Source organism: Blautia sp. AM29-29 (assembly GCF_003480555.1).
GTDB classification, from domain to species: Bacteria; Bacillota; Clostridia; order Lachnospirales; family Lachnospiraceae; genus Fusicatenibacter; species Fusicatenibacter saccharivorans.
This window is the reverse complement of sequence record NZ_QUJD01000003.1, coordinates 57,672-115,342: the sequence shown is the minus strand read 5'-3', so window position 1 is coordinate 115,342 and position 57,671 is coordinate 57,672. Positions and strand designations below refer to the sequence as shown.

Genomic DNA, 57,671 nt, shown 5'->3' with positions numbered 1-57,671 from the left:
CGAGACTGTAGATGTCACCGTACAGCGCGCGGATAACGGTGAGTACAAAGAAGTAACACTGACGCTGACCCTTGGCTCTGCAGCAGATATGCCGCAGACGAGCGGAAGCAGCAACGGAACCACAAACGATGGAACCGGAAGCTCCGATCAGAATGACCAGGGTATTCAGAATCCGTTTGGCAACAGATAAAAACTCGAAATAACTATTTCCTAAGAGAAAAAAGACGGACAGCACAGGAATATGAACGCCTGGCTGTCCGCCTTTTTCTGCATTTTTTGATATAATTTTTTGAATTCGTAAAATTCTTAAAAAAGTTGGTAATTTTTAAGAAAGTTTTTACTTGTGACCCTATGGCTTTTGGGCTATAATCAAGCTAGACCAAGCGATCTATTACAGAAAGGAATTTGAAAAATCATGTCAGAAGAGAAAGACAGAGTGGACGGTACCGCGGACGAAACGAAGGCGGAAACAAAAAGCTCTGACCATCATACAGAAGATACTTATGAAAAAGTCTGCTTCATGTGCCGCAGACCGGAGAGCAAAGCCGGAAAGATGATTACCCTTCCGGGAAACATCAATATCTGCCCGGACTGCATGCAGAAGAGCTTTGATACCATGAACCAGAACCCGGGGCAGATCAATGAGATGATGAATAATATGAACAACATGCCGAATATCGGCATGTTCGATCTCTCCGGGCTTTCCAACCAGATCCCGAACCGGCAGCGGGTAAAGAAAAAAGAAGAAAAGAAGAAAACAAAAGAATTTTCCATCAAGGACATTCCGCCGCCGCACCGGATCAAGGCGATGCTTGACGAATACGTCATCGGCCAGGAACGTGCAAAGAAAGTCATGTCGGTTGCCGTTTACAACCATTACAAACGTGTCTTTGCACCGCAGGACGGAAATATCGAGATCGAAAAATCCAACATGCTGATGATCGGACCGACCGGTTCCGGAAAAACGTATCTGGTGCAGACACTGGCACGCCTCTTAGATGTGCCGCTTGCCATCACGGACGCCACATCCCTTACCGAAGCGGGTTATATCGGCGATGATATTGAAAGCGTGGTATCTAAGCTTTTAGCGGCCGCAGACAACGATGTGGAGCGCGCGGAGCACGGTATTATCTTCATCGACGAGATCGACAAGATTGCGAAAAAGAAAAATACAAACCAGAGAGACGTCAGCGGAGAAGCCGTACAGCAGGGAATGCTGAAGCTCCTCGAGGGCAGCGACATCGAAGTTCCGGTGGGAGCCAACAGCAAAAATGCGATGGTTCCGCTCGAGACCGTCAATACCAGAAACATTCTCTTTATCTGCGGCGGTGCCTTCCCGGATCTGACGGACATCATCAAGGAGCGTCTGAACAAGACAGCTTCCATTGGCTTCCAGGCGGATCTGAAGGACAAGTATGATGGGGATAAGAACCTGCTGTCACAGGTGACCTTAGAAGACCTTCGGACTTTCGGTATGGTGCCGGAGTTCCTTGGCCGTCTGCCGATCGTATTTACGCTGGAGAGTCTCAATGAGGATATGCTGGTCGAGATCTTAAAAGAACCGAAAAATGCGATCCTGAAGCAGTATAAGAGACTGCTCGAACTCGACGAGGTGAAACTGGAATTTGATGATGATGCACTTCGCTCTATTGCAAGAAAAGCGCTGGAAAAAGATACCGGTGCGAGAGCACTCCGTTCGATCATCGAGGATTTCATGCTGGATATCATGTATGAGATTCCAAAGGACAGCAGCATCGGAGAGGTTATCATCACAAAAGACTATATTGAAAAGACCGGCGGGCCGACGATTCTCCTGCGCGGCCAGGAAGTTCCAAAGTTAGAGCAGAAATAAGGTAACTGGAAAACACAGCGGAGCAGACGTGAAACTGGCGTTTTCTTGAAATAAGAGATAAGAAAGAGAGGGTTTTAACTATGGCAGAGGATTTTTTTGGAAATTTAAGTAAAACACTGAAAAAAACAGTGGATACTGTGGGAAAGAAAACAGATGAATTCGTAGAAATTCAGAAGATCCGCACCCGTCAGCATGCGCTCGAGGATCAGATTGAGAAGAATTACCAGGATATCGGACAGATCATCTACAACCGCTATTTGAACGGCGAAGCATTCGACGAGAATCTTGCCGGCTTCTGCAAAGATATCACCGATCTGGAAAAAGAGATTGCAGACTGCAAGGAAGATGTGGCAAACAAGAGAGGCCGCATCGTATGCCCGGCCTGCGGCGCAAGTGTTCCGAAAGATGCAGCTTTCTGCATGCGCTGCGGTGCTGCTATGCCGGAGAAGGAAGATGAGCCGGAGGATGCCGAGTTTGTACACGTAGAACCGGAAGAAAAAGCAGAAGAAACCGAAGCAGCAGCGCCGGAAGAAGAGCCTGAAAAAGAAGCAGAGGTACCGGAAGAGGAATGATCTGGACCCTGCTGCCGGGAGCGGTTTTCCTTGCAGACGGATGCCTGAAAAAGAAGGCAGAAGAGGAGTTAAAGGAAAATGAGCAGATCCCGGTCTGCAAAGGACATATTGTCCTGCGGAAATGTCATAACCGCGGCGTAGCGGGCGGCGGCTTCGCGGACAGCACGAAGAAGGTGGAAATTCTCACCTTCTTTTTGCTGTCCGGACTGTGGGCGCGTCTCGGAGCGCTGGCGGGCAGACGTAAGTGTAAGGCGAAGAAGCTTGGGCTCGCGCTTACGATTGGCGGCGGCATGTCGAACTGGTATGACCGGCATAAGAGAGGTTACGTGACCGACTATGTCAGCTTCCGGTTTGGACCGGAGAAGTTCCGCAGACTTGTGTTCAATGTTTCTGATTTCTGTATTTTCTTCGGACTTGCGCTGCTGACGGCAATTTCCTGCCGGGAGTCCAGGTGATGCAGGATCTCACGAAAAGCCCTGCGGATGGCGGGCTTTTCGGGGCAAAAAAGAAAATTTGAAATTTTTTGAAAAAATTTGAAAAAAGCTGTTGACAGATTCGGAATCATCTGGTAATATATGTTTTGTTGAGCGGCACATGAGAGCTGCAAGACAAGAAATGCAGGAGTGGCGGAATTGGCAGACGCGCAGGCTTCAGGTGCCTGTGGTCGCAAGATCGTGTGGGTTCAAGTCCCATCTCCTGCATTATTTTTCGCTTTGCGTATCAAGAATTGGTCCGGTGGACCAATTCGGATTACCCTGCCTGGAATGATGCAGAAACTTCCCGGCAGGGTCTTTTTATTTCTGTGCGGAGAAGATGTGCAGACGGGGAAAGAAAAACAGACGAATCTCAGACAGTGTAAAATTGTTTAAAATTATCGTTATTATCCATATTTTTCATAAAATTAAAAAAATTAAAATTTTTTCAAAAAAAGTGTTGACTTTTCTTTAGAAAGCTGTTATTATCTATCTTGTCAAGCGGACAACCGCTAAGACAACTAAGAAATGCAGGAGTGGCGGAATTGGCAGACGCGCAGGCTTCAGGTGCCTGTGGTCGCAAGATCGTGTGGGTTCAAGTCCCATCTCCTGCATTATTTTTTCGCTTTGCGTATCAAGAATTGGTCCGGTGGACCAATTCGGATTGCCCTGATGGGAAGTGTGAAAACTTTCCGTCAGGGTATTTTTATTTTTCCAGAAAAGAAATTTCCGTAATTCGACAAAAATAGTTGAAATGTTTCCCTGGTTGTGATAGAATCTGAAAGATTAAAGTATGAGATGCATATTTCATACAAACTCAAAACCGAACGAAAAAGAAAGGAAAACGGTGGAATGATGAAAGCTTTTCTAATCTTAGAAGACGGGCATGTCTTTACCGGAACCAGCATTGGTTCACAAAAAGAAGTGATCAGTGAAATCGTATTTAATACATCCATGACTGGATATCTCGAAGTGCTGACCGACCCATCCTATGCGGGACAGGCAGTATGTATGACGTATCCTCTTATTGGAAACTATGGAATTTGTTATGATGATCAGGAGTCCTTAAGACCCTGGCCGGATGGCTATATTGTAAGAGAATTATCCCGTCTCCCCAGCAACTTCCGTTGCCAGGACACCATTCAGAATTTCCTGAAAAAGTTCGATATTCCCGGAATCGCCGGAATCGATACTCGTGCTCTTACCAAAATTCTTCGTGAAAAAGGTACCATGAACGGTATGATCACGACCAACGAAAATTATCACCTCGATGAAATTATTCCAAAATTAAAAGCGTATAATACCGGAAAAGTTGTAGAAAAGGTAACCTGCTCTGAAAAATCAGTTTTAAAAGGAGAAGGCTTTAAAGTTGCACTTCTGGATCTTGGCGCAAAGAACAACATCGCACGTTCCTTAAATGAGCGCGGATGCGAAGTGACCATTTATCCGGCGCTTACTACAGCAGAAGAGATCCTCGCCGCAAATCCGGACGGAATCATGCTGTCCAACGGCCCTGGAGATCCGAAAGAGTGCGTATCCATTATCAAAGAGATTAAAAAACTGTACGATTCCAATGTACCGATCTTTGCAATCTGTCTTGGACATCAGCTGATGGCACTGGCTACCGGCGCAGATACCCACAAGATGAAATACGGCCACCGCGGCGGAAACCACCCGGTCAAGGACCTTGCAACCGGAAGAGTTTACATTTCTTCCCAGAACCACGGCTATGTCGTAGATACCGATACCCTGGATCCGAATGTGGCAGTTCCGGCCTTTGTGAACGTCAACGACGGCACCAACGAGGGACTCAAATACGTCGGCAAAAACATCTTTACCGTACAGTTCCATCCGGAGGCATGCCCTGGCCCGCAGGATTCCGGATACCTGTTTGATCGATTCCTTGAGATGATGGGAGGTAACAAATAATGCCAAAGAATCCGAATATTAAAAAAGTTCTGGTTATCGGTTCCGGTCCGATCGTCATCGGACAGGCAGCAGAGTTCGACTACGCAGGAACACAGGCGTGCCGTTCCCTGAAAGAAGAGGGAATGGAAGTTGTTCTTCTGAACTCCAACCCGGCAACCATCATGACCGATAAAGACATCGCAGACCGCGTTTACATCGAGCCGCTGACCGTAGAAGTGGTAGAGCAGCTCATCCAGAAGGAAAAACCGGACAGCGTTCTTCCGACTCTGGGAGGCCAGGCAGGACTGAACCTTGCGATGGAACTCGAAGAAAAAGGCTTCTTAAAAGAAAACAACGTACGCCTGATCGGTACCACAGCACAGACCATCAAAAAAGCAGAGGACCGTCAGGAATTCAAAGATACCATGGAAAAAATCGGCGAGCCGGTAGCGGCATCCCTGGTTGTCCATGATGTACAGGCTGGTATCGATTTCACCAACAAGATCGGTTATCCGGTTGTACTGCGTCCGGCTTACACCCTCGGCGGAAGCGGCGGCGGTATCGCTTACAACGAAGAAGAGCTGATCGAGATCCTCTCGAACGGACTCCGTCTTTCCCGTGTCGGCGAAGTACTCGTTGAAAGATGTATCGCCGGATGGAAAGAGATCGAGTACGAGGTAATGCGGGACAGCGTAGGAAACTGCATCACCGTCTGCAACATGGAGAACATCGACCCGGTCGGCGTTCACACCGGAGACAGTATTGTCGTAGCACCGTCCCAGACCCTGGGAGATAAAGAGTATCAGATGCTGCGTACTTCCGCACTCAACATCATCACCGAGCTCGGCATCACCGGCGGATGCAACGTACAGTATGCGTTGAATCCGGACAGCTTCGAGTACTGTGTTATCGAGGTAAATCCGCGTGTCAGCCGTTCTTCCGCACTGGCTTCCAAAGCGACCGGTTATCCGATTGCAAAGGTTGCTGCAAAGATCGCACTTGGCTACACTCTGGATGAGATCCCGAACGCCATTACCGGAAAAACCTACGCAAGCTTCGAGCCGATGCTGGATTACTGTGTTGTAAAAATCCCGCGTCTGCCGTTCGATAAGTTTATCAGTGCAAAACGTACCCTGACCACACAGATGAAGGCAACCGGTGAGGTTATGAGTATCTGCAACAACTTCGAGGGCGCGCTGATGAAAGCCATCCGTTCCCTGGAACAGCACGTAGATTCCCTGATGTCCTATGACTTCAGCCACTTGTCCAAAGACGAGCTGATCGAAGAGCTTCACATCGTAGATGATATGAGAATCTGGAGAATCGCAGAGGCGATCCGTCAGGGCATCTCCTACGACGAGATCCACGAGATCACCAAAATCGATGTATGGTTCATCGATAAGCTGGCTATCCTCGTTGAGATGGAGCAGGCATTACAGGCCAAAGAGCTGGATGAGGATCTGCTGCGCGAAGCAAAACGCCTTGAGTTCCCGGATTACCTGGTGGCAAAACTGGCAGGAAAGACCGAAGAAGAAGTAAAAGCGTTAAGAAAACAGTATGATATCACCGCAGCTTACAAGATGGTAGATACCTGTGCCGCTGAGTTCGCAGCAACCACACCGTATTACTATTCCGTATACGGCGGCGAAAACGAAGCTGTCGAGACAAACGACAGAAAGAAAGTCCTCGTCCTTGGTTCCGGCCCGATCCGTATCGGACAGGGTATCGAGTTTGACTTCTGCTCCGTACATTGTACCTGGGCATTCAAGAAAGAGGGCTATGAGACCATCATCATCAACAACAACCCGGAGACCGTCAGCACCGACTTCGATATCGCAGATAAACTGTATTTCGAGCCGCTGACACCGGAAGATGTAGAAAATATCGTCAACATCGAGCATCCGGACGGAGCCGTTGTACAGTTCGGCGGCCAGACCGCGATCAAGCTGACCGAAGCACTCCTGAAAATGGGTGTGCCGATCCTTGGAACATCTGCAGAGAACGTAGATGCCGCAGAGGACCGTGAGCTGTTCGATGAGATCCTGGAGCAGTGTGAAATCCCGCGTCCGAAGGGACACACCGTATTCACCGCAGAAGAGGCGAAAAAAGCAGCCAACGAGCTCGGCTATCCGGTACTCGTCCGCCCGTCCTACGTCCTTGGAGGACAGGGTATGCAGATCGCCATCAGCGATGAGGACGTCGATGAATTTATCGGCATCATCAACCGGATCGCACAGGAGCATCCGATCCTGGTTGATAAATATCTGCAGGGCAAGGAGATCGAGGTTGATGCAGTCTGCGACGGCACCGATATCCTGATTCCTGGTATCATGGAGCACATCGAGCGCGCCGGCGTTCACTCCGGAGACAGTATCTCCGTTTATCCGGCACAGAGCATCAGCCAGCATGCAAAAGACACCATCGTAGAGTATACGAAACGTCTGGCAAGATCCCTGCATGTCATCGGTATGATCAACATCCAGTTCATCGTATGCGGTGAGGATGTTTACGTCATCGAGGTCAACCCGCGTTCTTCTCGTACCGTGCCGTACATCAGCAAGGTAACCGGAATCCCGATCGTGCCGCTGGCAACGAAAGTCATCCTCGGCCACACGATCCGCGAGCTTGGCTACGAGCCGGGTCTGCAGAGAGATGCAGATTACATTGCCATCAAGATGCCGGTATTCTCCTTCGAGAAGATCCGCGGCGCAGATATCGCCCTTGGACCGGAGATGAAATCCACCGGTGAGTGCCTTGGTATTGCAAAGACCTTCAACGAGGCTCTTTACAAAGCATTCCTCGGCGCCGGAATCAACCTGCCGAAATACAAAAACATGATCATCACCGTAAAGGATGAGGATAAAGAAGATATCGTTCCGATCGCACAGAGATTCCAGGCTCTCGGCTACAAGATCTATGCGACGAGAAATACCGCGAAAGCCCTGAACGAGAACGGCGTCAATGCGATCCGCACCAACAAGATCGAGCAGCCGTCCCCAAACCTGATGGACCTGATCCTCGGCCACAAGATCGACCTCGTCATCGATACTCCGTCCCAGGGCGTTGAGCACTCCAAAGACGGATTCGTCATCCGCCGGAACGCGATCGAGACAGGTGTCAACGTACTGACCTCTCTGGATACCGCAACCGCACTCGTAACCAGTCTGGAAAATACAGATGTGAAGAAGCTGACCCTGATCGATATCGCAACGATCGACAAGAGATAAGCATGATAGAAGCATAAAGCAAAGAAAAGCTCTCTGCTGCAGAAACAAAGCGGCAGAGAGCTTTTTTGGCCGAATGTGGGTTTGAATGGATTTTACAAAAAAGAAAACGTGACGCGCTTGTGTTTTTAGCATAAGTATGATAGATTTTTAATAGAATGCCAGAAAAGGGCATCCAATTCAAAAAGAGAAAGGTACATATCGTATGAACATCATTGAGTGGTTAAAGGTTATCCTGCTGGGTATCGTAGAGGGCATTACCGAGTGGCTTCCAATCAGCAGCACCGGCCACATGATTCTGGTAGATGAGTTTATTAAGCTGAATGTGACAGCTGATTTCAAGAATGTTTTTGAAGTTGTCATCCAGCTCGGTGCAATCCTTGCGGTTGTCGTCATCTATTTCTGGGATCTCTGGCCGTTTCATGGTAAAAGTAAAGCCAGAAGCCGGAGCTATTTTGCCAATCCAAGCGACAACAAGGTATTTGGCGCTGTTCAGAACTTTGTAGACAATTACTGTTATCTGGACAAAATCATCATGTGGTTTAAGATTGTTGTATCATGCCTGCCGGCAGCTGTCATTGGTCTGGCATTCAACGACTGGATCGAGGCACATCTGATGAATTACGTGGTTGTAGCTCTGATGCTGATTATCTATGGTGTGTTATTCATCGTTATTGAAAATTACAACAAGACGAGAACTCCGTCTGCAACGAAAATCAAAGAAATTACCTGGAAAAATGCACTGTATATCGGTGTTTTCCAGCTCCTTTCCATCGTACCGGGAACTTCCCGTTCGGGGGCAACCATCATCGGCGGTATCCTGCTGGGATGCTCGAGAGAGCTCGCATCGGAGTACACGTTTTTCCTTGCCGTTCCGGTTATGTTCGGCGCGAGCCTTTTAAAACTGGTAAAACACGGCTTTGCCTTTACCGGTGTTGAGGTGGCGATCATGATCGTCGGCATGCTGGTGGCATTTGCGGTATCGATTTTTGCCATCAAATTCCTGATGCAGTACATCAAGAAGCACGATTTCAAAGCCTTCGGCTGGTACCGTATCGTACTCGGTGTGATTGTGCTGCTGTATTTCGTAATCAAAACCGTAATTTTGAAAGCATAAAATCGAACAATTCCGAAAATTTACCGGGAAAAATAGAAGAAGAAGTATCGTAAAATGAAAAAAATTGTGCGATACTTCTTTTTTTACGCGAAAATTACAAAAAACCCTGTAAAAAGTAACCAAAAGCTGATATAATAAAACATAACAGGGGCACAGACGATACAGTTCACCCGCGCCATTCGCAAAACTGCGCTTTCAGCGCTTTCCGCTGCTGCGCAGCTCCTTTTGCTCATTTCTCGGCGCTCCCTTCGTGTGTTCTTGCAAACAAATTTTCATGCAAGCATGAAATTTGCCCGCCAGAACACACGAGTGAACTGTAAATTAAAAAAAATACCGAAAATTTGCCATATTTTTATTGACTAAAGATATTCTTATGGTAAAATAAATGTGTGCGCCCGAGAATATCTTTCTTTTCGGTGCAATCAGTATAGGGTGAACGTATCATCCAGGGCAATCTGGAAATACTTTACTATAACCTATCAAAATTACAAGTAGGAGGAAAAGTAACAATGGCAAAATGGGTTTACATGTTCACTGAAGGTAATGCAGACATGCGTAACCTTCTCGGTGGAAAAGGCGCAAACCTGGCTGAGATGACAAACCTGGGACTTCCTGTACCACAGGGATTCACGGTAACAACCGAGGCTTGTACACAGTACTATGAGGATGGCAGACAGATCAACGACGAGATCATGGGTCAGATCATGGAAGCAATCGATAAAATGGAAGGAATCACAGGAAAGAAATTCGGAGACGCTAAGAATCCGCTGCTCGTTTCTGTACGTTCCGGAGCAAGAGCTTCCATGCCAGGTATGATGGATACCATCCTGAACCTTGGTCTGAACGAAGAGGTTGTTGAAACTCTGTCACAGGCTTCCGGCAACCCACGTTGGGCTTGGGACTGCTACAGAAGATTCATTCAGATGTTCTCTGACGTAGTTATGGAAGTTGGTAAAAAATACTTCGAAGAGCTGATCGACAAGATGAAAGAGGAGAAAGGCGTAAAACAGGACGTAGATCTTGACGCAGATGACCTCAAAAAACTGGCTGAGCAGTTCAAAGCTGAGTACAAAGCTAAAATCGGTGAGGATTTCCCGACCGATCCTAAGGTACAGCTGATGGAGGCTGTAAAAGCCGTATTCCGTTCCTGGGACAACCCGAGAGCAAACGTTTATCGTCGTGACAACGACATCCCGTATTCCTGGGGTACCGCTGTTAACGTACAGATGATGGCATTCGGAAACATGGGAGATGACTGTGGTACAGGTGTTGCCTTCACCCGTGATCCTGCTACAGGAGAGAACGGACTGTTCGGTGAGTTCCTTACCAACGCACAGGGCGAGGACGTAGTTGCCGGTGTTCGTACACCTATGCACATTTCTGAGATGGAAGAGAAATTCCCGGAAGCTTTCAAACAGTTCAAAGAAGTTTGCAAAACTCTGGAAACACACTACAGAGATATGCAGGACATGGAGTTCACTGTAGAGCACGGTAAACTGTACATGCTGCAGACACGTAATGGTAAGAGAACAGCAAAAGCTGCTCTGAAAATCGCTTGCGACCTTGTAGATGAGGGAATGAGAACAGAGGAAGAGGCAGTTGCAATGATCGATCCTCGTAATCTTGACTCTCTGCTTCATCCGCAGTTCGATGCAAAAGCACTGAAAGAGGCTACTCCAATGGCAAAAGCACTGGGAGCATCTCCGGGAGCTGCTTGCGGTAAAATCGTCTTCACAGCAGATGATGCTGTTGAGTGGGCTGAAAGAGGAGAAAAAGTTGTTCTGGTTCGTCTTGAGACATCCCCAGAAGATATCACAGGTATGAAATCTGCACAGGGTATCCTGACTGTTCGTGGTGGTATGACCTCTCACGCAGCTGTAGTTGCCCGTGGTATGGGAACCTGCTGCGTATCCGGCTGCGGTGATATCGTAATGGACGAGGCAAACAAGAAATTTACACTGGCTGGAAAAGAGTACCACGAGGGAGACTGCATCTCTCTGGATGGTTCTACAGGATGCATCTATGACGGACTGATCCCGACCGTAGACGCTACCATCGCTGGTGAGTTCGGAAGAATCATGGGCTGGGCAGACAAATACAGAACCATGAAAGTTCGTACAAACGCTGATACTCCGGCTGACGCTAAAAAAGCTCGTGAGCTTGGAGCAGAAGGTATTGGTCTTTGCCGTACAGAGCATATGTTCTTCGAAGGCAACAGAATCGATGCATTCCGTGAGATGATCTGCGCTGAGACCGTAGAAGAGAGAGAAGCAGCACTTGCTAAGATCCTTCCGGAGCAGCAGGGAGACTTCGAGAAGCTGTATGAAGCTCTGGAAGGCAACCCGGTTACCATCCGTTTCCTGGATCCGCCGCTTCATGAGTTCGTTCCGACTGAGGAAGAGGACATCAAGAAACTGGCTGACGCTCAGGGCAAAACTGTTGAGCAGATTAAAGCAATCATCGCTAGTCTGCACGAGTTCAACCCGATGATGGGTCATCGTGGATGCCGTCTTGCTGTAACTTATCCGGAAATCGCTAAGATGCAGACAAGCGCAGTTATCCGCGCAGCTATCAACGTGAAGAAAGCTCATCCGGATTGGAATGTAAAACCGGAAATCATGATCCCGCTTGTTGGCGATATCAAAGAGCTGAAATACGTTAAGAAATTCGTAGTAGAGACCGCTGACGCTGAAATCGCAGCAGCAGGCAGCGACCTTGAATACGAAGTTGGTACCATGATCGAGATCCCGAGAGCAGCTCTGACTGCAGATGAGATCGCAAAAGAGGCAGACTTCTTCTGCTTCGGAACCAACGACCTTACTCAGATGACTTACGGATTCTCCCGTGACGATGCTGGTAAATTCCTGAACGCTTACTATGACGCTAAGATCTTCGAGAACGATCCATTCGCAAAACTCGATCAGGACGGCGTTGGCAAGCTGATGAAGATGGCTATCGATCTTGGAAGACCGGTTAACTCTTCTCTGCACGTAGGTATCTGCGGTGAGCACGGTGGAGATCCGAGCTCCGTAGAGTTCTGCAACAAACTGGGTCTGGACTATGTTTCCTGCTCACCGTTCCGTGTGCCGATCGCCCGTCTGGCAGCAGCTCAGGCAGCTATCGCTCAGAAGAACGCTTAATTTAAGCAGAATCTGTCCGAATCAGGATTTTCATGCAGTAGCATGATTTGTGTTCAAACGTAAGGAGACCCCGGCGGTCTGTAGAAATACAGGCGCCGGGGTCTTTTTTATCAATCGTTTAAAATCAAAGTGGGAGGGAAAACGGATGCAGAATGAAACAGCCAAAGAAAACCTGCTGCGGCAGATCCGGGAATACCGTCCGTACAATGAGCAGGAAGAGCGGGATCGGGCGATTCTGCTGAAATGGATGGAGAGCGGATGCGATATTTTGACGCGGGAAAATGAGACCGCACATCTGACTGCCTCCGCCTGGGTCGTAAGCCCGGATCGGAAGCAGGTGCTGATGGCGTATCACAATATTTACCATTCCTGGGCATGGCTCGGCGGCCACGCGGACGGAGATGCGGATCTTTGCAGCGTGGCGGTAAGAGAAGTGAAGGAGGAATCCGGGATTGAAGAGGTGAAGCTCTTATCGGATCAGCCATTCTCGCTCGAAATCCTGTCGGTGGACGGCCATGTGAAGCGCGGAAAGTACGTGACGGCACATCTCCATCTGAATGTGACATATCTCATGGAAGCAGACCCGGTACAGGAAATCCGCTGCAAGCCGGATGAAAACAGCGCAGTCGGCTGGATTCCGGTGGAGCAGATCGCAGAAAAATCGACAGAGCCATGGTTTGTGGAGCGTGTGTATGGCAAGCTGTGTGAGAAAGTGAAAAGAGATTTCTGTGAAGTGTAATATGCAATCCGCGTATGAACTGCCATTTAGAATAAGCATTAGACAAATGAGCTGTTAGATGTCTAAAATAGAGACAGAAAGAAAAATGGCAGGAGGGGTTTTATGTTTACAAATCAGGATTTGAAAAAGCTGATTATTCCGCTTTTCCTAGAGCAGCTTCTGGTGGCTCTGGTCGGAATTGCGGACGTGTTTGTTATCGGATTTGTCGGAGAGGCGGCGGTTTCCGGTGTGTCACTGGTCAATGCGTTTAATATGATCTTTATCAACCTGTTCACAGCGCTGGCATCCGGCGGTGCGGTGGTCATCAGCCAGTATATCGGAAAGAAGGACAAGGAGCAGGCGGGAGCGGCAGCTTCCCAGCTTCTGACGGCATCGGTATTGCTGTCGGTTGTTATTTCTGTAGTGGTACTGGTTGCCAACGAACAGCTGATGCGTTTGATGTTCGGCAAGGTTGAGGATGATGTCATGGCGGCATGCGTGACGTATCTGCGTATCTCGGCATATTCCTATCCGGCAATGGCGATTTACAATGCGGGAGCGGCTTTGTACCGCAGTTTTGGAAAAACCAGCACGACGATGTACCTTTCGATTGCATCGAATGTGATCAACGTAGTCGGAAACTGTATCGGCGTCTTTGCTTTGCATGCAGGTGTGCCTGGCGTTGCGGTTCCGTCGCTGATTGCGCGTATCTTTTCCGCAGCTGTTATCACGGTTCTCTGCTTCTCAAAGCGAAATCCGGTGCAGTATCTGAAAGAGTGGATTTTTAAAGTAGACTTGAGCTTCCAGAAAACGATCCTCAGTATCGCAGTTCCGAACGGTATCGAGAGCGGTATTTTCCAGCTCGTCAAAGTAGCACTTTCCAGTGTGGTAGCACTGTTTGGTACCTACCAGATTGCCGCAAACGGCATTGCCCAGAGTATATGGTCCATGGCGGCACTCACAAGCAGTGCACTTTCCCCAGTATTCATCACCGTCATCGGACAGTGCATGGGCGCGGGAGATACTGATCAGGCGGAGTATTATTTCCGCAAGCTGATAAAAATCACACTGATCATTGGAGTGGCATGGAATGCGCTTGTCTTTGCAGTCACACCGTTTGTCCTTTCCTTCTATGCGGTGTCCGAGGAGACGAAGCGGCTGACACTCTGGCTGGTACTGCTGCATAATATTTTCAACGGTATTGCACTCTGCTACGCCGGACCGCTTGGAAGCGGCCTTCGTGCGACAGGAGATGTAAAATTCACAATGGGAATTTCCCTCTTCACGACCATCGGCGTCCGCCTGATTTTCTCTGTGATTTTTGCAATCTGGATGAACATGGGCGTTATGGGAATCGCTCTTGCGATGTGCCTCGACTGGTCCGTGCGCGGCATCATCTTCTGGTGGAGATTCAAACAGGGCAAGTGGAAAACGTTTCAGGTTATCCGTGAGTGAAAAAACGATCCTCTTTTTCTGATGACAGAAAAGTTGTTGGGAAAAGGGGATTTTTGGGGTAAAAGGGATTATTTCGGCGCGTTGAAAATCATGCCGGGGTATGGTAAAATGGACTCCGAAAAACAGCAAAAGGAGGACGTGACAGAAGATGAATGATATGAAGCGTCTGCTCTCGTATGCAGGTCCCTACAAGCGGGATATGATTTTCGGAGCAGTGCTGGTATTGGTAGAAACGTGTTTTGAACTTTTTATTCCGATTCTGATTTCCAATCTGATTGACATCGGCGTTGCGAACGGCGATATCCCTTACATTTACCGCAAGGGAATCCAGATGGGAATCTGCGCGCTCTGTGCGCTTGTGACCGGAATTTTATACGCGCACTTTGCGGCGCGGGCGACGTACGGCTGGGGAGCTGAGATCCGGAAGGCGGAGTATGAGAAAATGCAGCAGTATGCATTTTCCAACCTCGACCACTTTGCGGTATCATCCCTGATCACCCGTATGACGACGGATGTTACCGTCATCCAGAATATGGTAAGCGCCGGCTTCCGCCCGATCACGCGCGGACCGTCGCTTCTGATTATGGGAATCGGCCTTTCATTCTATATGAATCCGCGGCTGGCATTTGTATTCCTTGTATGTACCCCGCTTCTTGGCTTTATTCTCTCCCTGATTGTGCGGAGAGTTGCCCCGATGTACACAAAACTGCAGTCCATGGTGGACCGCCTGAACAACGTTGTCCAGGAGGGGCTGACCGCGATCCGTGCCGTCAAAGCTTTCGTGCGGGATGAGTACGAGGAAGACAAATTCAACGAGGTCAACACCGACCTGACCGCAGCGAGCGAGCAGACGTTCCACTACGCCGTGCTGAATCTGCCGGCATTTCAGAGCGTCATGTATACCGCGATCGTGCTGATTCTGTGGTTCGGCGGAAATATGATTCTGAAAAAACAGCTTGCCGTCGGAAACCTGACCGGATTTCTAAGCTACGTCATGCAGGTCATGAACTCGATGATGATGATTGCAAACGTCTTCCTGCTTCTGACCCGTTCCATGGCGAGCGCACACCGGATTGTCGAGGTGCTCGATGAGAAAATCGTGCTCACCTCGCCGGAAAATGGTGTAACAGAAGTGACAGAGGGCAGCGTGGAGTTTGACAACGTATCGTTTAAATACAAAGAAGAAGCAAAAGAGTACGCACTCTCCGATGTTACGCTGAAGATCAAAGCTGGTCAGACGGTAGGAATCCTCGGAGGAACAGGTTCTTCGAAAACGACGCTGGTGCAGCTCATTCCGCGTCTGTATGATACCAGCCGCGGCACCGTCCGCGTCGGCGGAAAGGATGTGCGCGCGTACGATCTTGCCGCTCTCCGCGATGCAGTCAATATCATTCTGCAGAAAAACGTGCTGTTCTCCGGAACCGTGCGTGAAAACCTGAAATGGGGCAATGTGGATGCATCCGATGAGGAGATCTGGGAAGCATGCCGCGCGGCGTGTGCGGATGAATTTTTGAACCGCATGCCGGACGGCCTCGACACCGTGCTCGAGCAGGGCGCAAGCAACCTCTCCGGAGGCCAGAAGCAGCGTCTCTGCATCGCGCGTGCGCTGATCGGAAAGGCAAAAATCCTGATCTTCGATGATTCGACAAGTGCGGTCGACACGGCAACGGAGAAAAAGATCCGCGAGGCACTGGCGGCGCGGAAGAATGTCACAAAAATTATCATTGCGCAGAGAGTAACATCCGTCATGAATACGGATCAGATCATCATTCTTGATGACGGAAAAGTACACCGGATCGGCACGCACGCTGAACTGCTGGCGGATGACCCGATTTATCAGGAAATTTACGCCTCACAGATGAAAGGAGGAGACGAAAATGGCAGCGAGAGCTTATAGCGGAAAGAAATCAAAGAACCTGAAACACACGCTGCGCGTCTTCCTGTCTTATCTGGGACGGCACAAAAAAATGCTCGCAGTCGTAGCGGTACTGGTAACAATCAGCGCGGGAGCCAACCTCTTTGGAACGTATATGATCCGCCCGGTTGTCAACGGACTGGCGGACGGAGATGTGCACACACTGTTGCGCGGCGTGCTGATTACGGCACTCATTTTCGGGTGCGGCGCACTCGCAGCATACGGCTACACGCAGACCATGGTAAAAGCAGCACAGCAGGTTGTATTTGATATCCGCCGCGATCTGTTCGAACACGTCCAGACACTGCCGCTGCAGTTCTTCGACAGCAGACGCCACGGCGATATCATGAGTCTTTTCACGAACGATATCGACACGATGGCAGATGCCCTGAACAACAGTTTTGCGATGGTTATCCAGAGCTTCATCCAGATTGTGGGAACACTGACCTTGCTGTATATCCTAAACTGGCGGCTCTCGCTGATTGTAACGGTGTGCTACGGTATCATGTTCTGGTATATCAAGTTCAGCGGAAAGCGCAGCAAGGGTTATTATACGAAGCAGCAGAACAGCCTCGGAGAACTGAACGGCTATATTGAGGAGCTGATCACCGGACAGAAAGTCGTCAAGGTGTTCCACCACGAAGAAGAGAGCTTTACGGAATTCTGCAAAAAGAATGAGGAGCTCCGGAAAGCGGGAACCGGCGCGCAGGGGTATGCGGCGACGATGGTTCCTGTCGTTGTCAGCATTTCGTATGTCAATTATGCGATTGTGGCAGTGCTCGGCGGCCTTCTCGCCCTGCACGGAAAAGCCGATATCGGAAGCCTGGCAAGCTACCTTGTCTTTGTCCGCCAGGCGGCGCTTCCGATCAACCAGTTCACCCAGCAGAGCAACTTCCTTCTCTCAGCGCTCGCCGGTGCGGAGCGTGTCTTCGACGTGATGAGCCTGGAGCCGGAAATCGATGAGGGAAAAGTGGAACTGGTCAACGTAAAAGAAGAGAACGGCGCACTTGCCGTCTGCGAAGAGACAACAGGCCGCTGGGCATGGAAGCGCCCGGACGGAACGATGACGGAATTAAAGGGCGATGTGCGTTTTGAAAACGTGGATTTCGGCTACACGGCAGACCGTCTGATCTTAAAGAACATCAGCCTGTATGCCAAACCAGGCCAGAAAATTGCTTTTGTCGGTTCCACAGGAGCCGGAAAAACGACGATCACGAACCTGATCAACCGTTTCTACGACGTCCAGGGCGGCGCGGTTGTCTACGACGGCATTGACGTAAAAGATATCGAAAAAGACGCTCTGCGCCACTCCCTCGGTATCGTTCTGCAGGATACCCATCTGTTCACGGGAACCGTAGCAGAAAACATCCGTTTTGGAAAACTCGATGCCACGCAGGAAGAAATTGAACATGCGGCCAAAATTGCGAATGCGGATTCCTTCATCCGCCGTCTGCCGAACGGCTACGACACGATGCTGACCTCCGACGGAGCCAACCTCTCCCAGGGCCAGCGCCAGCTTCTCGCGATTGCCCGTGCCGCCGTTGCCGATCCGCCGGTGCTGATTCTTGACGAGGCAACATCTTCCGTTGACACCAGAACCGAGGCGCTGATCGAAAAAGGAATGGACCAGCTCATGGAGGGCAGAACCGTATTTGTCATCGCCCACCGCTTAAGCACCGTGCGAAACGCCAATGCGATCATGGTGCTGGAGCGGGGAAATATCGTAGAGCGCGGCGACCACGATGCACTTCTGGCACAGAAAGGAAAATATTATCAGCTCTATCATGGAATGTTTGAGCTGAGTTAAAAAGAAAGGAGTAAAGAGTATGAGAAAATATAACCGTATTTTTCTGATCGTCCTGGATTCTCTCGGAATCGGGGCGATGGCGGATTCGGAGAAGTTTGGGGATGTCGGTGTCAATACCTTCGGCCACATCTGGGAGAGTCAGGGAGGCCTTGAAATCCCGAACCTGCGCCGCCTCGGCATGGGAAATCTCTGCGGTGTGACAGAGGATGAGGCAAAGGGTTACGCCAGAAGACTGAACGAGGCGAGCAACGGAAAAGACACCATGACCGGCCACTGGGAGATGATGGGAATTTACACGACAAAGCCGTTCGTTACGTTCACCGACCACGGATTTCCGAAAGAACTGATCGACGAGCTGGAAAAACGAACCGGCAGAAAGATCATCGGCAATAAGGCGGCGAGCGGAACGGAGATCCTCGATGAGCTGGCAGAGCGCGAGATCGAAAACGGAGAACTGATTGTCTATACCTCGGCGGATTCCGTACTGCAGATCTGCGGCAACGAGGAGACGATGGGACTGGAGACGCTGTATCATTACTGCGAGATTGCCCGTGAGCTGACCATGAAAGACGAGTGGAAAGTCGGCCGTGTCATTGCAAGACCGTACGTCGGAAAGAAAAAAGGAGAGTTCGTCCGCACCGCAAACCGTCACGACTATGCTGTCAAACCGACGGGAAAAACCGTGCTCAACGCGATGCAGGAGGCAGGATATGATGTCATCAGCATCGGAAAAATCAACGATATTTTCTGCGACGAGGGCATCACGGAGAGTCTGAAATCCAAGAGCAGCGTCCACGGCATGGAGCAGACGATTGAGACGGCAGGAAAAGATTTTACCGGACTGTGCTTTGTCAACCTCGTCGATTTCGATGCACTCTGGGGCCACAGAAGAAACCCGGAAGGCTACGGAAAAGAGATTGAAAAATTCGATGTGAACCTTGGAAAGCTGCTGGAGCAGTTAAAAGACGACGATCTGCTCCTGATCACGGCAGACCACGGCAACGACCCGACTTATACCGGAACGGACCACACCAGAGAACAGGTGCCGCTCCTTGCGTACTCACCGTCTATGAAGGAGAGCGGCCTTCAGGAGACGAAGGACACCTTCGCTGTGATCGGCGCATCCGTTGCAGAGAACTTCGGCGTAAAAATGCCGGAGGGAACGATCGGAACATCGATCCTGGAATCGTGGAAATAAGGAAGCGATGGCGTTTTCAGCTGAGGCGGTAAGAACCTTTCGAAAGTTTCACAAGCTGTCCTTCTTCGAGCAGCTTCTTTAAAACTCGCTGGAGCTGGCGGCGGCTGCAGTGGAGCTGCATGGCCATCTTTTCCACGCCGGAAAACGTCTGATCCGGACAGCGCTCTGAGAGATAAGAGAGGAAGGATTCCTCGAGCGTGGAAAAATTCGACTGGGAGCTGGAATAAAGCATCAGCTTTTCGGTGACAGAGTTTAAAAGATATCGTAAAAAGCGGTTGTCGTTCAGCAGAAGCTCTTTCGTGGAAGCGAGCGGCAGAACAATACAAAGCGCGGTGGTGCGTGCCTCGATCTGGTGCGTATCATCGCGTTTTCCGCAGAATTCCATATCGCCGATGCAGGTAAAGCCGTCGAGATAGCCGATCGGGTAGCTCGTGCCGTCGGCGCGGTTGGCGCTGATCTCGATGGAACCGTCCACGAGGAACGAGAGGTATTCCTCCGGATTCAGCGTGTCGAGCCGTTCGCCCTTTTCAAACTGATACAGAGAAAATGCGAGATCCGGGGTATCGAAAAGAGATGGGATCTCATGTTTCTGAAGATAAAAGTCCAGCAGAGCCGGATCAAAAATTCGTTTCATAGGAAAATCCTTTCACAGAAAAATTTTTTGGAAAACTTTTTCTTTATTGTGACATATGACACAAGAAAAAGCAAGAAAGTCTGCTAGGATAAACCAGAATGAAAAAGGTTACAGTTTGCTGGGTACCAGTGAACTGTAACCGAAAAAGAGGAAAGGGGAGTTTTCAAAATGGAAAACGAATTATTTGAGAAAACAAAAGTGTCCAAAGCATATATGACGCTCGCACTTCCGGTCGTGCTCGGCATGGTCGTGTCGCTGATCTATAATATGGTAGATACTTTTTTCATCGCGCGGACCGGAAACACGGCACTGATTGCCGGCGTATCGCTCGGCACACCGATTTTCACGCTGATGATTGCACTCGGTGACATCTTCGGCGTCGGCGGCAGTTCCGTCATTTCGCGCCTCTTCGGTAAAAAAGAGTACGAGGACGGAAGACGGATCAGCGTATTCTGCTTTTACGCAGCGATTGCTGTCGGCATTGCGGTCAGCATCATCCTGCTTGCCGCCAAACAGCCGATCCTTGGCCTGCTTGGCTGTGATGAGACGACGTGGCAGTATGCGGGGGACTATTACCAGTGGATTGCACTCGGCGCACCGTTTATCATCCTGCAGCTGACGCCGAACAATCTTCTTCGGACCGAGGGCTTCGCAAAAGCCTCGATGATCGGAACAATGCTGGGAGCCGTCGTCAACATCATTCTTGACCCGATCTTTATTTACACGCTCGGCATGGGAGCAGCCGGAGCAGCGATTGCAACGGTGATCGGCAACATCTGCGGTGATATTTTCTATGTTATCTTTATGATAAAGAAATGCCGCTATCTCTCCGTCGATTTCCGAAAACTGAAAATGACCGGAGCAGAGGTGCTCGCCGTTCTTGCCATCGGCATTCCGGCATCCGTCACAAACTTCATGCAGAGCATCGGCGTGACGCTGACGAACCGATTTTTGCAGCCGTATGGAACGGACAAAGTTGCAGCGATGGGAATTGCTTTGAAAATTATTATGATTTCTGTTCTTGTGATGGTCGGCTTCGCTTTTGGCGGACAGCCGCTGGTCGGATACAATTATGGAGCGAAAAATAAAAAACGTCTCAGTGAGACGATCCGCTTTGCCTTCCTCCTGGAAGTGCTGACCGGTGCCGGAATGGCGGTTGTGCTCGGTGCGGCGGCTCCGCTTCTCGTGGGACTGTTCTTAAAAGAGGCGGATGTCATTGCAGCGGCCCAGCAGATCCTCCGCGTCCAGCTCATTGGTATGCCGTTTGTTGGTATCGTACTCGCATCGACCTGTATTTTCCAGGCGATCGGAAACGGGGCAGGAGCAATGATTCTTTCAGCAGGACGTCAGGGCGTGATTTTTGCCATTGTAATTTTCTGCGCTTCAAAACTTGCCGGTTTTTCCGGTGTTATTGCCTCCCAGCCGGTTTCTGATTTTCTGACCGCATCGGTGGCTGTGATGATTCTGCTTCAGTGGAAAAAGAAAGAATTTGCAAAATAAGAAAGAACAGCAAAGCGGCTGCGGCACAGCGTTCCGGAACGGGAACCTGCCGCAGCCGCTTTTGGCGTGCGCAAAAAAACAGAATTCCTGCACAGGCGGCCGCCATGTCAAAAACACGTAAAAGTGATGAAAAAACGTCTCTTAATTCGGCAGTATTACGGGATTGCATTCTGAGAAAACAAGATATAAAATGGCATGAGATTCGACAAAAAGGGGAAGCAAAAACATACGACAATAGGGAGGACATCACATGGCAACAAAGAAAAGTGCAGTAAAAGATCTGACAAACGGCAGCCCGGTAAAACTGATTCTGGGGTTTGCACTGCCGCTGCTGCTCGGCATGCTGTTCCAGCAGTTTTACAGCATGGTCGATACGATTATTGTAGGAAAATTCTTAGGCGCGAAAGCGCTCGCGGCTGTTGGAAGCACAGGTTCGATCAACTTTATGATCGTGGGATTCTGTATGGGAGTCTGCAGCGGATTTGCAATTCCGGTTGCGCAGATGTTCGGGGCAGGAGACCGGAAAGCGCTGTGCCGGTATGTAGGAAATGGAGCCGTCCTGGCCGGTATTCTTTCCGTGGTGATGACCGTTCTTGTCTGCATCTGGTGCCGCGACATTCTGATTCTGATGAAAACCCCGTCCGATATTCTGGACGGTGCATACGCTTACATCTTTGTTATTTTCCTCGGAATTCCGCTTATGGTGCTCTATAACCAGACATCAGCAATCATGCGGAGCCTCGGCGACAGCCGCTCCCCACTGATTTTCCTCGGTATCTCTTCAATACTGAATATCGTGCTAGATCTTGCGCTGGTCCGCCCGATGGGAGTAGCGGGAACCGCGTGGGCGACGATTATCGCGCAGGGAGTCTCTGGATTCCTGTGTCTCTTTTATATGAAGAAAAAATTCACCATCCTTGCTTTTACGAGAGAGGACTGGAAGCTGCACAAGCATTATGTGCTTAATCTGTGCAATATGGGAATCCCGATGGGACTGCAGTATTCAATCACCGCGATCGGAAGTGTTATTTTGCAGACCGCTGTCAACGGCCTTGGTTCCACGGCGGTTGCATCTGTTACGGCTGCCGGTAAAATTTCCATGTTCTGCTGCTGCCCGTTCGACGCGCTCGGCTCCACTATGGCGACGTATGCCGGACAGAACGTCGGTGCGAAGAAGATGGATCGTGTCAACACCGGTATTTTGACAAGTTCCATTATTGGAAGCGTGTATTCCGTGGTCATTTTAGGAGTCATGTTTCTGTGGTCCCGCCAGATTTCGCTTCTCTTTGTAGATGCATCTGAGACGGTCATCCTCGACCAGGCGCGTCAGATGCTGCTGATCAACATGGTATTTTACATTCCGCTGACCCTTGTCAATGTCGTACGCTTTACCGTGCAGGGCATGGGCTTCAGCAAATTTGCAATCCTTGCCGGCGTCTGCGAGATGATCGGCCGTTCGGTGGTAGCCTTTTTCCTGGTTCCGTATTTTGGTTACACCGCAGTCTGCTTCGCAAGCCCGGTGGCATGGATTCTCGCCGATCTGTTTCTCGTTCCGGCGTACCTGTACTGCGCAAAAACGCTTCGTTCTCTTTTTGAGAAAAATGCGCAGATGATGTAAGCCGTGCCGCAAGATGGACAAGCTGTTTCAATTCTGGTATAATGGAGCCTGGATTTTAGGAAAGCTGAAAAAGAATCCCATAGAAGAGAGGAAGATATCCTATGAAACAGTCGGTATTAGAATATAAGAAACTTCTGGAGCAGGAAGACCTTCTGGTGGAATTTGCAGAGCCGGAAGGAAAAGAAGGAGAGGACAGACCCGTTACCCTCGTAACGTATTTTTCGGGCGGAGCGGATCAGGGAACGCTGTTTCTCTGCAAAGGAGCTGCATTCAAAGAGGCATACTTAAAAGACGCCGTAAACCGCGGTGCTGTTGCCTATGTAAGTGAAAAAAAATACGAAGCGGGAAAAGAAATTCCGGCGCTCATCGTCAACGATGCCAGAAAAGCACAGTTTGTGCTGGGTGAGGCGTTTTACGATTATCCGGCAAAGTCGCTGCATGTCACGGCGCTGACCGGAACAAAAGGAAAGACAACGACAGCCTACTACCTGCAGTCGATGCTCAATGCCTGCCTGAAAAAACAGGGCGGAAACGGATGTGCACTGTTAAGTTCGATTGAATATTACGACGGAAAGACGAGAGAAGCATCAACGCTCACCACGCCGGAATCCCTGGAGCTGTGCCGTCATATGCGCAATGCCGTAGATGCAGGCCTTTCCCATATGGTGATGGAAGTATCCTCCCAGGCGCTCAAATACGAGAGAGTCGGAAACACGCATTTTGATACCGCCATTTTCCTGAACATCTCCAAGGACCACATCAGCCCGACGGAGCACAAGGATTTTGATGATTATTTCCAGTCGAAATTAAAGATCTTCGACCGCTGCACCTGCGCCTGCGTGAACCTGGACAGCGACCATATCGGGGAAATCCTGAAAGCTGCGGCAAAATGTGAGCGCGTCGTTACGTTTGGATCGAAAGAAAATGCTGTAATCCGCGTGAGTGATATCAAGCCGGGCAGAGGAAAATTCTATTTCCATGTGGCAGGACCGGATTTCTCGGAAGATTTTACCCTGCCGGTGCACGGAGCCTTCAATGTGGAGAATGCCGTAGCTGCCATTGCGGCTGCCTGGTCGATGGGAATCCCGGTTTCGCTGATCAAGGAAAGCCTCCTTGGCGTCACCGTTCCGGGAAGGATGGAGACGTATGAGAGCAGCGCGGGCGAGGTCACGGCGATCGTGGATTTCGCGCACAATGGCCTGAGTTTTGAAAAAATGTTTGATACCGTAGCACTCGAATACCCGGGGAGCCGCGTAAGCGTTGTGTTCGGAACCCCGGGCGGAAAAGCATTCAACCGCAGAAAAGATATGGGTGAGATTTCCGGAAAACGGGCGGACCGGATTTTCCTCGTACCGGATGATCCGGGAAACGAAGATCCGCAGGCGATCTGTGAGGAGATCGGCGGGTACATAGCAAAGGAAGGTGCATCCTTCCAGATCCGCATGGACCGCGGAGCAGCAATCCGGGAGGCGATTCTTGGCGCCGTACCGGGAGAGGTTGTTCTGATCCTTGGAAAAGGCGCGGACGTGACGATGCACGTCGGAAACGGAAATGTGCCGTACCGGTCAGATGCCGTCTATGCAAAAGAGGCGCTTGCCGAATATGGAAATGCATTTGCCGAAGCGGCAACGGCTCGTGAAACAGAAGAATAGAAGCAAAAACAGAAAAAACAGAGCAAAAAAGACACGGAACAGAAAAATCCGTGTCTTTTTTGCGTCTGGCGGCAGCAGAAATGAAAATCAGACAGGAAATTTGGCGGATACATCCTACAAAATGTAGAAAAGAAGGACAGAAACTAGCCCGTATGACGAAAAGTTGTTAAAAATATAACGAACGAAAGTTAGACGTGTGAAACTAAACACAGAAAGCAAAAACCCGGGAACCATGCGGAAAAAGACGAATTCTGCGGGATGAAGGACAAAGCTGTAAGTTTTTGGAAAGAATTCTTGTGAAAAAGAACAAAAAATGGTATAATTGTATTGAAATATATCCAGAACACCCCTTCTGGAAGCGTACGGGCTCAGTGAGAAAAAAGATTTCACGAAAATGCTCGAAAAAAACACTTGTTAAATTCTTGTCATAGTGCTATGATAAGGAAAGTGAAAAATTTATCAATCACAAAAACCAACTAGGGGTATTTTAGAAAGGAGTATTTATGAGCAGCAAGATTACCATCATTGGAGCTGGAAGCGTTGGATCTACGATCGCCTATACACTGTCGAACGAAGACATCGCGTCTGAGATTGTTCTCATCGATATTAACAAGAAAAAAGTAGAGGGAGAGGTTATGGATATCGCGCAGGGTACCTGCTTCCGCGATCCGGTCTCCATCATCGCAGGTGAGTATGAGGATGCCAAGGACTCTGATATCGTAATTATTACTTCCGGTATTGCAAGAAAGCCTGGCCAGACCCGTATTGAGCTGACCCAGACCAATGTAAACATCTTAAAATCCATCACACCGGAAATCGTAAAAGCGGCTCCGAATGCCATCTACATCATTGTAAGCAACCCGGTTGATATCATGACCTACGTGTTTACAAAGATCTCCGGACTTCCGGAAAACCAGATCCTTGGTTCTGGTACCATGCTGGATTCCGCGAGACTTCGCTGCGGACTGTCTGAACACCTCAACATTGCCCAGAAAAACATCCACGCTTACGTATTCGGTGAGCACGGCGATACTTCCTTCATTCCGTGGAGCGGCGCTTACGTTTCCGGTGTCAGTCTGGACGAGTACTACGAGACCGTAGAAAAAATGGGCAGGAACGTAACCAAGATCGACAAAGATGCTATGCTGGAGTACGTAAGAACTTCCGGCGGACAGGTTATTGCAAACAAAGGAGCTACTTTCTATGCAGTATCTGTTGCAGTATGCAAACTGGTAGCAACCATTCTTTCTTCTTCCGATTCTGTAGCAACCGTATCTTCCATGATGCACGGTGAGTACGGCATCGAGGATGTATGCTTAAGCACACTGACCCTCGTTGGACCGAAAGGCGTACAGGGCAAGATTCCGATGCGTATGACAAAAGAGGAAGTAGAAAAACTCAAAGCAAGTGCCGACGCATTAAAAGCAGTTATCGCACAGATCGAGCACTAAGAGCGGGCAATAAGCTCAAAACATAAAATTTATGGCAGTGGCAGAAAGTGCGAAAGAGCGGTATCTCCCACTGCCTTAACGTGCGCCTGAAGAAATTTTCCGCCGGGTGTACATAAAAAGAGTACCGGAAACTTTTCCGGTGCCGGACAGAAGATACCGCAGGAAAAATGGAAACCAACAGGAGCAAGTAAGAAAGGAGCAATTCCATGACCTACAGTTATTTTCCGGGCTGTACGCTGAAGAACAAAGCAAAAGATCTGGATCATTATGCCAGAGAGTGCGCAAAAGTTCTGGGATTTGAACTGGAAGAAATTGAAAACTGGCAGTGCTGCGGAGCTGTGTATCCACAGGCATCCGATGAAATCGCCACAAAACTTTCTTCGGTTCGCGCCTTAGCAGACGCCAAAGAAAAAGGACAGGATCTGATCACAGTCTGTTCCGCCTGTCATCACGTGATCAAACGCGTAAACGATGACATGGCGAATGTAGAAGACATTCAGACAAAAGTAAACAACTACATGGCTCTTTCCGAGCCATATCTTGGCGAAACGAAAGTACTTCATTATCTGGAAGTGCTGCGTGACGTCGTTGGATTCGACAAGATCAAAGAAAAAGTGGTAAATCCTTTAAAAGGAAGAAAAATCGGCGCATATTACGGCTGTATGCTGCTTCGTCCGAGCACCACAATGCAGTTTGACGATCCGGAAAATCCGACAATCATTGAAGACTTTATCAAGGCCCTTGGCGCAACACCGGTCGTATATCCGATGAGAAATGAGTGCTGCGGCGGCTACATATCCCTCAAAGAAAAGAAAATGGCATCCAACATGGTAGACCAGATCATGGCATCCGCATCCTACAAAGGAGCAGAAGAACTGATCACTGCATGTCCGCTTTGCATGTACAACCTGCGCAATAACGGAACAAAAGAAGGTCTTCCGGTTACCTACTTTACCGAGCTTCTTGCAGAAGCACTCGGCATCAAAGAGGAGGTGCAGGCATGAAAATTGCAACATCCGATGAAATCCGTGCCATCGCCGGTGTGGATACCAGAAAATGTATGAAATGCGGTAAATGTTCCGCATCCTGTCCTGCTTATAACGAAATGGACATCCGTCCGCATCAGTTTGTATCTTACGTACAGAACGGCGATGTGGAAGCACTGATGAACTCCAAGTCCATCTGGAAATGCCTCTCCTGCTTCGCATGTGTAGAGCGCTGTCCAAGAGACGTAAAACCTGCCAAACTGATCGAGGCAGTTCGTCTTTCCGTGATCCGTCAGAGAGGAGAGAATTATCTTTCTCCGGATGAAATTCCGGCTCTTCTGGATGATGAGACTCCGCAGCAGCTTCTGATGAGTGCATTCCGTAAATATAGAAAGTAAAAAACAACCCATCCACAGAAAGGTGAGAGAAAAGTGCAAAGAATAGGAGTATTTGTCTGCCACTGCGGTACAAATATTGCGGCTACGGTTGATGTCAAAAAAGTTGTTGACGTCATCAGCAAAGAGCCGGGTGTTGTTCATGCAGAGGATTATCAGTATATGTGTTCCGAAACGGGTCAGCAGAAAGTGATCGATGCCATTCAGAACGAGCATCTGACCGGCGTTGTCATCTGTTCCTGCTCTCCGCGTATGCATGAAGGAACGTTCCGCAAAGCAGCAGAAAAAGCGGGCCTGAACCCGTATCAGCTGGAGATTGCAAACATTCGTGAGCAGTGTTCCTGGATTCATAAAGACATGGAAGAGGCTACCGAGAAGGCCGTAATTCTGGCCCGTGCAGCCGTTGCTAAAGTTATGCTGGATACCCCGCTTACCCCGGGCGAGAGCCGCGTTGTAAAACGTGCGCTGGTGATCGGAGGCGGTATCGCAGGTATTCAGACTGCACTGGATATCGCAGATGCAGGCTATGAAGTAGATATCGTAGAGAAGACCCCGAGTATCGGCGGAAGAATGTCACAGCTTGACAAGACATTCCCGACCCTCGACTGTTCTTCCTGTATCCTGACTCCTCGTATGGGAGAGGTAAACGCGCATGAGAAGATCAACATCTATACCTACAGTGAGGTAGAGAGCGTTGGCGGATTCGTCGGTGATTTCAAAGTAGACATCCGTAAGAAAGCAAGATACGTAGATATGGACAAATGTACCGGATGCGGACTCTGTCAGGAGAAATGTCCTTCCAAGAAGAACCTGAGCGAGTTCAACAGAGGCCTGTCCAACCGTACTGCAATCTACACACCGTTCGCACAGGCAGTTCCGAACGTACCGGTTATTGATACTGCAAACTGTATCCACTTCAAAACCGGAAAATGCGGTATCTGCTCCAAAGTCTGTGCAGCAGGTGCAGTAAACTACGACCAGAAAGATGAAGTAATCACCAGAGAGTACGGCGCAATCGTTGTGGCAACTGGTTTCGATACCATCAGTCTGGACAAGTTTGACGAATATTATTACAACCAGAGCAAAGACGTAATTACCTCCCTTGAGATGGAACGTCTGATGAATGCTGCCGGCCCGACAGGCGGTAAAGTAGTACGTCTTTCCAACGGCGAGCATCCGAAGGATATCGTATTTATCCAGTGTGTCGGTTCTCGTGACGTGACCTGCAGAGGAAAGAGCTACTGCTCCAAGATCTGCTGTATGTACACCGCAAAACAGGCTATGCTGGTGCGTGACCATTATCCGGATGTCAATGTACATGTCTTCTACATTGATGTTCGTACCCCGGGTAAAAACTTCGATGAGTTCTATCGCCGTGCGGTAGAAGAGTTTGATGTAGACTACATCAAAGGCCAGGTAGGAAAAGTATCCGAGGCTCCGAACGGACGTCTTCTGGTACAGGGTTCCGACCTGCTTGACAACCGTCAGATCAAAATGGAAGCAGACCTTGTTGTCCTTGCAACTGCCATCGAGCCGAGCAAAGATGCAAGAAAACTGGCTACCATGCTGACCGCAAGTATGGATACCAACGATTTCTTTACTGAGGCACACGCAAAGCTGCGTCCGGTAGAGTCCCCGACCGCAGGTGTCTTCCTCTCCGGCGTATGCCAGGGACCGAAAGATATCCCGGAGACCGTTGCACAGGCAGGAGCTGCTGCTGTCAAAGTAGTCGGACTGCTGGCAAAAGACAAACTGACCACCAACCCGTGTACAGCAGAATCCAATCCGCTGTTCTGTAATGGATGTGCATCCTGTGAAAAAGTCTGCCCATACGGCGCAATTTCCTACGAAGACCGTCAGGTCAACGACCATGGAATCCGTGAAACCAGACATGTGGCAGTCGTTAACGGCGCACTTTGCCATGGATGCGGTGCATGTACCGTTGCATGTCCGTCCGGCGCTATGGACCTGAAAGGATTCTCCAATAGACAAATTCTCGCGGAGGTAGATGCAATATGCCGATAGATAACAACGAAAACAAAGAATTTAAGCCAGTCATCGTGGCATTCTGCTGCAACTGGTGCTCCTACGCAGGAGCAGACCTGGCAGGTTCCAGCCGTCTTTCCTATCCGGCAGACGTAAAGATCATCCGTGTTCCATGTTCCTGCCGTGTCAATCCGCTCTTCATCTTAAGAGCATTCCAGAAGGGCGCTGACGGAGTCATCCTCTGCGGATGCCATCCGGGAGACTGCCATTACAGCACAGGAAACTATTATGCAAGAAGACGTATGACCCTGCTGTTCTCCATGCTGGATTACATGGGCGTTGAGAACGGACGTACCCGTGTGGAATGGGTATCCGCCGCAGAAGGTGTGAAATTCTCCCAGACCATGAACGAGTTCATCGAGCAGGTTACAAGCCTTGGTAAGAATGTCAGATTGGAGGATTTACGATGCAAGAAAAATTAGTATCCCGCGCAAAAGAGCTTCTGTCTGACGGTACCGTAGTCCGTGTTCTTGGCTGGAGAAAAGGTGACACTGATTTCAGTGCAGAGCCTGCATTCTTCGAGACTGCCGAGAGCCTTTCCGAGTTTACCTACGACGGATTCTGCGGCGCAAACCTTAGCAAATACATGATTAAAGCATCGAAAGAAGAAGGAAAAACACTCGTTTTCTTAAAACCGTGTGATACTTACAGCTTTAATCAGTTAATCAAAGAGCATCGTGTGGATCGCGAGAAAACCTATATCGTCGGCATCGGCTGCGATGGAAAACTCGATATCGAAAAGATCCGTGAAGCAGGATGCAAGGGTATTACCGCTGTAACAGAAGACGGCGATACCATCAAAGTGGCAACTGTTTACGGCGACAAAGAGCTCGCAAGAGAGGATGTTATCCTGGAAAGATGCAAAGCCTGCAAGGGCGGAAAACACGTTGCCTACGACGAGCTGGCAGAGAACTGCGACGAAGAGAAACCGGCAAAAGAAGGCCGTTTTGAACTGGTTGAGAAGCTTGAGGCAATGGCTCCGGAAGAGCGTTTCGCATTCTGGCAGAACGAACTGTCCCGCTGTATCCGCTGTAATGCATGCCGTAACGTATGTCCGGCCTGCAGCTGTATCAAATGTGTCTTCGATAATGACCGTTACGATACCGCACAGAAAGCAAATACGACTACATTTGAAGAGCAGATGTTCCACATTATCCGTGCATTCCACGTTGCCGGACGCTGCACCGACTGTGGCGAGTGTTCCCGTGTATGTCCGCAGCACATTCCGCTGCACCTGCTGAACCGTAAATTCATCAAAGATATCGACGAGTTCTACGGAGAGTATCAGGCAGGCGCCGATACCGACAGCCGTGCACCGCTCACCAACTTCACACAGGAAGATGTAGAGCCAAGTATCGTTAAGGAAAGGGGTTAAGGGATGTATCAGATTAGCAGAGAAAAAATGCCGGAGCTCCTTGCCGCTGTTGCAAAGGAGATGGATCTTTTCCTTCCGGTACAAAACAATGGAATTACCAATTTCGGTTTCTGGACCGAGGACGCAGACGTGGATCTCGATACCTTAAAAACCGTAAAATCCCCGAAAGATGCCTTTTTCCCGCAGAGTGAAATTCTTTACTCCTGCTATCAGAAGGCAAATAAAACCAGCATTGAACCGGCTGCATTAAAAGACGCACCGTTTGCTATCTTCGGCGTTCGTCCGTGCGATGTCAGAGCGTTCGATGTTCTGGACCGCGTTTTCTTAAGCGAGCCTGCAGACGTTTACTATGCAGCAAGAAGAGAGCACGGCATCGTTGTTTCCCTGGCTTGTCATGAGCCGGAAGACAGCTGCTTCTGTAAAACCTTCGGCATCGATGCTGCAGAACCGGCAGCAGATGTTGCTATGTGGCAGGTAGCTGACGGTTATGCATGGGAAGCAAAAACCGAAAAAGGCCAGAAACTGACCGAGCTTGTAAAAGCTTACCTGACCGAGCAGGATCTTACCAAAGAAGTAGAGGCTGAGAAAGAAGCAATCCGTACCCTGATCGACAAGATGCCAAACAGCAACCTTTCCCTCGAGGGATGGGGCGTTGGCAAGACAAAAGAACGTTTTGACGATCCGAAGTGGAAAGAACTTTCCGATGCCTGCTTAGGCTGCGGAACCTGTACGTTCTCCTGCCCGACCTGCCAGTGCTACGATATCAAAGACTTTAACACCGGAAACGGTGTACAGCGTTACCGCTGCTGGGATTCCTGCATGTACTCTGATTTCACCATGATGGCAGCAGGAAACAACCGTACCACACAGCTGCAGCGTTTCCGTCAGCGTTTCATGCACAAACTGGTATACTTCCCGGACAACAACGACGGAATGTATTCCTGCGTCGGATGTGGACGCTGCGTAGAGAAATGCCCGCAGTCGCTGAACATTGTCAAAGTAATCAAACGCATGGGAGGTACCAAGTAAATGTGCAATTGTAGTTGTGGAAGCGAAGAAAAGAAAAACGCTTTGCTGCCGCAGGTCGGTATCATCACAGATATCCGCCGCGAAACACCGGACGTAAAAACATTCCGTATCGTTCGTCCGGACGGCACCAAGCTGTTTGAACATATGCCTGGCCAGTGCGCAATGCTCTGTGTACCGGGTGTCGGAGAGGCACTGTTTTCCATTACCTCTTCCCCGACAAACAAAGAGTACCAGGAGTTCTCCATCAAGGAGTGCGGTACTTTAACGAATTATCTTCACAACATGTCCGTAGGAGATGAAATCCTGGTTCGTGGACCGTATGGAAATCATTTCCCGGTAGAAACCGTATTAAAAGGACAGGATCTGCTGTTCATCGCCGGTGGTATCGGACTTGCTCCGCTGCGTTCCGTGATCAATTACGTACTGGACAACCGTGACAACTATGGTACCGTAGATATCGTTTACGGTTCCCGTTCCAAAGACGATCTGGTACAGTTAAAAGAGATCCAGGAAGTATGGGCGAAAGCAAAAGATGTCAACGTACACCTGACGATCGACCGCGAGCAGGAAGGATGGGACGGCCATGTAGGATTCGTTCCGAATTATGTAAAAGAACTGAACATGTCTGTTGACAAAACAGCTCTGATCTGCGGACCGCCGATCATGATCAAATTTGTTCTTCAGGGACTTCAGGAGCTGGGCTATGAGAAAACACAGGTTTACACCACTTTGGAGCTTCGTATGAAATGCGGTATCGGAAAATGCGGCCGCTGCAACATCGGAGACAAATACGTCTGCAAAGACGGCCCGGTTTTCCGCTGCGACGAGATTGACGAATTACCGAACGAATATTAAACGGAGGTTGAAGAAAATGCAGGAAATGGTAAATATTTACGTTTACGGCAAAAAGTATTCCGTACCTGGCGATCTGACCATCATGACCGCTATGGAGTACGCCGGATATCAGTTAAAACGCGGATGCGGATGCCGTCACGGATTCTGCGGTGCATGTGCGACCATCTACAGAATCAAAGGAAAAAATGAACTGAAAACCTGTCTGGCATGTCAGACACAGGTAGAAGACGGCATGTATATCGCAAGCCTTCCGTTCTATCCGATCGACAAGAGAACATACGATATCGAAGAGATCAGCGCAGAGCAGAGAGTCATGATGGATCTGTATCCGGAAATCTACAGCTGCGTTGGATGTAATGCATGTACCAAAGGATGTCCGCAGAGCCTGAACGTTATGCAGTATATTGCATACGCACAGAGAGGCGACTTCAAGAAATGTGCAGAAGAGTCCTTCGACTGCATCGGCTGCGGAATCTGTGCATCCCGCTGTCCGGCTGGTATCTCCCATCCGATGGTAGGAGAGCTGGCAAGACGTCTGAACGGAAAATACATTGCTCCGAAGTCTGAACATGTAAAGAACCGTGTAGCAGAGATCAAAGAAGGAAAATTCGATGATCTGATCGAGCAGGTTATGCAGAAACCGATCGAAGAAATGCAGGAACTTTACAACAACCGTGAGATCGAGAAATAAGGAGGGAATTTCGAATGTATACACTGGCCAATATGCAGGACTCTATTAAAAAGGTAGAAGCTACCAGAGCCCAGAGAATGGCAACAGAGCCAAGAAGAATGACAGCGGATGAGAAAGATGCCCTTCTTGCAGCATATCATCCGGACTATAAAGAGGAAGGCTTCATCACCCTGAAAGTCGGCCCGAACAAAGGTGAGAAAGTTCCGACAGAGCTCGGCTATCTGCTGGAGTCCAACAGCCGTATCCTCGGTGTTGACATCGACCTTGACAAAGTAGATTATGACGTAGATGTACTGGTTATCGGTGCCGGTGGAGCAGGTTCTTCTGCAGCTATCGAGGCTCACGAGGCTGGCGCAAACGTTATGATTACCACCAAACTGAGAATTGGTGATGCAAACACCATGATGGCAGAAGGTGGAATCCAGGCAGCGGACAAAGAAAACGATTCCCCGGCACAGCATTATCTGGATGCGTTCGGCGGCGGACACTTTGCTGCAAGACCGGAACTGCTCCGCAAACTGGTTATGGAAGCTCCGGATGCAATCTCCTGGCTGGAAAACCTGGGCGTTATGTTTGATAAAGATGAGAATGGCCGTATGGTAACTACGCACGGCGGCGGAACTTCCAGAAAACGTATGCATGCATGCCGTGACTACTCTGGAGCAGAGATCATGAGAACACTGCGTGATGAAGTCATCAACCGCGGTATTCCGGTGATCGAGTTCTCTTCCGCAGTAGAGCTGATCAAAGACGATAAGGGACAGGTTGCAGGTGCTGTTCTCCAGAACATGGAGACTGGCGAGTACCAGATAGCAAAGGCAAAAACCGTTATCATCGCAACAGGTGGTGCGGGACGTCTTCACTACAACAACTTCCCGACATCCAACCATTACGGTGCAACCGCTGACGGTCTGATCCTTGGATACCGTGCAGGCGCTCCGCTTCTGTATCAGGATACCATTCAGTACCATCCGACCGGAGCTGCTTACCCGGCTCAGATCTTCGGTGCTCTGGTAACCGAGAAAGTACGTTCTCTGGGCGCAATGCTCGTAAACGTAGACGGCGAAGCATTCATGCATCCGCTGGAAACCCGTGATGTATCTGCAGCAAGCATCATCCGCGAGTGCTCCGACGACCGCAACGAGGGCGTTGAGACTCCACAGGGCAAGGCTGTATGGCTGGATACTCCAATGATCGAGCTGATCCACGGAGAAGGCACCATTGAGAAGAGAATCCCGGCTATGTTCCGTATGTTCATGCAGTATGGCATCGATATGAGAAAAGAGCCGATCCTGGTTTACCCGACGCTGCATTATCAGAACGGTGGACTGGAAATCAACGGCGAAGGCTTTACCAACACCGTAAGCAACCTGCTCGTAGCAGGTGAGGCAGTTGGAGGAATCCACGGAAGAAACCGTCTGATGGGTAACTCTCTGCTGGATGTTATCGTATTTGGCCGTGATGCAGGAAAAGCTGCAGCAGCAAAAGCAAAAGACGTAACACTTGGAAAGATGAATCTGGATCATGTGGAGAAATATGCTGAGACCTTAAAAGAGGCAGGCATTGACACCGGTATGGTATCTCCGCAGCTTCTGCCGGATTATGCAGGAAAGAGACACCTGTAAAATGCAGTAACCGCGAAAAAGCGTGGCCCGGGGCAGAAATACTGTCCCTGGACACGCTTTCCGTGCTGAAAATCCATTGGATGATCGGTATGATAAAATAGCAAGGAAAGAAAGGTGGAGAATCCCATGCGTGAAATTCAGGCTAGTACCATTACGGATGTGGTAGAGAAACTTTGTATCGAAGCAAACTACCATCTTCCGGAAGACGTAAAATGTGCCATCACAGGCTGCCGTGCCTGCGAGGATGGCGAGATTGCAAAAGGTGTTCTGGACAAAATCGTAGAAAATTATGAGATCGCAGACGCACAGAACGTGCCGATCTGCCAGGATACCGGAATGGCATGTGTTTTCCTGGAAATCGGACAGGATGTGCACATCGCAGGAGGAGATCTTGCAGAGGCAGTCAACGAAGGTGTCAGAAGAGGATATGACAAAGGATACTTAAGAAAATCCGTTGTCAAAGATCCGGTCAGAAGAGGAAACACCGGCGACAATACACCGGCTATGCTCTACACCGAGATCGTTCCTGGCGATCAGATCAAAGTAACCGTAGGCCCGAAAGGCTTCGGAAGCGAAAATATGAGTATGATCCGTATGTTCAAACCGTCCGCAGGTCTTCAGGGAATCAAGGATTTCATCCTGGAAGTTGTTGAGACAGCAGGCCCGAACCCATGCCCGCCTATGGTAGTCGGCGTTGGTATCGGCGGAACCTTCGATAAATGTGCACTGCTTGCGAAAAAAGCACTGATGCGCCCGATCGATTCCGAGAACCCGGATCCGTTCTACGCAGATCTGGAAAAAGAAATGCTGGAGAAAGTCAACAAACTCGGCATCGGACCGCAGGGCTTTGGCGGAAAAACCACAGCCATCGGCCTCAATATCGAGACAATGCCGACTCATATTGCGGGAATGCCGTGTGCAGTCAACATCAACTGCCATGTTACCCGTCATAAAACGGAGGTGATCTGATCATGGAAAAACATATTCAGCTGCCTTTAACAGAAGAACTGGCAAAAACACTGCATGCCGGAGATACCGTATATCTGACCGGAACTATCTATACTTCCCGTGACGCCGGACATAAGAGAATGTGTGAAGCGCTCGCAAGAGGAGAAAAAATCCCGTTTGATCCGACAGACGCTACGATTTACTACGTAGGACCGACCCCTGCAAAACCAGGCCAGGTCATCGGATCTGCAGGTCCTACCACCAGCGGCCGTATGGATGCGTATGCTCCGACCATGATGTCCGTAGGCGCAAGAGGAATGATCGGTAAAGGCGCACGTCTTCCGGAAGTTGTAGAAGCCATGAAGAAATATCATGGCGTATACTTCGGAGCCATCGGCGGAGCCGGCGCACTGCTTGCAAAATGCATCAAAAAAGCAGAGCTGATCGCATACGAAGATCTCGGTGCAGAGGCACTTCGCCGTCTGGAAGTAGAGGATATGCCGCTTTTCGTTATCATCGACTGTGAGGGAAATAACCTGTATGAGATGGGAAGAAAAGAGTATTTAGAAGCGCATAAAGAAGACTAAAGGTTATGCTTCGACGGGTATCTGTGAATGATGATAACGACGAAATAGCATAATACAAGAGAGACCATAGAGCTGTCTGAAAAAATCAGACAGCTCTCAAGCTGAAAAGGCATCAGGGCATTGACACTTGCAAGCGACTTTCGGCAGAAAAAGAAATGAAAGAGGAAGAAAAACATGACTGTAGAAATGATAAGCCACTTACTGGAAGCACTGATGATCCTGTGCTTTGGCCTGTCCTGGCCGCTGTCCATTTATAAATCCTGGACTTCAAGAACAGCAAAAGGAAAGAGCCTTTACTTTGAGGTGTTCATCTGGATCGGATATATTTTCGGTATTGCCAACAAATTCATCAGCTATATGAACAACCCGGACAAAGACTGGATCTTTTTCCTTGCGTGGGCTTTCTATTTCCTGAACATTGCAGAGATCACGGTAGATATGGTGCTGTACTTCCGCAATGTAAAACTGGATAAGAAAAGAGAAGCAGAGAAATAAGACAGCGGAATACAGTTAAACGAATCCCCGTCCGTGCGGCAGATTATGCTGCATGGGCGGGGATTCTTACGTTTGTCTTAAGTTGCCTTACGATTTCTAAGATGGATTGCATGGTGGGGAGATCGTTTGATATAATGGGAGTATCAGAAACGAAAGCCAAAAATCGGAAGGGAGGATTTTTATGAGACGGTATGCATGGGTAACAGCAGTGTGTCTGGCGGCACTGATGGCAGGCGGATGCGGAAATCAGACAGGGCAGGAAACCAAACAAAATTCGGTGAGCGTATCGGAGAGTGCAGCATCCGGTGAACCAGAGGCAAAATCAGATGATGTGGGATCGGATGGAGATGCGGTGAAAGAGGCCGGGGATGGTTTGGAGAACGACGAAGAAGGAAAAAACGAAAAAGGAGCTTCCGCCGTAAAACTGGAAGAGGGAGAAATCTACCGGGATGATCTGGACGGGGATGCGTCAGAGGAAGAAGTTTCTTTTTCTTTTGAGGGTGATGGGAAAAATGGTCATGACTTCGAAAACTATAAGTATATTCTGACGCTCAACTATGGAGAGCATGTGAAGCAGTTCGAGATCCTGGGCGGATATGAAGCAACCTGGATAATACGAACAAAGAGTGGTGGCCACTATTTGTATCAGGAATCGTATCACGAAGACGGACTATATTCGGTAACCGTTTTCCGGGTATCATCGGATGAAGCTGTGGACCTTGGCTGTCTGGATGGAAGAATTGGAGATAACGGTATAGAAGATGTCAATGCGTTTTCCTGGGTGGAAAGAATCAATCTGCTGGGAACGTATGCCGGGGAACGGAACGTCGGGGTCGGAAGCGAGGGACTTCCGGAGGCGAAAGAAGATGCATGGACAATTTTCTGGGACAAAAAACCGCTCGTCCTGAAGCAGGAACTGGAAGTTATTGTTCAAAACGAAGACGGAAGTACAGAAAACAGAGTCCTTCCGGCAGGTACGGAACTGATTCCACAGGAAACCGATAAAGAAACGTATCTGGATGCAGAAACTTCGGATGGAACACGGTGCCGGATTGAAGTGGAGACAGAAGACGGATATACTTATATGATTCACGGGGTAGATGAGCATGCATATTTTGCAGATCTTCCGTATGCCGGATAAAGCCGCGAAAAGAAGGGATTGCAGGAACGGAAAAAGATAGGTATACTGTGTATAGAATCTGCTTGACTTAAAGTGCACTTCATAGTTTAGAATAAAGAAAGCTGGAGATTTGCAGTGTCAGAAAAGAGAAGGTTCTGGCAGAGCAGAGGTTTCAGCTTTCTTTTTATGTTGTACCGTAGTGGATACGAAAGAAAAGAGTTGAAAAACGAAAACGAGGTGAAATGTTTTGGAGGCAAGAGAGGTACTGGAAAAAGTAAAAAACAACGAAATCTCTATCGAAGAGGCAGAAAAATATTTCAAAAAAGAGCCGTTCGAGGAGATGGGATATGCGAAGCTTGACACGCATCGTGAAATCCGAAGCGGGTTTCCGGAGGTGATTTTCTGTGCGCGGAAGGCGGATGCGCATCTGCTGGAAATTTTTACGCGTCTCTATGCGCAGGACGGCGAGGTTTTCGGAACGAGAGCCAGTGAGCACCAGTATGAGCTGATCCGGGAAAAGTTTCCGGAAGTGGTTTATGATCCGCTGTCGCATATTTTAAAAATAGAGAAGAAAGACAAAAAGCGAATCGGAAAAATTGCTGTCTGTACGGCGGGAACCGCAGACATTTCCGTTGCTGAGGAAGCGGCGCAGACGGCAGAATACTTCGGAGCAAACGTCGAGCGAATTTATGATGTCGGCGTGAGTGGTATCCACCGTCTGCTGTCACGCCTCGATACGATTCAGAGTGCCAACTGCGTTGTTGCCGTTGCCGGTATGGAAGGAGCGCTGGCAAGCGTGCTCGGCGGCCTGGTGGATAAGCCGGTCATCGCAGTTCCGACCTCTGTGGGCTACGGGGCCAGCATGAACGGTCTTTCGGCGCTGCTTACGATGATTAATTCCTGTGCGAACGGAATTGCTGTCGTAAACATCGACAACGGTTATGGGGCCGGATATATTGCAACACAGATTAACAGAATGGGAGTGCATAAAGATGAGTAAAAGTTTATATCTGGAGTGCGGGAGCGGAATCAGCGGGGATATGACCGTTGCGGCTCTGCTCGATCTGGGAGCAGACCAGGAGGTACTGGAGAAGGCACTGGCAAGCCTTCAGCTGCCGGGATACAAAACTGCCGTTACGAGAGTGAAAAAATCGGGGCTGGATGCCTGCGACTTCAATGTCATTCTGGATGCGGAGCATGAGAACCACGATCATGATATGGCGTATCTGCATGGGGATATGGCGAAAGCGCATGCACATGGAGAGGAGCATGTACACCATCATGAGCATACGCACGATCATGAGCATGTACATGACCAGAAACATACACACAGCCATGACCAGGAACACGCAGGAGAGCATCAGCACCATCATGAGCACCGCGGCCTGCCGGAGATTCTTGCCATTATCCGCCGCGGTGATCTGACACCGGGAGCGAGAGCTCGGGCAGAGCGGATTTTCCAGATTCTTGCAGAAGCAGAAGCAAAAGCGCACGGTGTGCCGCTCGATCAGGTGCATTTTCACGAGGTAGGAGCGGTCGATTCCATCGTAGATATTGTTGCCGCCGCCGTCTGCCTGGACAACCTGGCGCCGGACGAGGTGATTGTGACGGGGCTCTGCGAGGGAAGCGGTTTTATCCGATGCCAGCATGGACTGATCCCGGTTCCGGTACCGGCCGTTTTAAATATCGTGCAGACGCACGGCCTGACGCTTATTCCAACCGGAATCAAGGGCGAGCTTGTTACACCGACCGGTGCAGCTATTGTTGCTGCTATCCGAACAAAAGAGAAACTTCCGTCCTCATTTAAATGCACGAAAACAGGTCTTGGAGCCGGAAAACGGACGTATGAGCGGCCGTCACTTTTACGGGCTATGATGCTGGAAACCGAGGAAAATGACGAAAAAGATACGATCTGGAAGCTGGAATGCAATATCGACGACTGCACCGGTGAGGCACTCGGTTACTGTATGGGAAAACTGCTGCAGGCAGGTGCAAGGGATGTTCATTATATTCCGGTCTATATGAAGAAAAACCGTCCAGCATATCAGCTGGATGTGATCTGCGAGGAAGAAAAGCGGGAAACACTGGAGAATATTATTTTCACGGAGACAACCACGATCGGAATCCGTCGCTGCCAGATGGAGCGTACCGTGATGAAACGCGAATTTGCAACGATCACGACCGAATACGGGGATGCCGCTGTCAAGATCTGCCGTCATGGAGAGATAGAAAAAGTTTACCCGGAGTACGAGAGTGCCGCACTCATTGCTGAAAAAAGCGGTATGCCGGTTGGTGAGGCCGGTGCGTGGATCGTACAGAAATATAAAGAAGGAAAGTAAAAAACATGAGATATTTGAAACCACATTTTTACGATCAGTTTACATGCACAGCAGGAGATTGTCCGGATACCTGCTGCGCCGGCTGGCAGATTGTGATCGACGAGGATTCTCTGGAGCGGTACGGAAAGGAGCAGGGCGAGTTTGGAAAACGTCTGCGCAATTCCATCGACTGGGAAGAGGAGTGTTTCTATCAGAAGAACCGCCGCTGTGCTTTTTTGAATGATGAGAATCTCTGTGACCTCTACAAGGCACTGGGCCCGGATGCGCTTTGCGATACGTGCCGTCTGTACCCGAGACATACGGAAGAATATGAGGGACTGCGGGAGCTTTCCCTGTCCCTTTCCTGCCCGGAGGCGGCGCGAATCATTCTGTCCTGCCAGGAGCCGGTGCGTTTCCTTGCGGAGGAGACCGACGAGGAGGATGATTTCGAAGAGTTCGATTTCATGATGTTCTCGCAGCTGGAAGATACCAGAGATGTTCTGTTCAAAATTCTGCAGAACCGTACGATGCCGCTGCAGGAGCGCATGAGGGCGGCGGAACAGCTTGCCGAACAGTATCAGATCTGCATGGAAGAACAGCGGGAATACGATATTGATGATCTGCTTCGGAAATATGAGAAGCATTTGGAAGAGGGAACCTTAAGCGAGTGCGCGGCGGAAAGTCTGGCCCAAAAAGGTGTGGACGCTGCGGGATTCCACGTATGGGAACGTCAGAGAAAAGAACTGGCTGTTCTCCGAAGCCTCGAGCGCCTGCGCCCGGAATGGGATGAGGTGCTTGACGGTACAGAAAAAGTGCTGTACCAGAACGGCGAATCTGCTTACCAGGCCATCTGTGAAGAATTTCGCCGCACCTGGGGAGCGAAAAGCAGCCGTCGTGCCGAGTGGGAAAACATAGGCGAGCAGCTTCTGATGTTCTTCGTCTACACCTATTTCTGCGGTGCCGTCTACGATGATATGGTCTGTTCCAAAATGGAACTTGCCCTTTTCTCCGTTCGCTGGATCCAGGAAATCCTGCTTGCGCGGTGGCTGGAAAACGGAAAAACACTTTCCATGCATGACGTTGAGGAGCTTTCCTGGCGTTACGCACGCGAGGTTGAGCATTCCGACGATAACCTGAATGCGCTCGAGGACTGGCTGTTTGAGACTTACGCGCCGGAAGGATGTGTACTGGAAGAAGAACAGGAATAGAAGAGGAAGAAAAATCATGCAGGAAAAGCAAAAGAAATGGATGCTGCGTATTGCGCTTTATCTGGTTGGAATTATCGTGCTGGCACTTGGCATCACATTGAATACAAAGACGAACCTCGGCGTGTCGCCCATTATCTCCATGCCGTACGCTGTGGCACAGATTTTTGGCTATGAAACAGGAACGGCAGTCTTTGTGGCGTATCTGATCTTTATCGTATTGCAGATTGTGCTGCTGAAAGGAAAATTTCGACCGTTCCAGCTCTTACAGGTTGCGGCCAGCTACCTGACCAGCGCCTTTATTACCATCTTTGACCGGGTTCTCCCGGTACCTGAACAGATGGGAAGCCGGCTTCTTGTCCTTGCCCTTGCTATCATCCTGACGGGAATCGGCGCTGCTGTCACCGTAGATGTCAACATTGTCCCAAATCCGGCGGACGGACTGGCAAGAGTTCTCGGTGAGCGCTGTGGAAAAAATATGGGATTCGGAAAAAATCTTTTCGATTTCTCTGCCCTTGTCATCTCCCTTGCTATCGGAATGATCGGTGCAGGACGACCGGTGGGAATCGGAAGCGGCACTGTTGTAGCCATGGTCTGCACGGGAAGAGTGATCGCGCTGTTTAACTATTTTGGAAAGAAGAAAATAGAAGAAATCACAATCGCATAGCACGCCAATACCCCTGTCGAAAAACCTTGAGTTTTCGGTGGGGGTTTGTTATAATAAAAGACAGCGAAAGAAAAATTTTTTGATTTGTCATAAGGCGTTTGTTTGCGTTATGAGAAGTGCGAAGGAGGAAGTGGCAAATGAACTTAGTTATTACGATGAGCCGCCGGTTTGGTACTGGGGCGAGTATTATTGCGAAAGAACTTTCCGAGAGACTGCATATCCCGGTATATGATAAGGACGATGTAGAGCACGGCATGCGTGAAAATGCCTTTGAATCTGAGGCGGATGCGATCCGCGAGCTGGCGAAACAACCGTGTATTATCATTGGACGGTGTGCTTCGGAGTTTCTGAAAGATAAAAGCAACGTCATCAATATTTATGTCTGCGCGGACAAAGAGGACCGGATCAAACGTATCATGAAGCTGTTTTCCCTGACAAGAGAGGCGGCTGAGGTGATGCTGGAAGAGACAGACAAGCAGCGTGCCGAGTATTATTACAAAAATACCGGAAAGACATGGGGCGATGTCAATAACTACCATATGATCCTGAATACCTCGGATCTTGGCATCGAGAACTGTGCCGATATTCTGATGCGGTATTTTGAAATGAAAGATTATATCTAAGAGATATTTAAAAAGAAATACATAAAAAATCAGGTGTTTCCCGAAAAAGAGAAGCACCTGATTTTTTGTACGGTTTAGTAAGCCTGATACGTATTGCCATAACTCCGGCTGGAGAAGTAATTCTGTTTCAGAACCAGGAACAGTTCGGCATCGGTTGCATATTTGTACGGATACAGATAGAAAATACCGACAAGATTGCAGGTGATTCCGGAAAGAATATACCATCCGATAAAGGAGAGATCAAGAATAAATGTATTCATCTTTTCACCGTTCATCATTTCACGGCTGATGCGGAATGCTTCTTCGGTCGAAAGTTCCGGGTAGTCGGCGAGAAGATAAGGAACCATGCGGTATTCATAAGCTTTCACAATTCCAGGAATCAGAAGAAGCAGCGACCAGAGGAATATATAAAGATTTTTTAAAAACAGAGTCCACACAGTTTTTCCATAGTAGCCGTTCTGGAATCCGAACAGTATGTTGCCAAGTCCCGCTTTTTCCATCGAGTTTTCAATGAAAAACCTCGAGCCTCCTACCTCAAATGGTGCAAGAACAAAAATACGGATCAGAATAAAGGCAAGACCAATGACAAGAAGTACAATGCCGCTGAAGACAGTAAAAACAAATTTAACCGGTCCAAGCGGGGTGAATCTTTCTGCAAAGGATTCCACATTGAAGTTATCGGAAGAAATCGTAAATCCAGATATACCGACCGAGTTAGTCTGATTGCTGTCATTGTTGGAATTTCCAGAATTAGAAGTACCGCTTCCGACCAGCAGCGTCAGAATCAGGGCTGCTACCACACAGATCCAGTAATTGCGTAAAAATGCGGCTTTTCCGCGGGTTTTCAGTTCCTCTCGAGTCCACATAAAAAAGACCTCCCTCTTAATGTAAGTGTAAACAGCAGACAATTCTGCCAAGTCACGATTATCTTACCATGGGGCAGGTGAAACATCAAGACAGCTTAAGGAAAGTTTAAGAAATTGGCAGAAAGATTAAAGTGGAAATGTGCATTCTTAAATAAAGATTTTACTTGTGAAGCGGGGATGAATGTGCTATAATCTCTCCGGTGCGTCAGAACGCAGCGGGGCCGGGTTTCTCCGGGGTGCGTTCTGAAAAAAAGAAACCTGTACGTTGAATTGACAAAGAGAGCGAGGAATCTACGTGTATCTGACAAAGGACGAGTTTTTGCAGAAATTCGGAATTCTGCCGCAGGAATTTGAGGAAGCAGATATTTCCTGGGAAGAATTGCTGGAAATTGCGGATGATTATGAACGGCGCCGTCCGACGCTGGAAAAGATCCGAAAAGAATTTGTGGCAGAGTTTTTGCAGGACAAGGAAAAAGAGATCGGACTGCAGTCGTACCACAGCCGTCTGAAGGACACCGAACATCTGGTGGAAAAGCTGGTGCGCAAGCGCCTAGAAAATTATGCAAAGTACCGGAAAATGGATTCGACAAACTATATGCGTTACGTGACAGATCTGATCGGAATCCGGGGACTTTTGCTGTATCGGGAGGACTGGGTAAACTTCCATAAATACATTACGCACTGGTTTAAAAATGATCCGGAGAAATACATCCGTGATTACGGCCGTGACTACGACCAGAACGCATCGGGCTATATGGCAGAGCCGCCGAAAGTCCATACAAGACTTGGCGATTACGCCGATATTTATGTGAACTGGATTCCGGAGGAGAACATTCTGGACCGGAAACATTACCGTGCGGTGCATTACATTGTCGTTTACCGCGGCGTCTACATTGAAATTCAGATTAAGACGCTGTTCGAGGAGGGCTGGGGAGAGATTGACCACAGTATTCTTTATCCGCAGCGCAAGGGAAACGCCATGCTGACAGAGTTTTCCGAGCTGCTGAACCGTCTGGCGGGCATGGGAGATGAGATGGGATCGTTCTACCGCCGTCTCCAGGTTGTGCCGGATGAGAAGTTCCAGAGCAAGGAAACGATTGTGCGCAAGCGTGAATTAAAACCGCAGGTCAAGGCAGCGGTGGAAAAACGCGATCTGAACGAAATTCATACGATGGATGATGCCGTCTGGAGCATACTGAAAGAATAAAACTGCTTTTCAGACATGGGAAAGGATAAAAAATGGATGGAAGAAACACGGGCCGCATGGGCTTCTCTCATGCAGCAGAGGACTCTGCGGAGAATATGATGGCGGCAGTCAAAGCCGGAAAAATCCGAAAACATCTGATGGGAAATACCTCGCCGATCCGCTACGGAACAATGGAAAAACGCGAGATGACCGAATATACCGACTTTATCCGGACGAAACTCTGCTATGAAATCCTGAATCTGCCCGGGGAGGAAAAATGAATACAATAGAAAAAATATACACAAACTACGACGGACTTCTGGAAGAATTTTCCGAGGAAGTAATCCAGAGCCGTTACGCTGTTTTTTACGAAGAAATCGAGGAATTTGCCAAGAGTCTCGGCATCCGCGAGAAAATCCAGATCAGCGAGTCGCTGTTGAGCCATGCAGTGCTGGACTATTTCACGGATATTTCCCGTCTGAAACATTTTCATCAGGCAAAGCATATCAATTCATTGAAAGTGATCTCCTATGAGACCTACTGGCTGCTGCGGAGAAAACCGATCCAGATCCTGGTGGAGGATGAGACATCGGATGCGATGGCATTTCTGAACGAAAAGTTCGTCTTTTCCCGGATTGCCAAATATCTGATGGGCGACGGAAAACGGGTGATTTTAAGTCCGGAGACGAAAAAAGGCTTTCTGAATTATCTCGATTCGCTGTTTTATTACCTGAAATACCGCAATTACGATGCGGAAATGCTCGAGATGATGCTGATGGGCTTCAAAGCGGGTGTTCTCGTGGCGGATGATTTAAAGGAGCAGGAGTCCTAAAAAACGGGCGGAAGCGGAATACAACAAAATAAGATGAAGATCGAAAGAACCGGACGGGCCGTAAGGCTGCTGTCGGGTTCTTTTTTTGTGCGGTGCTGCATAAAGTGCAGAGAAAACATTGCGATGCATGGACAGAAAACTGTTTAACAATGAAGGGACGGGAACTGCTTTCCTTTGGAACTTTGTACAGGGAGGAATGGATATGGCCACGCTCGAAAAAATCAATGCATTTCTAAAAGCGGTGAATGCAGCCGCCTGGGGACCGCCGCTTCTTTTTCTGCTGCTTGGGACAGGCATTTTTCTGACCATCCAGCTTCGCGCGCTACCCATTCGACGGTTGTTCTTTGCGCTTCGTACAGCATTCGGCCGTGAGGCGAGGTACAGCGGGGAGAAAACAGAAGCGGGAGTTTCGCCGTTCGCATCGCTGATGACGGAACTTGCGGCGGAGATCGGGACGGGCAATATCGTGGGGGTTGCCTCCGCAATGGCGCTTGGAGGACCGGGAGCACTGGGATGGATGATGCTGGCGGCGGTTGTGGGACTTGCTTTGAAATTTTCTGAGAGTTTTCTCTCGGTGCAGTACCGGATGCAAAGAAAAGACGGAACATACTGCGGCGGTCCGATGGTGACGCTGACCAGAGCATTTCCGGGGGAGCGGCTGGCGAAGATGCTGGCTGTGTTTTTTGCCGGAAGCACCGTGCTGGTATCTCTCGGAATGGGCAATATGACGCAGGCAAACTCGATTGCGCTGGCGATGCAGGATACGTTTGGCGTGGCAAGAGAAAAAAGCGCGTTGGTGCTGACGATTCTTCTTCTGCTCGTGGTGACAGGCGGACTGCGTTCCATTGCAAAAGCGGCGGAGGTGCTGGTACCGGGAATGGCACTCTTTTATCTGGGCGGGGCAGGAATGGTAATCGGTCTGCACGCCGGAGAGCTTCCGCGGACACTGCTTGCGATAGTACGGGACGCGTTTTCTTTCCGGGCGGTATCGGGAGGAGCGGTGGGTGCGGGAATTTCCCTGCTGCCGCCGGCCTTGCGGTATGGAATTTCCCGCGGTGTGTTTTCGAATGAAGCAGGGCTTGGAGCAGGAGGAATCAGTGCTGCGGCGGCACAGACCGACGATCCCGTGCGGCAGGGGTACATCAGCATGACAGGTGTGTTCGTTGATACCATGGTGATCTGTCTTGTGACCGGCCTTGCCGTTGGAGTGACCGGGGCGGCAGAGGGGATACTGGAGGCGGAAAAAGCGGATGGAGCGGCGATGGTAATTCAGGCCTTTGAAAGTGTGTTCGGACCGGCGGGAGGCTATGTTGTCGCGGTCGGGATTCTGCTGTTCGCATTTGCAACGATGGCCGGCTGGGCATACCAGGGGGAGCAGGCGTTTCTCTGGCTGGTGAAAAAGGATAGCTTCGGAATGGTTTACCGTGTTTTCTTCTGCTTTGCAGCGTTTGCCGGGTGCGTCTGCATGGCGGAAACGGTCTGGAATTTTGCGGAGCTTGCCAATGCCTGCATGGCGGTGCCGAATCTGCTCTGTGTGCTGCGGCTCTGGAAGGAAGTAAAAGAGGAGGCATTCCGGTTTGAAAGCAGGATAAAAAAAGCAGAACAAAAGAAAGATAGAAATACATGAGAAACCGTATTTCCGGTCCTCAGGCAGATTTCGATGCGAGCTGATCGAGAGAGCCGAAAGAATATCCCATTTCTTCCCATTTCGTCAGCAGCTCATCGAGAATCTCCGCGTTGGTGGATGAGGTATTATGAAGCAGGACGATGGCACCGGGATGAATGCGTCCGGTCAACTTTTTGAAAGCCTCCTCGTGGGTCGGCTGCTGATCCTGGTACCAGTCTACATAGGCAAGACTCCAGAAAAAAGTCTGATAGCCGAGATCTTTTGCCATCTGCAGGTTCTGCGTGCTGTATTTTCCCTGCGGAGGCCGGTAAAATTTCACCATTTCCTGGCTGGTGGTTTCCTGGTAAAGAGCGGAAACACGGTTCAGCTCTTCGGAGAAGGCTTCCTGCGTGGAAATTTTGGACATATCCGGGTGCGACCAGGTGTGGTTTCCGACGATATGGCCTTCTGCCGCCATGCGTTTGACAAGATCCGGCTGGTCGGAGAGAAAATTGCCGACAACAAAGAAAGCCGCGGGTGCCTGATGCTTCTGGAGTGCGTCAAGGATCGCCGGGGTGTTGCCGTTTTCATAGCCGCAGTCAAACGTCAGATAGATGATGTTTTCTTCCGGTGAAGCGGCAAACCAGGCGTTGTAGGCGGCAAGCTCTTCGGATGTAGCATTGCCGACGGGAGTCTTCCCTTTTTCCGGGAAGGAGAGCCCCCAGTTTTCGGCAGCAGAGGAGAGGACGGGCATCGAAACGGAAGAAACAGGTGTCTCCGGCGCAGCAGAGAGAAAAACTGGGGCTGCCTTTCGGAGCGCACGGCAGGTAAAGTGGGACAGAACAGAGCCAAAAAGAAAAGCGGAGCAGAAAAAAGCGGCGGCGATACCGGCTTTTTTCAGGATCCGGCGGGAAAGGGGTGAAAGAGAACGCATAAAATCCCCCTCCAGGACTTTTTGAGACAATATATGTATGGATGAAAGAAAACATGCGGCACACATCTGTTTGACTTTACCTGCAATCTATGTCACAATGGAGGTAGAGTGGATGGAAAGGGCAGAGAAAAACAAGATGACAAAATATGAGGTTTTAAAAAAGTACTTCGGTTACGATTCCTTCCGGGAGGGGCAGGAGATGCTGGTGGATGCGCTTCTGAACGGACAGGACGTGCTCGGCATCATGCCGACCGGAGCAGGAAAATCGCTGTGTTATCAGATTCCGGCGCTTCTGCTGCCAGGAATTACCCTGGTGGTATCACCGTTGATTTCTCTGATGAAGGATCAGGTATCGACCCTGAACCAGGCGGGGATTCACGCTGCGTTTCTGAACAGCTCCTTAAGTGCGGCGCAGTACCGGAAGGCACTCGGCTTTGCCATGGAGGGCCGGTACAAGATTATTTATGTCGCCCCGGAACGCCTTCTGACACCGGAATTTTTGTGCGCGGTGCAGTCGATGGAAATTTCGATGATTAGTGTTGATGAGGCACACTGTATTTCCCAGTGGGGTCAGGATTTCCGCCCAAGCTACCTGAAAATCACAGAGTTTGTCGAGCAGCTTCCCGCACGGCCGGTGATCGGTGCCTTTACGGCAACGGCAACAAAAGAGGTACGGGATGATATCGAAGCACTGCTGTCTTTGCGTGATCCGGTACGTCTGGTCACAGGCTTTGACCGGAAAAATCTGAAATTTACGGTACAGCAGCCGAAAGATAAATTCGCAGCCGTGGAATCATTCCTTGCAGAGCACGAGGCGGACTGCGGAATTATTTACTGTCTGACCAGAAAAAATGTGGAGGAGGTCTGTGAGAAACTCGAGCAGAAAGGATATTCTGTCACAAGATACCATGCGGGTCTCTCTGACCTGGAACGGAAGGAAAACCAGGAAGATTTTATTTATGACCGGAAGCAGATCATGGTAGCGACAAACGCTTTTGGTATGGGAATCGATAAATCGAATGTGCGGTACGTCATCCATTATAATATGCCGAAAAACATGGAAAGCTATTATCAGGAGGCCGGACGAGCAGGCAGGGACGGCCTTCCGGCGGAATGTATTCTGCTGTATGCGGGACAGGATGTGATCACAAACCAGTTTTTTATCGAAAACATGGCGCAGGAGAGTGAGGATCCCGAGACGACAGCGCTGATCCGTCAGCGGGAGGAGGAACGGCTGAAGAAAATGACGTTTTACTGTTTCACCCATGAGTGCCTCAGAGATTATATCCTGCGGTATTTCGGGGAATACGGTTCCAATTACTGTGGAAACTGTTCCAACTGCCTCTCGGAATTTGAAACGGTGGATGTGACAGCGGCGGCAAAGGCAATCCTTGGCTGTGTGCGGGAATGCCGTCAGCGCTACGGCACGACGGTGATTCTCGATACCCTGCACGGTGCGAATACCGCGAAAATCCGCCAGTACCGCATGGATGAAAACTCCCATTACGGGGAACTGGCAAAAGAGCCGGTCTACCGGCTGCGGCAGATCTTAAATGAACTGCAGGTCCGGGAATATCTCTATGTAACGGCCGACACATACAGCATTGTGCGCCTGTTGCCAAAAGCGGCGGAGCTGCTGGATGAGGACGGCACGATGCTGATGAAGATGGCAAAAGAAGAAAAACGGATTCCGAAAGCCGCAAAAGAGAAGACAAAGACAAAAACCTCGGCAGCGGCAAAGGATCTTTCCAACGAGGAGGCCGCGGTATTCGAAAAACTGCGGGCACTCCGGATGGAGCTTGCAAAGGAGCATAAAGTGCCTCCGTATATTATCTTCTCGGATAAAACACTGATCCAGATGGCGATGGAGAAACCGTCCAACAAAGAGGAAATGCTGGCGGTCTCTGGTGTCGGCGAGAGCAAATTTGAAAAGTACGGGGAACCGTTTCTTGCATGTCTTGCAGAAAGATAAAACAAGTCGTGTAAAAAAACGGGAAAACAACAGGAAAGGAAGAATACGCTTATGAAAAAAGAAAACGCAGTTATTTTTGGAGTGACCGGTGTTGTAGTTGCCGCCGTGCTGATTGGAGGCGGAATCTATATGAAAACGGAACGGGACCGAAATCTGAATGCAGATACAGCAAGTACTGCAGCGGACAGCAATAGGGCAGAAGAAGTACAGAAAGCCGTATTTCTTGCAGAAGATTCCGGGTTATGGTACCTGGGAGATCTGGAACACGGAAACATCTATGTGACACATACACCGTCCGACACACTTTACGATGAAAATGGAAATGCTATTGATCCGTCCGAGATCAAAAAAGGAGATTTTCTTCAAGTGGAGGGCGACGGTATTATGCTGAACTCCTATCCGGGACAATATCCGGGTATCAGCCGTATTATGAGAATCAGCGGCGGTACGGAGGCGGATGCAGAAAAATTCGATGAGGAACTTTCCCAGATTCTGCCGGAAAAGGATCCATCGGAAATTCCGTTTCTGAATCTGTGCTACACACAGCCAAATGCCCAGGTGACAGCTATGGCAACACAGGGAGGTTATACCTGGTCTTATGTTGATGAGGACGGCAATGGTCAGAACGTCGTTGCGGACAGTGCGTTCATTCTGGAATGGACGGAACTGAGTGATCTGCATACAGCAAATGACGAAGGAAAAACCGATCTGGAGCTTGTCTTCTCGGAGGAGCCGGATTCTGTCACAGCAGAAAGATGGCCGGCCGAAGACCGGGGGCAGAACTTTGGCAATGGTTACCCGGAGGGAGAAAGCGTTTCTGTGGAGCATGCGGAGAGCTGGAGCATTCCGGGAGCCGAGGCCGGCTACATCTACGAAGTGGACGCGGTATTCGAAAATGGAACCGTGTCATACGGATTTGAAGTGAAAAAGTAAAAAAAGACTTTCTTTTTCCGTGACATTATGCTATTTTTACTGTGAAAACAGAAAAATGCAATGTGCCATACGGCATAAGCAGCTGACTTTTCAAAAATCAGAATCCGTTTGACCGGAGGATGCGAGGAGGAATTTGTATGAAGTTAATTGTTGCTGTATTACGGAAAGAGGACGAGGCAGACACCATTGCCGAGTTGAACAAAAAAGGCTTTTTTGTGACGGAGCTTGCCACGACCGGCGGTTTCCTGAAGGAGAAGAACACAACACTGCTGATCGGAACCGATGATCATAAGCTCGACGCTGTGCTTGCGATCTTAAAACAGGAAGCAGGGCTTCGGAAAACAGTTACCTATGCGGCCACCCCGATGGAAAGCGGAAACTTCTGCCCGGGCGGAAATTACTCTGTTCCGATTGATACCCAGACAGGAGGCTGTACTGTGTTTGTGCTGAACATGGAACAGCTGGAAAAATTCTAAGACTCTAAAGATTTTTAAATTCCGGCATATGATCCCGGTAGTGGAGCGGCAGATGCGTACGCTGACAGTCGGGATTGGAACGCTCTTTGATGGCAATTGCGGTGAAAAATCCTTTCCAGAGTTCTTCGTAAGGGTCCGAAGTGGATTCCGTGAGGGAAAGGCGTTCTATTTCATCCGGAGAAAGACGGGTCAGATAAAAGGGCCGGTCAGCGGGATGCACGACAGCAAGCTGCCGGTTATCATCGAGAATCATCCAGTTTTCTGAGGGGAGCCGGTCAGAAAAATGGGGAGCGACCAGGGTCAGCACATTGGCTTTCGGGGAAATATGCGAGACCAGGATCGGAAAACCGGAGGAAATATTTGCAAAACGGATAAATTCCCGGAACGAATGCGCTTCATTTGTGACCTGACGGGAAACTTCAAAAGCGTGGAATACCGCCGGTTCCTGCAGCATATGCAGGGTATCCTTTCCATAGGAAAAGCCGTAGAGCAGAAAACGATAAATGACGTCGGGAGCGTCGCTTCTCTCGGACATTGCACAGAGATAGACGAGCCGCCAGGCTGCTGCGCCGATCTTCTTTTGAATGGATCGCGTGACGCTGGCGGCTTTTTCTGTGTCCGGCTCAACATGGCAGTAATCGCAGAACAGCTCCAGATTGCCGACTGGTTCCGTCATCAGCCGTACATTGCGGTAGCCGAGACGGGAATTCCAGGCTTCATAGATGCAGGTCAGGATCGACGCAAGATCCGGGCTGCAGGTGTAAACAGTCATAATAAAATCCTTTCTGAAATCAATTGATACAGACAACAGCCTTCTGCAAAAAAGCGCAGATACAGCAAAAAGGCTTTTCCGTGAGAAGAACGCCCGGGATTATATATGCCCAGGTACGGCAGCATCAAACAGAGAAAGCTGCTGATACTGTTCCGGATGGGAAACCTCCCAGTTGGAGGCGGCTTCCTCTCCCGTGAGCTGCCGGGACAGAAACTGCTGTTCCAGCCGCATGTGATACATCATTTTTCCCTCGCAGGTGATAAAATATTTGGCGCGTTTCAGCACCACACCGATCTTTTTCAGATGCTCAAATGAAAGATGGGAGCTTCTGCGGCTCTTTACAATCCGCATGGCCGATTTCGGCCCGATGCCGGGAACGCGCAGAAGGTCGGCATACTCAGCCGTGTTGATCTCCACCGGAAACAGCTCCATATGGCGCAGCGCCCAGTCGCATTTCGGGTCGAGCTGTGCATGAAAGTTCGGGTGGGCTTCATCGAGCAGTTCATCCGCCTGAAAACCGTAGAAGCGGAGCAGCCAGTCTGCCTGATAAAGGCGGTGTTCCCGAAGAAGCGGCGGCTTGGTTTCACGTGAGGGCAGGGCGGAATCCTCGTTGACCGGAATGTAGGCGGAGTAAAAGACGCGCTTCAGGTCATACTGCTGGTAGAGAAGCTGTGAGGTGGAGAGAAGCTGGTAATCGTTTTCCTTTGTCGCACCGATGATCATCTGCGTGCTCTGGCCGGCAGGAACGAAGGGAGCAGAGCGTTCCTTTTCCGGCAGTGACCGCGCGGAGGAGGAAGAGATCCAGCCCAGATCGGCAGCGGAGGCGGAAATCTGCTTTCGTGTATCGAAAATGGAGTGGGAGAGATAGCGGTTTCCCGAGGAACGCTCTAAAAAAGCGCTTTTCCCTGCGGTCAGCCGGTAATCTACAATACCGGACTGGATCTGGCGCATGGGTTTTAAAATCGCTTTCTGTGTCTTCTGCGGGGCCAGTTTCTGCAGCCCTTCTCCGGTCGGGAGTTCCAGATTGACGCTCATGCGGTCGGCGAGATAGCCGGTCTTTTCGATCAGCTCGGCGGGTGCGCCCGGGATAGCTTTGACGTGGATGTAGCCGTTAAAGCGGTAACGATTACGTAAAAGATGCAGAGTGCGGTACATGAGCTCCATCGTATGGGCAGGATTTTTGCAGACGGCGGAACTTAAAAAGAGTCCCTCAATATAGTTTCGGCGATAAAATTCCGTGACGAGTGTACAGACCTCCTCCGGTGTAAACGTGGCGCGCTGCCGGTCATTCCCGGCGCGGTTGACGCAGTATTTACAGTCGTAGATACAGTCGTTGCTCTGCAGAATTTTCAACAGAGAGATACAGCGTCCGTCGGAAGAAAAGCTGTGGCAGATACCGCAGGAGACCGAATTGCCGAGATGTCCCTGTTTTCCGGCACGGTTCACACCGCTGGAAGTGCACGCAACGTCGTATTTGGCCGCGTCAGTGAGAAGATTCAGCTTCTCGGAGAGAGAAAGTGTTTGTGATGATAACTGCATGGCAGAAAAATTCCTTTCTATGTCCAAATGAATACGAATAAAAGTAAAACAATAAGATAACAGGTATTTTATAAAAAGAACAACTGTTCGATAAAAGAAGTGTAACACAAATCGAACGAATGTTCAAGAGGAAAAATGAAAATAGTACAAGAAAATACTGGAAGAAAAGAAACAGAATTCGATCCGGAAAAACGTGAACAGGAAACAGCAGGGAAAATTTCTGTTAGAAAAAAGTTATACAAAAACAGCCGCACAGATCGGAAAAACAAATCTGTGCGGCTGTAAGCCAAATTTTATGGAATTGAAACGGAAGCAGAGCCGTTTACGCCAAAAGCGCCCCAATTGCCCCGAATACGCCGGAACTTGCAAGCAGCATGATGACGCTTGCAAGGAGAACACCGCCCATGATGGCGAGAACGCTGGTCTTAAAGTCCATATCGAGGATACTTGCGGCCAGTGTGCCGGTCCATGCGCCGGTTCCCGGGAGCGGGATGCCGACGAAGAGCAGCAGGGCGAGCGGAAGTCCGCGGCCGGCTTTTGCTTTCAGTTTTTCCCCGCCTTTTTCGCCTTTTTCCAGACACCAGGTGAAGAACTTTCCGATATACTTTTTATCACATCCCCAGACAAGAACCTTTCGAGCGAACAGGAAAATAACCGGAACCGGAAGCATATTTCCGATGACGGCGATCAGATAGGCCGGAAGCGTCGGAATATGGAAAGCTACCGCGTACGGAATCGCACCACGCAGCTCGATGAGCGGAACCATGGAAATCAAAAATACAATCAGATATTTGGTAATCATATACACCTCTCGTTTTTTACAAAATGTTATCGTTTCTTAGTGCAACGCTCTTATTGTAGCGTGATGCCCGCCATTTGTCCAGTATAAAAAGAAAGAAAGGAGCGGGAGTAAAAGAAATCTTAAGAATTTCTGCATTTTTGTATAATTTTATAACTTTCAAAATTTGAATTTTAGAAAACGGTATGTTAGAATGAAGTGTACTGTTTGCAAAAGAACAGCAGAGATGCCCCCAATGACAGGGGGCGTGGACTGAAATAACAAACGAGGAGGACCCACCTATGATTGCACTGATCGATTATGATGCCGGAAATATAAAAAGCGTGGAAAAAGCCTTTCAAAGCCTTGGAAAAGAGGTTGTACTGACCAGGGATCCAGACGTGTTAAAACGCGCAGATCACGTCGTTCTGCCGGGTGTCGGCAGCTTTGGAGATGCGATGGAAAATCTGAACCGCTATCATCTGGTGCCGGTTATTCATGAAATCGTAGAAAAAGGGACTCCGTTTCTTGGAATCTGTCTCGGGCTTCAGGTTCTGTTTGAACGCAGCGAAGAGAGTCCGGGTGTCGCAGGACTTGGATTGTTAAAAGGAGAGATTCTCCGGATTCCGGATAAAGAGGGCTTAAAAATTCCACACATGGGATGGAACTCCCTCCATTTACAGAAGGAAGGAAGATTATTCAAGGGCATCCCACAGGAATCATATGTTTACTTTGTCCATTCCTACTATCTGAAAGCAGAAGAGGAGGAAATTGTAAAAGCAACGACAGAGTACAGTACACACATCCATGCATCCGTGGAAAAAGGAAATCTGTTCGCCTGCCAGTTCCACCCGGAAAAGAGTTCAGATCTTGGACTTGCCATTCTGAAAAACTTTGCGGAAATTGGAGAGGAGGACTAAGCGATGTTTACAAAACGAATTATCCCATGCCTGGATGTAAAAAACGGAAGAGTCGTAAAAGGCGTTAATTTCGTCGATTTAAAAGATGCCGGAGACCCGGTGGAGATTGCAAAAGCGTACGACAAGGCAGGAGCCGATGAAGTTGTGTTCCTTGATATCACAGCCTCCTCCGACCAGAGAGGAACCGTTGTCGATATGGTGCGGAAGGTAGCGGCAAACGTTTTTATTCCGTTCACTGTCGGCGGAGGAATCCGCACTGTGGACGATTTCAAGATGCTGCTCCGAGAGGGGGCCGATAAAATTTCGATTAATTCCTCCGCGATCAACAATCCGCAGCTCATTGGCGATGCGGCGCAGAAATTTGGCAGCCAGTGCGTGGTCGTTGCGATCGATGCGAAGAAGAGAGCTGACGGAAGCGGCTGGAATATCTACAAAAACGGCGGCCGGATCGATGTCGGCATCGACGCCGTCGAGTGGGCGAAAAAAGCCGAGAGCCTCGGAGCCGGAGAAATTCTGCTCACCAGCATGGACTGCGACGGAACAAAGGCGGGATACGATATCGAGCTGACAAGAACGATCGCAGAGAGCGTCGGCATCCCGGTCATCGCATCCGGCGGCGCAGGAACGCTGGAGCATTTTTATGATGCCTTAACCGAAGGAAAAGCCGATGCAGCCCTCGCCGCATCCCTGTTCCACTACAAAGAACTGGAAATTCGTGAAGTCAAAGAATATCTGGCAGGCCGTAATGTGCCGGTCCGCCTGTAAAAGGAAGGAGAAAACGATATGCCGCCTCTTAGCGGAAGCTGGGCAAATGCCCTGAAGGGAGAATTCTCCAAAGACTACTATAAAAAACTGTTTCAGACGGTGGGTGCGGAGTATAAAACTCACACCATTTATCCACCGGCTGATGATATTTTCAATGCGTTCCACTTTACCCCGCTCGAGCAGGTAAAAGTGGTCATCCTGGGCCAGGATCCGTACCATGAGCCGGGACAGGCGCACGGGCTCTGCTTTTCTGTAAAACCGGAGGTAAGTATTCCGCCGTCCCTGGTCAACATTTACAAGGAACTTGAGGACGATCTGGGATGCTATATCCCGAACAACGGATATCTCGAAAAATGGGCACGGCAGGGTGTTTTAATGCTGAACACGGTGCTGACTGTACGTGCGCATCAGGCAAATTCCCACAAGGAAATCGGCTGGGAACAGTTTACCGATGCAGCGATCAAGGTACTCGCAGAGCAGGATCGACCGATGGTCTTTATCCTCTGGGGCCGTCCGGCGCAGCGGAAAAAAGAGATGATCCACAATCCAAAGCATCTGGTGCTGATGTCCGCTCATCCGAGTCCGCTCTCTGCATACCGTGGATTTTTCGGCAGCCATCCGTTTTCCAGAACAAACGAATATCTGGAAGAAAACGGTCTTGCGCCGATTGACTGGCAGATCGAAAATGTAATACGGGAGCAAAAGCATGAGTAAAAAGAAAAATACATTATTGAGAAATACTTCTATTTTAATGGCGGCAACGATTATCTCACGTGTGATCGGTCTTTTATACCGGTCACCGCTCGGCGAAACGATTGGAAATGAGGGACTTGGCTATTACAGTACGGCGAGTAATCTGTATACGATTCTGCTTCTGATCTCCTCCTATAGTA

At 49.4% G+C, this 57,671-nt stretch carries 53 protein-coding genes and 2 tRNA genes (2 of these 55 cut by a window edge); 49 read left to right on the top strand and 6 right to left on the bottom strand.

Annotated elements, in window-relative coordinates:
* The 15 genes from DW769_RS03285 to DW769_RS03215 form a co-directional block, all read left to right on the top strand.
* Window positions 1-190, top strand: partial view of a trypsin-like peptidase domain-containing protein gene (locus DW769_RS03285; protein WP_118749961.1) — the 3' end only. It extends 1,532 nt beyond the left edge of the window; only the last 190 of its 1,722 coding nucleotides appear in the window; its start codon lies beyond the left edge, outside the window; the stop codon is at window positions 188-190.
* A 225-nt stretch (window positions 191-415) separates the two neighbouring features.
* A complete protein-coding gene (gene clpX, locus DW769_RS03280) occupies window positions 416-1,852 on the top strand; it encodes an ATP-dependent Clp protease ATP-binding subunit ClpX (protein ID WP_055219393.1) in 1,437 nt (478 codons plus the stop codon).
* 80 nt (window positions 1,853-1,932) lie between these two features.
* Window positions 1,933-2,424: a zinc-ribbon domain-containing protein gene (locus DW769_RS03275; protein WP_117509222.1), complete on the top strand. Its 492-nt coding sequence runs from the start codon at window positions 1,933-1,935 to the stop codon at window positions 2,422-2,424.
* On the top strand, window positions 2,421-2,879 hold the full coding sequence (locus DW769_RS03270; RefSeq protein ID WP_022462960.1) for a signal peptidase II: 459 nt from the start codon (window positions 2,421-2,423) through the stop codon (window positions 2,877-2,879). Before DW769_RS03275 ends, DW769_RS03270 begins: the two co-directional genes overlap by 4 nt.
* 162 nt (window positions 2,880-3,041) lie before the next feature.
* Window positions 3,042-3,125, top strand: a tRNA-Leu gene (locus DW769_RS03265).
* Window positions 3,126-3,427: 302 nt separating this feature from the next.
* Window positions 3,428-3,511: transfer RNA gene (locus DW769_RS03260), tRNA-Leu, on the top strand.
* A gap of 241 nt (window positions 3,512-3,752) precedes the next feature.
* On the top strand, window positions 3,753-4,826 hold the full coding sequence (locus DW769_RS03255; RefSeq protein ID WP_055219571.1) for a carbamoyl phosphate synthase small subunit: 1,074 nt from the start codon (window positions 3,753-3,755) through the stop codon (window positions 4,824-4,826).
* Entirely contained in the window at window positions 4,826-8,032 is a 3,207-nt protein-coding gene (gene carB, locus DW769_RS03250; RefSeq protein ID WP_118749960.1) for a carbamoyl-phosphate synthase large subunit, read from the top strand. The genes DW769_RS03255 and carB overlap by 1 nt, the downstream gene beginning before the upstream one ends.
* A gap of 202 nt (window positions 8,033-8,234) precedes the next feature.
* Window positions 8,235-9,146, top strand: a complete 912-nt coding sequence (locus DW769_RS03245) for an undecaprenyl-diphosphate phosphatase (RefSeq protein WP_117509220.1) — start codon at window positions 8,235-8,237, stop codon at window positions 9,144-9,146.
* Between the two features lie 509 nt (window positions 9,147-9,655).
* Window positions 9,656-12,286 (top strand): pyruvate, phosphate dikinase, encoded by a 2,631-nt coding sequence (ppdK, locus tag DW769_RS03240; protein WP_022462956.1) that lies wholly within the window; start codon window positions 9,656-9,658, stop codon window positions 12,284-12,286.
* A gap of 145 nt (window positions 12,287-12,431) precedes the next feature.
* Complete coding sequence (locus DW769_RS03235; protein WP_055219386.1) at window positions 12,432-13,025, top strand: NUDIX hydrolase; 594 nt, start codon at window positions 12,432-12,434, stop codon at window positions 13,023-13,025.
* A 102-nt stretch (window positions 13,026-13,127) separates the two neighbouring features.
* Entirely contained in the window at window positions 13,128-14,459 is a 1,332-nt protein-coding gene (locus tag DW769_RS03230) for an MATE family efflux transporter (protein ID WP_055227542.1), read from the top strand.
* Between the two features lie 157 nt (window positions 14,460-14,616).
* A complete protein-coding gene (locus tag DW769_RS03225) occupies window positions 14,617-16,356 on the top strand; it encodes an ABC transporter ATP-binding protein (RefSeq protein WP_334294892.1) in 1,740 nt (579 codons plus the stop codon).
* A complete protein-coding gene (locus DW769_RS03220) occupies window positions 16,337-18,181 on the top strand; it encodes an ABC transporter ATP-binding protein (protein ID WP_118749959.1) in 1,845 nt (614 codons plus the stop codon). The genes DW769_RS03225 and DW769_RS03220 overlap by 20 nt, the downstream gene beginning before the upstream one ends.
* 19 nt (window positions 18,182-18,200) lie before the next feature.
* Entirely contained in the window at window positions 18,201-19,379 is a 1,179-nt protein-coding gene (locus DW769_RS03215; RefSeq protein ID WP_118749958.1) for a phosphopentomutase, read from the top strand.
* Window positions 19,380-19,395: 16 nt separating this feature from the next.
* Here the strand turns inward: DW769_RS03215 and DW769_RS03210 are convergent, their stop codons facing one another.
* Window positions 19,396-20,013 carry a hypothetical protein gene (locus tag DW769_RS03210; protein WP_055219376.1) on the bottom strand — a complete coding sequence of 206 codons (618 nt, stop codon included), beginning with the start codon at window positions 20,011-20,013 and terminating at the stop codon, window positions 19,396-19,398.
* Window positions 20,014-20,181: 168 nt separating this feature from the next.
* On the opposite strand from DW769_RS03210, the gene DW769_RS03205 reads away from it, so the two are divergent.
* The 23 genes from DW769_RS03205 (at window position 20,182) to DW769_RS03100 (ending at window position 43,199) form a co-directional block, all read left to right on the top strand.
* A complete protein-coding gene (locus tag DW769_RS03205; protein ID WP_117804387.1) occupies window positions 20,182-21,513 on the top strand; it encodes an MATE family efflux transporter in 1,332 nt (443 codons plus the stop codon).
* Window positions 21,486-21,788, top strand: coding sequence for a hypothetical protein (locus DW769_RS16295; RefSeq protein ID WP_147326094.1), 303 nt, complete (start codon window positions 21,486-21,488; stop codon window positions 21,786-21,788). Before DW769_RS03205 ends, DW769_RS16295 begins: the two co-directional genes overlap by 28 nt.
* Entirely contained in the window at window positions 21,764-23,131 is a 1,368-nt protein-coding gene (locus tag DW769_RS03200; RefSeq protein ID WP_055219374.1) for an MATE family efflux transporter, read from the top strand. Before DW769_RS16295 ends, DW769_RS03200 begins: the two co-directional genes overlap by 25 nt.
* Window positions 23,132-23,232: 101 nt before the next feature.
* Complete coding sequence (locus tag DW769_RS03195; RefSeq protein WP_118749957.1) at window positions 23,233-24,783, top strand: Mur ligase family protein; 1,551 nt, start codon at window positions 23,233-23,235, stop codon at window positions 24,781-24,783.
* A gap of 503 nt (window positions 24,784-25,286) precedes the next feature.
* On the top strand, window positions 25,287-26,234 hold the full coding sequence (locus DW769_RS03190) for an L-lactate dehydrogenase (RefSeq protein ID WP_055219369.1): 948 nt from the start codon (window positions 25,287-25,289) through the stop codon (window positions 26,232-26,234).
* 206 nt (window positions 26,235-26,440) lie between these two features.
* Window positions 26,441-27,238 carry a CoB--CoM heterodisulfide reductase iron-sulfur subunit B family protein gene (locus DW769_RS03185; RefSeq protein WP_022461168.1) on the top strand — a complete coding sequence of 266 codons (798 nt, stop codon included), beginning with the start codon at window positions 26,441-26,443 and terminating at the stop codon, window positions 27,236-27,238.
* Entirely contained in the window at window positions 27,235-27,618 is a 384-nt protein-coding gene (locus DW769_RS03180; RefSeq protein WP_055219367.1) for a 4Fe-4S dicluster domain-containing protein, read from the top strand. The genes DW769_RS03185 and DW769_RS03180 overlap by 4 nt, the downstream gene beginning before the upstream one ends.
* A gap of 33 nt (window positions 27,619-27,651) precedes the next feature.
* Entirely contained in the window at window positions 27,652-29,640 is a 1,989-nt protein-coding gene (locus tag DW769_RS03175) for a CoB--CoM heterodisulfide reductase iron-sulfur subunit A family protein (protein WP_055265381.1), read from the top strand.
* Window positions 29,631-30,083, top strand: a complete 453-nt coding sequence (locus DW769_RS03170) for a hydrogenase iron-sulfur subunit (protein WP_055265382.1) — start codon at window positions 29,631-29,633, stop codon at window positions 30,081-30,083. The genes DW769_RS03175 and DW769_RS03170 overlap by 10 nt, the downstream gene beginning before the upstream one ends.
* Complete coding sequence (locus tag DW769_RS03165; RefSeq protein WP_055265384.1) at window positions 30,068-31,036, top strand: 4Fe-4S dicluster domain-containing protein; 969 nt, start codon at window positions 30,068-30,070, stop codon at window positions 31,034-31,036. Before DW769_RS03170 ends, DW769_RS03165 begins: the two co-directional genes overlap by 16 nt.
* A 3-nt stretch (window positions 31,037-31,039) precedes the next feature.
* Entirely contained in the window at window positions 31,040-32,065 is a 1,026-nt protein-coding gene (locus DW769_RS03160) for a 4Fe-4S dicluster domain-containing protein (protein ID WP_117801696.1), read from the top strand.
* Entirely contained in the window at window positions 32,066-32,920 is an 855-nt protein-coding gene (locus DW769_RS03155) for an FAD/NAD(P)-binding protein (RefSeq protein ID WP_022461174.1), read from the top strand. It begins immediately after the preceding gene.
* Window positions 32,921-32,936: 16 nt separating this feature from the next.
* Window positions 32,937-33,611 (top strand): 2Fe-2S iron-sulfur cluster binding domain-containing protein, encoded by a 675-nt coding sequence (locus tag DW769_RS03150; protein ID WP_055265389.1) that lies wholly within the window; start codon window positions 32,937-32,939, stop codon window positions 33,609-33,611.
* Window positions 33,612-33,625: 14 nt separating this feature from the next.
* Complete coding sequence (locus tag DW769_RS03145) at window positions 33,626-35,236, top strand: FAD-binding protein (RefSeq protein WP_118749956.1); 1,611 nt, start codon at window positions 33,626-33,628, stop codon at window positions 35,234-35,236.
* 126 nt (window positions 35,237-35,362) lie between these two features.
* Complete coding sequence (locus DW769_RS03140) at window positions 35,363-36,205, top strand: fumarate hydratase (protein WP_055265393.1); 843 nt, start codon at window positions 35,363-35,365, stop codon at window positions 36,203-36,205.
* A 2-nt stretch (window positions 36,206-36,207) separates the two neighbouring features.
* Entirely contained in the window at window positions 36,208-36,771 is a 564-nt protein-coding gene (locus DW769_RS03135; protein ID WP_118640236.1) for a Fe-S-containing hydro-lyase, read from the top strand.
* A gap of 174 nt (window positions 36,772-36,945) precedes the next feature.
* Window positions 36,946-37,266 (top strand): hypothetical protein, encoded by a 321-nt coding sequence (locus tag DW769_RS03130; protein WP_022461179.1) that lies wholly within the window; start codon window positions 36,946-36,948, stop codon window positions 37,264-37,266.
* 181 nt (window positions 37,267-37,447) lie between these two features.
* Window positions 37,448-38,407, top strand: a complete 960-nt coding sequence (locus tag DW769_RS03125; RefSeq protein WP_118749955.1) for a hypothetical protein — start codon at window positions 37,448-37,450, stop codon at window positions 38,405-38,407.
* A 226-nt stretch (window positions 38,408-38,633) separates the two neighbouring features.
* A complete protein-coding gene (gene larB / locus DW769_RS03120) occupies window positions 38,634-39,386 on the top strand; it encodes a nickel pincer cofactor biosynthesis protein LarB (protein ID WP_118659579.1) in 753 nt (250 codons plus the stop codon).
* Window positions 39,379-40,725 carry a nickel pincer cofactor biosynthesis protein LarC gene (gene larC / locus DW769_RS03115; protein WP_118659577.1) on the top strand — a complete coding sequence of 449 codons (1,347 nt, stop codon included), beginning with the start codon at window positions 39,379-39,381 and terminating at the stop codon, window positions 40,723-40,725. The genes larB and larC overlap by 8 nt, the downstream gene beginning before the upstream one ends.
* 5 nt (window positions 40,726-40,730) lie before the next feature.
* Entirely contained in the window at window positions 40,731-41,912 is a 1,182-nt protein-coding gene (fliB, locus tag DW769_RS03110; protein ID WP_118749954.1) for a flagellin lysine-N-methylase, read from the top strand.
* Between the two features lie 16 nt (window positions 41,913-41,928).
* Entirely contained in the window at window positions 41,929-42,576 is a 648-nt protein-coding gene (locus DW769_RS03105; protein ID WP_118749953.1) for a YczE/YyaS/YitT family protein, read from the top strand.
* Window positions 42,577-42,713: 137 nt separating this feature from the next.
* The gene (locus DW769_RS03100; protein WP_022461910.1) at window positions 42,714-43,199 is read left to right on the top strand and encodes a cytidylate kinase-like family protein; all 486 of its coding nucleotides are present in this window, start codon (window positions 42,714-42,716) and stop codon (window positions 43,197-43,199) included.
* Between the two features lie 74 nt (window positions 43,200-43,273).
* On the opposite strand, the gene DW769_RS03095 is transcribed toward DW769_RS03100, so the two are convergent.
* Complete coding sequence (locus tag DW769_RS03095; protein ID WP_118749952.1) at window positions 43,274-44,065, bottom strand: DUF975 family protein; 792 nt, start codon at window positions 44,063-44,065, stop codon at window positions 43,274-43,276.
* Window positions 44,066-44,360: 295 nt separating this feature from the next.
* Between DW769_RS03095 and DW769_RS03090 the strand changes: the two genes are divergently transcribed.
* From DW769_RS03090 to DW769_RS03075, 4 genes are all read left to right on the top strand, one after another.
* Window positions 44,361-45,272, top strand: a complete 912-nt coding sequence (locus DW769_RS03090; RefSeq protein WP_243105416.1) for a GTP pyrophosphokinase — start codon at window positions 44,361-44,363, stop codon at window positions 45,270-45,272.
* Between the two features lie 32 nt (window positions 45,273-45,304).
* A complete protein-coding gene (locus DW769_RS03085; protein ID WP_118749951.1) occupies window positions 45,305-45,532 on the top strand; it encodes a hypothetical protein in 228 nt (75 codons plus the stop codon).
* Window positions 45,529-46,083, top strand: a complete 555-nt coding sequence (locus DW769_RS03080) for a hypothetical protein (RefSeq protein WP_022461914.1) — start codon at window positions 45,529-45,531, stop codon at window positions 46,081-46,083. The genes DW769_RS03085 and DW769_RS03080 overlap by 4 nt, the downstream gene beginning before the upstream one ends.
* Window positions 46,084-46,285: 202 nt before the next feature.
* On the top strand, window positions 46,286-47,710 hold the full coding sequence (locus tag DW769_RS03075) for an alanine/glycine:cation symporter family protein (protein ID WP_158554960.1): 1,425 nt from the start codon (window positions 46,286-46,288) through the stop codon (window positions 47,708-47,710).
* Between the two features lie 19 nt (window positions 47,711-47,729).
* Here DW769_RS03075 and DW769_RS03070 read toward each other — a convergent pair whose 3' ends face one another.
* Window positions 47,730-48,623, bottom strand: a complete 894-nt coding sequence (locus DW769_RS03070) for a polysaccharide deacetylase family protein (RefSeq protein WP_238033247.1) — start codon at window positions 48,621-48,623, stop codon at window positions 47,730-47,732.
* Window positions 48,624-48,759: 136 nt separating this feature from the next.
* Between DW769_RS03070 and recQ the strand changes: the two genes are divergently transcribed.
* The 3 genes from recQ (at window position 48,760) to DW769_RS03055 (ending at window position 52,004) form a co-directional block, all read left to right on the top strand.
* The gene (gene recQ / locus DW769_RS03065; protein ID WP_117509420.1) at window positions 48,760-50,595 is read left to right on the top strand and encodes a DNA helicase RecQ; all 1,836 of its coding nucleotides are present in this window, start codon (window positions 48,760-48,762) and stop codon (window positions 50,593-50,595) included.
* 51 nt (window positions 50,596-50,646) lie between these two features.
* Window positions 50,647-51,528: a hypothetical protein gene (locus DW769_RS03060; RefSeq protein ID WP_117509205.1), complete on the top strand. Its 882-nt coding sequence runs from the start codon at window positions 50,647-50,649 to the stop codon at window positions 51,526-51,528.
* Between the two features lie 137 nt (window positions 51,529-51,665).
* Window positions 51,666-52,004 carry a cyclic-di-AMP receptor gene (locus DW769_RS03055; protein WP_055227503.1) on the top strand — a complete coding sequence of 113 codons (339 nt, stop codon included), beginning with the start codon at window positions 51,666-51,668 and terminating at the stop codon, window positions 52,002-52,004.
* A 4-nt stretch (window positions 52,005-52,008) separates the two neighbouring features.
* On the opposite strand, the gene DW769_RS03050 is transcribed toward DW769_RS03055, so the two are convergent.
* From DW769_RS03050 to DW769_RS03040, 3 genes are all read right to left on the bottom strand, one after another.
* The gene (locus tag DW769_RS03050) at window positions 52,009-52,776 is read right to left on the bottom strand and encodes a TIGR03915 family putative DNA repair protein (protein WP_118749949.1); all 768 of its coding nucleotides are present in this window, start codon (window positions 52,774-52,776) and stop codon (window positions 52,009-52,011) included.
* A 99-nt stretch (window positions 52,777-52,875) separates the two neighbouring features.
* Window positions 52,876-54,315: a putative DNA modification/repair radical SAM protein gene (locus DW769_RS03045; protein ID WP_118749948.1), complete on the bottom strand. Its 1,440-nt coding sequence runs from the start codon at window positions 54,313-54,315 to the stop codon at window positions 52,876-52,878.
* 322 nt (window positions 54,316-54,637) lie between these two features.
* Window positions 54,638-55,117: a COG2426 family protein gene (locus DW769_RS03040; RefSeq protein ID WP_055265411.1), complete on the bottom strand. Its 480-nt coding sequence runs from the start codon at window positions 55,115-55,117 to the stop codon at window positions 54,638-54,640.
* 278 nt (window positions 55,118-55,395) lie between these two features.
* Here DW769_RS03040 and hisH point away from each other — a divergent pair, with 278 nt between their 5' ends.
* The 4 genes in view from hisH to DW769_RS03020 are tightly spaced (at most 18 nt apart) and all read left to right on the top strand, a layout consistent with a single transcriptional unit that may run on beyond the window.
* Window positions 55,396-56,013 (top strand): imidazole glycerol phosphate synthase subunit HisH, encoded by a 618-nt coding sequence (gene hisH / locus DW769_RS03035; protein ID WP_117804391.1) that lies wholly within the window; start codon window positions 55,396-55,398, stop codon window positions 56,011-56,013.
* Between the two features lie 3 nt (window positions 56,014-56,016).
* The gene (hisF, locus tag DW769_RS03030) at window positions 56,017-56,778 is read left to right on the top strand and encodes an imidazole glycerol phosphate synthase subunit HisF (protein WP_117804392.1); all 762 of its coding nucleotides are present in this window, start codon (window positions 56,017-56,019) and stop codon (window positions 56,776-56,778) included.
* 18 nt (window positions 56,779-56,796) lie between these two features.
* Window positions 56,797-57,492, top strand: a complete 696-nt coding sequence (locus DW769_RS03025) for a uracil-DNA glycosylase (protein ID WP_055219339.1) — start codon at window positions 56,797-56,799, stop codon at window positions 57,490-57,492.
* Window positions 57,485-57,671: the 5' portion of a putative polysaccharide biosynthesis protein gene (locus DW769_RS03020; RefSeq protein WP_117804393.1), read on the top strand. The gene runs 1,439 nt beyond the window's last position; 187 of the gene's 1,626 nt are visible here — the first part of the coding sequence; its start codon is at window positions 57,485-57,487; the stop codon falls past the right edge of the window. The genes DW769_RS03025 and DW769_RS03020 overlap by 8 nt, the downstream gene beginning before the upstream one ends.

Coding starts and splice junctions, on each gene's coding strand:
- clpX (WP_055219393.1), top strand. CDS start 416: ATGTCAGAAGAGAAAGACAGAGTGGACGGTACCGCGGACGAAACGAAG.
- DW769_RS03275 (WP_117509222.1), top strand. CDS start 1,933: ATGGCAGAGGATTTTTTTGGAAATTTAAGTAAAACACTGAAAAAAACA.
- DW769_RS03270 (WP_022462960.1), top strand. CDS start 2,421: ATGATCTGGACCCTGCTGCCGGGAGCGGTTTTCCTTGCAGACGGATGC.
- DW769_RS03255 (WP_055219571.1), top strand. CDS start 3,753: ATGAAAGCTTTTCTAATCTTAGAAGACGGGCATGTCTTTACCGGAACC.
- carB (WP_118749960.1), top strand. CDS start 4,826: ATGCCAAAGAATCCGAATATTAAAAAAGTTCTGGTTATCGGTTCCGGT.
- DW769_RS03245 (WP_117509220.1), top strand. CDS start 8,235: ATGAACATCATTGAGTGGTTAAAGGTTATCCTGCTGGGTATCGTAGAG.
- ppdK (WP_022462956.1), top strand. CDS start 9,656: ATGGCAAAATGGGTTTACATGTTCACTGAAGGTAATGCAGACATGCGT.
- DW769_RS03235 (WP_055219386.1), top strand. CDS start 12,432: ATGCAGAATGAAACAGCCAAAGAAAACCTGCTGCGGCAGATCCGGGAA.
- DW769_RS03230 (WP_055227542.1), top strand. CDS start 13,128: ATGTTTACAAATCAGGATTTGAAAAAGCTGATTATTCCGCTTTTCCTA.
- DW769_RS03225 (WP_334294892.1), top strand. CDS start 14,617: ATGAAGCGTCTGCTCTCGTATGCAGGTCCCTACAAGCGGGATATGATT.
- DW769_RS03220 (WP_118749959.1), top strand. CDS start 16,337: ATGGCAGCGAGAGCTTATAGCGGAAAGAAATCAAAGAACCTGAAACAC.
- DW769_RS03215 (WP_118749958.1), top strand. CDS start 18,201: ATGAGAAAATATAACCGTATTTTTCTGATCGTCCTGGATTCTCTCGGA.
- DW769_RS03210 (WP_055219376.1), bottom strand. CDS start 20,013: ATGAAACGAATTTTTGATCCGGCTCTGCTGGACTTTTATCTTCAGAAA.
- DW769_RS03205 (WP_117804387.1), top strand. CDS start 20,182: ATGGAAAACGAATTATTTGAGAAAACAAAAGTGTCCAAAGCATATATG.
- DW769_RS03200 (WP_055219374.1), top strand. CDS start 21,764: ATGGCAACAAAGAAAAGTGCAGTAAAAGATCTGACAAACGGCAGCCCG.
- DW769_RS03195 (WP_118749957.1), top strand. CDS start 23,233: ATGAAACAGTCGGTATTAGAATATAAGAAACTTCTGGAGCAGGAAGAC.
- DW769_RS03190 (WP_055219369.1), top strand. CDS start 25,287: ATGAGCAGCAAGATTACCATCATTGGAGCTGGAAGCGTTGGATCTACG.
- DW769_RS03185 (WP_022461168.1), top strand. CDS start 26,441: ATGACCTACAGTTATTTTCCGGGCTGTACGCTGAAGAACAAAGCAAAA.
- DW769_RS03180 (WP_055219367.1), top strand. CDS start 27,235: ATGAAAATTGCAACATCCGATGAAATCCGTGCCATCGCCGGTGTGGAT.
- DW769_RS03170 (WP_055265382.1), top strand. CDS start 29,631: ATGCCGATAGATAACAACGAAAACAAAGAATTTAAGCCAGTCATCGTG.
- DW769_RS03165 (WP_055265384.1), top strand. CDS start 30,068: ATGCAAGAAAAATTAGTATCCCGCGCAAAAGAGCTTCTGTCTGACGGT.
- DW769_RS03160 (WP_117801696.1), top strand. CDS start 31,040: ATGTATCAGATTAGCAGAGAAAAAATGCCGGAGCTCCTTGCCGCTGTT.
- DW769_RS03155 (WP_022461174.1), top strand. CDS start 32,066: ATGTGCAATTGTAGTTGTGGAAGCGAAGAAAAGAAAAACGCTTTGCTG.
- DW769_RS03150 (WP_055265389.1), top strand. CDS start 32,937: ATGCAGGAAATGGTAAATATTTACGTTTACGGCAAAAAGTATTCCGTA.
- DW769_RS03145 (WP_118749956.1), top strand. CDS start 33,626: ATGTATACACTGGCCAATATGCAGGACTCTATTAAAAAGGTAGAAGCT.
- DW769_RS03140 (WP_055265393.1), top strand. CDS start 35,363: ATGCGTGAAATTCAGGCTAGTACCATTACGGATGTGGTAGAGAAACTT.
- DW769_RS03135 (WP_118640236.1), top strand. CDS start 36,208: ATGGAAAAACATATTCAGCTGCCTTTAACAGAAGAACTGGCAAAAACA.
- DW769_RS03130 (WP_022461179.1), top strand. CDS start 36,946: ATGACTGTAGAAATGATAAGCCACTTACTGGAAGCACTGATGATCCTG.
- DW769_RS03125 (WP_118749955.1), top strand. CDS start 37,448: ATGAGACGGTATGCATGGGTAACAGCAGTGTGTCTGGCGGCACTGATG.
- larC (WP_118659577.1), top strand. CDS start 39,379: ATGAGTAAAAGTTTATATCTGGAGTGCGGGAGCGGAATCAGCGGGGAT.
- fliB (WP_118749954.1), top strand. CDS start 40,731: ATGAGATATTTGAAACCACATTTTTACGATCAGTTTACATGCACAGCA.
- DW769_RS03105 (WP_118749953.1), top strand. CDS start 41,929: ATGCAGGAAAAGCAAAAGAAATGGATGCTGCGTATTGCGCTTTATCTG.
- DW769_RS03100 (WP_022461910.1), top strand. CDS start 42,714: ATGAACTTAGTTATTACGATGAGCCGCCGGTTTGGTACTGGGGCGAGT.
- DW769_RS03095 (WP_118749952.1), bottom strand. CDS start 44,065: ATGTGGACTCGAGAGGAACTGAAAACCCGCGGAAAAGCCGCATTTTTA.
- DW769_RS03085 (WP_118749951.1), top strand. CDS start 45,305: ATGGATGGAAGAAACACGGGCCGCATGGGCTTCTCTCATGCAGCAGAG.
- DW769_RS03080 (WP_022461914.1), top strand. CDS start 45,529: ATGAATACAATAGAAAAAATATACACAAACTACGACGGACTTCTGGAA.
- DW769_RS03075 (WP_158554960.1), top strand. CDS start 46,286: ATGGCCACGCTCGAAAAAATCAATGCATTTCTAAAAGCGGTGAATGCA.
- DW769_RS03070 (WP_238033247.1), bottom strand. CDS start 48,623: ATGCGTTCTCTTTCACCCCTTTCCCGCCGGATCCTGAAAAAAGCCGGT.
- recQ (WP_117509420.1), top strand. CDS start 48,760: ATGACAAAATATGAGGTTTTAAAAAAGTACTTCGGTTACGATTCCTTC.
- DW769_RS03060 (WP_117509205.1), top strand. CDS start 50,647: ATGAAAAAAGAAAACGCAGTTATTTTTGGAGTGACCGGTGTTGTAGTT.
- DW769_RS03055 (WP_055227503.1), top strand. CDS start 51,666: ATGAAGTTAATTGTTGCTGTATTACGGAAAGAGGACGAGGCAGACACC.
- DW769_RS03050 (WP_118749949.1), bottom strand. CDS start 52,776: ATGACTGTTTACACCTGCAGCCCGGATCTTGCGTCGATCCTGACCTGC.
- DW769_RS03045 (WP_118749948.1), bottom strand. CDS start 54,315: ATGCAGTTATCATCACAAACACTTTCTCTCTCCGAGAAGCTGAATCTT.
- DW769_RS03040 (WP_055265411.1), bottom strand. CDS start 55,117: ATGATTACCAAATATCTGATTGTATTTTTGATTTCCATGGTTCCGCTC.
- hisH (WP_117804391.1), top strand. CDS start 55,396: ATGATTGCACTGATCGATTATGATGCCGGAAATATAAAAAGCGTGGAA.
- hisF (WP_117804392.1), top strand. CDS start 56,017: ATGTTTACAAAACGAATTATCCCATGCCTGGATGTAAAAAACGGAAGA.
- DW769_RS03025 (WP_055219339.1), top strand. CDS start 56,797: ATGCCGCCTCTTAGCGGAAGCTGGGCAAATGCCCTGAAGGGAGAATTC.